Here is a 57,671-nt window from a genome sequence, read left to right as displayed (position 1 = left end):
GGCCAGGCCCAGCATATCCGTGCGCAATCGCGCCACCCGTGGTCCCAACGCCGGCGCATCGTCGGCGGGCTCACCGTTGTCGGCCGCGTAGACGTTGTCGCGATAGCATTCCAGTTGTCCGCCCCACAGTCCGCCAAAGTACAGGTAGTGGCTGCCGTCGCGGTCGGCGAATACCGCCGGATCGATCGAGTAGGCGCCCTCGATCGGCTGCGGCTGCGCGAGGAACGGGCCGTGCGGACGCTCACCGACCGCCACGCCGATCTGAAACAGGCCATCGGCACGCTTGGCTGGAAAATACAGGTAATAGCGACCGTCGCGATAAGCCGCATCCGGCGCCCATAATTGACGTTCGGCCCAGGGAATATCACGCAAATGCAGGGCCAACCCGCAATCGACAGCCGGACCATCCGGCGTCTGCATGCGGAACACATGGTAATCCTGCATGCCGAAATGATCGCCGTTGTCGTTGAACGCCACGCCGGTCTCGATATCGTGCGAGGCATAGATGTACACGGCGTCCTCGAAGACATGCGCCGATGGATCGGCGGTGTACATGTGGGTCACCAGCGGCGGCGAGATAGCCTTGCAAGCCAGCGCCTGCAGATCTTCGGAAGAATCGACGGACATGGAGGGCCTGTGAGCGGGAAGAAATCGTCAGTGGGTGGAAGCAACGTGCAAGCGGCGCGCATCCAGCTCCCGCTCGATGCGCGATTCCATTGGTTTATCAATCGCGTAACAGCGCAACAGCAGCACACCGAGCAGGAACGGAATCGCGCTGTACACGCTGATGGTCAAACGAATCCCATTGCTCACCGCCGCGCTCTGCTGCGGTGCCGCCGCGTCGTAGCCATAGAAAGCGAGCAGGCCGGCGACCAGCGCCCCGCCGATGCTCAAGCCAACCTTGAGCCCGCACAGCATCGCCGAGAACACGATGGCGGTAGCGCGCCGATGGTTCTTCCATTCCGAGTAATCGGCGACATCGGCAATCATCGCCCACAGCAACGGAATGGTCATGCCGTAGAAGAACCCGTGCAGCACATAGGAGCCGAACACCAGGCCGATGGCCTGCGGTGAATACATCGAGAATGCGAGCAGGAACAACGTAGACGCCAGCAGCGCAGCACCGAACGCATTGCGCTTGCCGTAGCGGTCGGCCAGACGCTTGGAGAAGGTGATGCCGATAATCATCGCCAGGATGCCGCCCGCGCTGAACATGCTGAAAGCCGAGGTTGGCGCATCCTGGGGCCAATGCAGCACGCCCAATCCGGTACTGGCCAGCAGCCGGTTGAGCATCGCGATCAACGTATTGAACCCGCTGCGATCGAGAAACCCGGCCAGTGCCTGCGCATCCAGATAATCCTTGAAGTAGTACACATACATGCCGCCCTTCAGCGCCAGGTTGACGAACACCAGGATGGTCACCGCCAGCATCACCAACCACGGCGTATTGCGCACCAGATCGCCCAGGTCTTGGCGCACACTCGATGGTTGCGCGGCGATCGGCAGCACACGCTCGCGGGTGGTGGCGAAGGCGATCAGAAAACATAGCGTGCCGACGCCGGCAAACAGGCCCATGGCGGTCTGGAAGCCGCGCGCCTTGTCGCCATCGCCAAGCATCAGTACCAACGGCAGCAACAGCACCTGGATGACGAACTGCGCCAGCGTCACCGCGAAGAAGCGATAAGCCGAGAGACTGTTGCGTTGCTCCATGCTGCCGGTGAGCACTCCACTGAGCGCCGAATACGGCAGATTGTTGGCGACATAGATCAGCATCAGCAAGGCGTAGGTGACGAACGCATAGACGATCTTGCCATGCTCGCTCAGCGCCGGCGTGCTGAAGGCCAGCAACGAAAACCCGCCGAAAGGCAGTGCCGTCCACAGGATCCACGGCCGGAACTTGCCCCAGCGCGAGCGCGTGCGATCGGCCAGCACGCCCACCAGGGGCGTGAACACGAACGCGCCAAGCAGGCCGACCACGAAGATCAACGTGGCGGCAACGCCAGCCGGGATCCGGTAGACGTCGGTATAGAAGAACGCCAAGAAACTCACCAGCGTCTGGAAAATCAGATTCGCCGCCAAGTCACCCAGGCTGTAGCCGATCTTTTCGCCAAGCGAGAGGGAATGCGTGGGAGTCATAACCAACGATCGGAAGAGGGGAGGGAATGTCGCGCAGCAGAGCCGCTATTGTGCTGGAAGATCGCACCTGGTCATGCGGCTCAGAACGTACCGCGAATGCCCAGCATGATGGTGCGTCCAGGCTTGTACAGATCGTAGGTCGCGTTGGGATATTGGAAGGTGGTACGCAAGGGTGCGTTGGTGAGATTGGTGATGTTGAGGGTGATCTGCGGCGCCGAGGGCAAGTGCGCCAACGTATAGCTGGCCGACAAATCCAGTTGTCCGCGCGCATCTGCCATCAGCCGCGCGTCGGGAATGCCATTCTGATTGGCTCCGGAGATGATCATGTCGTCATTCCAGGCATAGGACAGACGCACCGAGGTGTTGTTCTTCTCCCAATACACGGTGCCATTCCACAGGTTCGGCGCCACACCCACCGCAACCGCCGGCACACCACCGCCGCTGGACTGCTGCCCGACGTGAGTGTAATTGAGGCTGAAACCGAGCCCGTCCAGTACGCGGTCCAGGGGTTGCACCCAGATTGCCTCCAAGCCACGGATGTCGAGTACGCCATCGGCGTTGACCTGGGTCTGCACGTCCACCGTGGCCGCATTGGGGCCGCCACGCTGTTGGATCGCAGCTTGCTGGGTCGCGCTCAACGTCGTGTAATCCACGCCCAGGTCCAGGAAGGGAATGCGGCGCACCCCATTGACGGTGAAGCCATCGATCCGTTTGCCAAATAGAGTCAGACCAACGAATCCTTCGCCACCGGTGTACCACTCACCACCAATGTCCAGGTTGGTGGATCGATATGGCGCTAGCTTGGAATTGCCCTGGGTCGCGGTCTGCGCCGACGGGTCGCTGAAGTTGGTGTTGGGCAGCATCGCACTGGGGTCGGGCCGGGTCAGCGTGCGCGAAGCGGATAGACGCACCACCACATCCTTGGCGATGTCCCAGGCCAGGTTGAACGAGGGGAGCAACTCGCTGTAGTCCGAATTCAGCATTTGGTAGCGGCGCACGCCACCAATCGTGACCGGGCCGCTGATGGTCTGGTCGGTGGTGACATAGCGCACACCGGCATTGAAACGTAGCGTGCGGTTCCATACATCGGTTTCGGCATTGGTTTCCACGTAGAAACCCCAGTTCTTCTCCAGGATGCCACCGGTCGCAGCACCGGTATTGGCCGCATTGGTTTCCGGCGCGGCATCGCGCAACGCGTAGTAGCCGCTATCGCGCAGGAAGCGGTTGAAGTCCACGGTAATGAAACCGCCAGGGCCTGGCTTCAAATACGAGGCCAGGGCCGCCTGCGGAATCAACGAACCAGGGCCACCGGTGCAGGTATTGCCACCGGCACGGCACACTAGCGTTTCCCACGCGGCACTGTTGTCGAAGCCACGGATATGCCGCTCGGCCTGATCGTAGGCCACACCGACCTTGATATTGCGCCGGTCTTCGCCAAATTGCAGATCGGCGTGCGCGCCACGGGTTTCGGTGTCACGCTTTTCGTTGGCGATATTGAGCCGACCGCCAGTCCAATTCCAGCCTAGGTTTGGATTATCCAGATCCAGCGGACTGGAAATCGACGGCATGTCCCCGCCGGCGTTGCGATAGTCCACGGTGGTAAACGGCGACGTCACCAGCACGCTCGGCGATTCGCGCGACATCCAGCTACGCGTGGCGTTGGCTTGTACGTTGAGCTTGATGTCCTGTGACTGGCCAAACAACAACTCGGCACCCGGATTCACGCTCCAGAACTTGACCTGCTCGCGATACGGACGCGCTTCAAGAAAATACTGCGCATTGGCGAAGGTCGCCGCAGTAACCACGTTATTGGGATCGAGCTGCATGTTCAACGGAATCATGTTTCCGTTACGCCCGATCAGGTTCATGCTGGTCCGCTCGGTGGTGCGTCTGGCTTTGGAGAACAGGCTGTCCAGATAGAAATGCGCGCTGTCACTGGGTCGCCATTCCAGCGACATGACAGAGGCATCGCGATCACGATCGCCCTGCATCTGCACGCGCCGGCCCAGGCGCGGAATCAGCGCTTCGGTGATCTGCGCGGTACTCAGGCCGGGGTTATGCGCCAGCAACCACGCCGCGTCGATGCTCTGGCCGGGAGTCAGGCCGGCACCAGCGGTGGCCGGCACGGTGTCGGGAATACGCCAGTTACCGCCACCGTTGGCATTACACGCCACCGGCTGGTTGGTCGACGGGACGCCAGCCGGCGGGGTCAGGCCACACTGTGCGTAGGTCAGCCCGGGATTGGTCCAGCCGATGCTCTCGAACCCGTCCACTCCGATCTTGCTACGCACCGAGGACACACCGAACAACGCGCCGAACGTACCGTCCTGATTGGTCCAACTGCCCATCAATGCCCCACGCGGTGTGGTCTTTTTGCTGGTGCTGTTCCAGTCGCCCTGCAATTGGTAGGTCACATGTGTGCCCGGGTGATCGAACGGACGCGCGCTACGCATGTCGACCACACCGGACACGCCGCCTTCGAGCATGCTCGCGGTCGGCGTCTTGTTCACCGTCAACTGGGTGAAGAACTCGGTCGGAAACAGGTTGAGATCCACCTCGCGATTTTGATTCTGCGCATTGAGACCAATCGAGGCGGTGGCGATATTGGCACCATTCAAAGTGGTCTTGGTGAAGCTGGTGCCGAGACCGCGAATAGCGATATTCAGACCTTCGCCATTCACGTCACGGGCTAGCTGCACGCCTGGAATACGATTGAGCGACTCGGCGATGTTCATGTCCGGGAACTTGCCGATGTCTTCGGCGAAGACGGTATCGCTGAATGTCACCGCATCGCGTTTGGCGTCGGTCGAGAACTGAATGCTGTGGCGATAACCGGAAACGTTCACGGCATCCAATTGCTTCACCGTCTCGCCGCTGGCGGCAGGCGTATCTGCAGACGGTTTAGCCTCCTGCGCTCGAACTGTTTCCACGCTCATCCCGGATAACGCCAGGGCCAGTGCATATGCCAACGTGGTGCGCGCATAACCGTTGTTCACCGTAATCCTCTCCCGAAGCAGATATCCCGCATCCCGCTTTTTGCGGCACGACACTTGACCAACGAATAATCGCCGACCAAATCACTTGATTCATGGAAAAACCGCAGCGAACGCTTACGCCATCCACTGGCCATGGCGACGGATGGTAGCGCTATCAGCGACGCTGTCACGCTGCATGGCACCATGACCTGCGCATGGCTAATTCATGTCGTTGCATGCCAGGCATATCGGGATGCAGCATCTATGCGTGCGGCTGTTCCTCGCCTTGGCATCGTGCATTGCGCCGTGCTGCTGTGCACGATAGAACCGACGCAAAGAACATGTTATTGATAGCGCTATCAGGGTTGCATACGTCATCCCCTGAAGGAGCCGAACGCATGCAACGACCCGGACATCCTCCTGGCTGCGCGATGTGCTTTTCCCGCGCATCCGATACACACACTGTGCTGTTGCGGTACCGAGTGCAACGCAACAAAACCGGGATGGACCGGAGATTGCTCGCATGACGCCGCTTGGACGTGCACAGACCACGACGGCTATCGCGTCCCTGGGACGCCTGCGCTGGCGCATCTGTGCGCTGCTGCTGGCCGCCACCACCATCAACTATGTCGATCGCCAGGTGCTGGGTGTGCTGGCGCCATTTCTGCAAGAGCATATCGGCTGGAACGAGATCCAATACGGCTATATCGTCACCGCGTTTCAAGCCGCCTATGCGCTGGGCTTGTTGTGCAGCGGCGCGATCATCGACCGCTTCGGCACCCGGGTCGGTTACGCACTGGCAATCGGGGTGTGGAGTCTGGCGTCGATGGGCCATGCCTTGGCCAGTGGGGTGATCGGTTTCGCGGTGGCACGCTTCTTCCTTGGCCTGGGTGAGTCGGGCAATTTCCCTGCGGCAATCAAGACCGTCGCCGAATGGTTTCCGCGCCGTGAGCGGGCGCTGGCGACTGGCATCTTCAATTCCGGCTCCAACATCGGCGCCATCGTCGCGCCATTGTCGGTGCCGTTCATCGCCAACGCCTGGGGCTGGCAGTGGGCCTTCCTATTCACTGGTGTGCTCGGCGCGATCTGGTTGACCCTGTGGTGGTTGAGCTACCGCCCGCCAGAACACCACCCACGCCTGAGCGCGGCGGAACTGGCACATATCCGCAGCGATCCGCCGGAACCAATCCGGCAATTGTCCTGGGCACAGTTGCTGCGGCATCGCCAGGCGTGGGCGTTCGTGGTGGCGAAGTTCCTGACCGATCCGGTCTGGTGGTTCTTTCTGTTCTGGCTGCCCAAGTTCTTGCACGACAAATACGGGCTGGGATTACTACAACTGGGTGCACCATTGATCGTGATCTTCCTGCTCGCCGACGTCGGCAGCATCGCCGGCGGCTGGCTGGCCGGGCGTTTGCTCGCGCGCGGCTGGAGCGTCAACCGCGCGCGCAAGGGTGCGATGCTGGTCTGTGCCTTGGCCGTGGTGCCAATCGTGTTCGCCGCACGCGCCGATCAGATGTGGCTGGCGGTGGCGCTGATCGGCCTGGCGACGGCCGCGCACCAAGGCTGGGCGGCGAACCTGTTCACACTGACATCGGACATGTTCCCGCGCCACGCGGTGGCCAGTCTGGTCGGCATCGGTGGTTTTGCCGGCGCGGTCGGCGGCATGTTGATCGCCAACTTCATTGGATTTTTACTGCAGGCCACCGGCAGCTATCTGCCGGTGTTTCTGCTGGCCGGTTCGGCCTACCTGTTTGCACTCGGCATGGTGCATCTGCTGACGCCGAGATTGCAGCCAGCGCGGCTGGAAGGACATGGCTAGCCCGCCACAACCCTGGCTTGGCTAGAACATGGCTAGCATCGTGGGCATGTTCTTATGCCTGCATCACTCAATCGGACAAGAACCGTTATGAAAATCATTACATCACTTTTGTTCGCATTATCACTGATCTCTTGCACTGCCAGCGTCGATGCTGCGCCGCTAGCAGCGGGCAAACAGCGTTTCCTGGGCTCCGCCTATGGTCCATCGCAAGCGAAGGATTTCACCAAGTACTGGAACAAAGTCACACCAGAAAACGCCGGCAAGTGGGGCAGCGTGGAAGCGGTGCAAGGAAAAATGGACTGGACTGCGCTTGACGAAGCCTACAATCTGGCCAAGAGCAACAACATGAAATTCCAGTTCCATGTGCTGATCTGAGGCGCCCAGCAACCGACGTGGATTCGGACACTGGCACCAGCCGATCAGCTTGCCGCGATCAAAAATTGGTTCGCCGCAGTGGCGCAGCGTTACCCCGATATCGACTTGCTGGAAGTCGCCAACGAAACGCTGCCCAATCACAATCAACCCGACAATCGGAAAAGCGATAGCGGCAACTACATCAAAGCGCTGGGTGGTGCCGGCTCAACTGGATGGGATTGGGTACTGGAGGCATTTCGGCTGGCACGACAATATTTCCCCCATACCAAGCTGATCATCAACGACTACGGCATCACCGCCAGCAGCAGCGCCACAAATCAATATCTGAAAATCATCCATTTGTTGCAGAACGAAAATCTAATCGATGGGATTGGCCTACAGGAACATGCCTTCGAGACCGCATCGGCACCTTTGTCCGTGCATAGTGCCAACCTCGATGCATTGGCTGCCACGGGCTTGCCCATCTACATCACCGAGCTTGACATCGACGGTCCGACCGATGCCCAGCAGTTGGCCGACTACCAGCGTATCTTTCCTCTGTTCTGGGAATATCCTGGCGTAAAGGGTGTCACGCTCTGGGGCTTCCGTCCCGGCCTGTGGCGCGACCAGCAAGGTGCCTATTTGATCAATAAAGACGGCAGCGAACGTCCTGCATTAACCTGGTTGCGCAGTTACGTCGCGAGCAAACCATAACTGGCATTGCGCTCTTACGACCACCAAACACTGTCTCGACCATGCCCTCCCCCACGCTCTTTCTGCATCGTAGAACAGCATCGGCAAGGCAGTGCAGACCCCTGCATTTGAACCACGCGCATCGGCGCCATCGCCGGTGCCGCTCATTGTCAGCGCATGGAGCTGGCAGTGGGCCTTCCTATTCACTGACGTGCTCGGCGCGATCTGGCTGACCGTCTCACATCGACGATGTTTCCGTGCCACGCGGTGGCCAGTCTGGTCGGCATTGGCAGTTTTGCCAGCGCGGTCAGCGGCATGTTCATCGCCAACTGCATTGGATTTTTTTGCAGGGCACCGGCAGCTATCTGCCGGTGTTTCTGCTAGCCGGTTTTGCCTACCTTTTTGCACGATGTAAGGAAATGCTTAGCCCGTCACAAGCATGGTTTGGCTGGTTCATGGCAAACACCATGCGTATGCTCGTATGCCAGCATCAGGCAATCACACAAGAGCCGTTATGAAAACCATCGCATCGCTTTTATTCGCATTTTTACTAGTTTCTTCCACAACCAGCGTTGACGCCGCACCGTTAGCCGCCGGCAAAAAACGTTTCCTGGGCTGCGCCTATAGCACGCCGCAGGCACTGGATTTCGCCAAATACTGGAACAAGGTCACCCCAGAAAACGGCGGCAAGTGGGGCAGCGTGGAAGCCGTGCAAGGACAAATGGACTGGACAGCGCTTGACGAAGCCTACAACCTGGCCAAGCGCAACAACATGCCATTCCAGTTCCATGTTTTGGGGTGGGGCTCGCAGCAACCGACGTGGATTCGGACACTGCCACCGGCCGATCAGCTCGCCGCCATCAAAAATTGGTTCGCCGCAGTGGCGCAGCGTTACCCGGATATCGACCTACTGGAGGTCGCCAACGAAACACTACCCAATCACAATCAACCCGATAATCGGAAGAGCGATAGCGGCAACTACATGCAGGCTCTGGGTGGCACCGGCACCACTGGGGTGGATTGGATAATAAATTTATTCCGCATGGCGCGGCATTATTTCCCCAATACCAAGCTGATGATAAACGACTACGGCATCACTGCCACAGACGACGCTACGAATCAGTATCTGAGAACCATCCAATTGCTGCAGCGTGAAAATCTGATCGACGCGATTGGCTTACAAGAGCATGCCTTCGAGACCACATCGGCATCCTGGTGGACACATTTCTTCAACCTCAACACGTTGGGCTCCACCACGGGCTTGCCGATCTACGTGACCGAGCTGGACATCGACGGTCCAACCGATGCCGAGCAGTTGGCTGGCTACCAAAAATTCTTTCCACTGTTCTGGGAGAATCAATACGTAAAAGGCGTCACGCTCTGGGGCTTCCGTCCCGGCCTGTGGCGCGACCAGCAGGGCGCCAACTTGGTCAATTCAGACGGCAGCGAACGTCCAGCATTAAAATGGTTGCGTAGCTTCGTAGCAAGTAGACCATAATCGGTAGCCTACCCTACCGACTACTACGCACAGTCCCGGTCATGCCCTCACCCACGTTATTTCTGCATCCGAACCGACTGTTTCCTGCCGATCCGAGCATGCAGGCGATCGCACGACGCCTGTATGCTCAGGTTGCGGCTCTGCCGATCGTCAGCCCGCATGGGCACACCGATCCGGCCTGGTTCGCAGAGAATGCGCCATTCGCCAACGCCACCGAACTCCTGTTGGTGCCGGACCACTACGTGTTCCGCATGCTCTACAGCCAGGGGGTGGACCTGGATGGGCTGGGTATCCCGCGTGCCGATGGCAGTCGTGCTGCGGTGGATCCGCGTAACGCCTGGCGAGTGTTCGCCGAACACTTTTACCTGCTGCGCGGCACGCCCTCGGCACTGTGGCTGAACCATGTTTTCCACGCCGTCTTCGGTTTGCGTGTGCGGCTGGACGCAGACAGTGCCGATCTGTACTACGACAGCATCGGCGAGGCGCTGCAGACGCCTGCATTTCAGCCACGCGCGTTGTTCGAACGCTTCGGTATCGAAGTGATCGCCACCACCGAATCGCCATTGGACCCGCTACACCATCACGCCACGATTCGCGCCAGCGGCTGGGGCGGGCGAGTCATCACCAGCTACCGGCCGGACCCGGTCATCGACCCGGAGCACGAACAGTTCCCTGCGGCGCTGCGGCGCTTCGGCGAATTGACCGGCGAGGACGTCTATACCTGGGACGGCTACCTGCGCGCACATCGTCAGCGCCGCGCGTTCTTCGCACAGATGGGCGCGACGTCCACCGATCACGGTCATCCCAGCGCCGCCACCGCCAATCTGCCGGCCGTCGAGGCGGCACGCCTGTTCGCACGCGTGGTCGCTGGCACCGCCAGTGCTGCCGATGCAGAACTGTTTCGCGCACACATGCTGACCGAGATGGCGGCCATGAGCGTGGACGATGGCCTGGTCATGCAATTGCACCCAGGCTGCTTCCGCAACCACAACCGCACATTGTTTGCGCGCTACGGCCGCGACAAAGGCGCCGACCTGCCCGTGCGCACCGACTACGTCCACGCACTCAAACCACTGCTGGACCGCTTCGGCAACACGCCAGGCTTCACCCTGATCCTGTTCACCCTGGACGAGAGCACCTATGCGCGCGAACTAGCACCCTTGGCCGGGCACTATCCGGCGTTGCTGCTCGGGCCGGCATGGTGGTTTCACGATGCGCCAGAGGGAATGTGGCGTTTCCGCGAGCAGACCCTGAGCAGCGCGGGCTTCTACAACACGGTAGGCTTCAACGACGACACCCGCGCGTTCTTGTCGATCCCGGCACGGCACGACGTCGCTCGTCGCGTCGACTGCGCATTCCTGGCCAAGCTGGTCGCCGAGCACCGACTCGAAGAGGACGAAGCGGTGGAAGTGGGCATCGATCTGGCCTACAGGCTACCGAAGCGTGCCTATCGGCTGTGAACATCGCTGTACAGGTACGCAATTCTCAACGCCTGGATACTGAGCGGTGAGCTAGCAAGACACAGGGAAAGCGTTTACTGGGCACGCGCCACCGGCGGATCGGCATTCATCGTTCGTGCCGTCATCGTCCCGCCCCGCACGCGGAGAGCGCCGTCTTTGCGATGTGGCCGGCTACACTGCCGACATGCAGAACGATGTCCATTTCTTGATCCTCGCCGGCCTGTTGTGCGCCGTCATTGCCTTGCTGTTGGCGACGCTATTGCGCCGGAGCACGCATGCCGGACTGGAAGCAAGCTTGCGCGAGGAACAGCGCAACGGTCGCAGTGAACTGCGCGAGCAGCTCGACAGCCTGGCACGGCAACAGGATGCGCGCAGCGAGAGCTTCGCGCGTCATCTGGCCGAACTTTCCACCCGCACCGACCAGCGTCTGGACCTGCTGCGCGAAACCCTGAGCGAGGACGCGCGGCGTGGCCGTGTCGAGACGAGCCAAGCGCAGCAGCGCCTGGCCGAATCGCTCAACCAACGTTTGCTGGAGATGCGCCAACAACTCGATGGGTTCGGCCAACAGCAGGATGCGCGCATGCAACAGTTCGGCCAGCAGCAGGCCGAGCTGATCGCCCGCATCGACGCGCAGCTAACCGCGCTACGCGAAACCTTGATCGAAGACGCCCGCAAGGGCCGCCAGGAGGGCGCAGATGCACAGCAGCGTTTTGCCGATGCGCTGGGCTTGCGCATGGGGGAGCTGGTCCAGCGTAACGAGCAACGCTTAAGCGAGATGCGCGGCACCCTGGAGGAACGACTGAAGGAACTGCAAGCCGACAACGCCCTCAAGCTGGAACAGATGCGCGGCACCGTCGACGAGAAACTGCAAACCACCCTCAATACCCGCCTGGATGCCTCGTTCAAGCTGGTTTCCGAGCGACTGGAGCAGGTCCAGCGCGGGCTCGGCGAGATGCAGCAATTGGCCACCGGCGTCGGCGACCTCAAGCGCGTGCTGAGCAACGTCAAAGACCGTGGCGGCTGGGGCGAGGTGCAACTGGACAACATCCTGGAGCAGACACTGACCCAGGAGCAATACGCGCGCAACGTGCGGATCCGCCCCGAGCGCAGCGAAGTGGTGGACTTCGCCGTGCGCCTGCCCGGCCGTGGCCACGAAGACACCCCGGTGTGGTTGCCGATGGACGCGAAGTTTCCGCGCGAGGACTATGAGCGGCTGCTCGATGCACAAGAACGCGGCGATGCGGAACAGGCGCAATTGATGGGCGCGCAGTTGGAACGCGCGATCCGGGTGCAAGCCAAATCGATCAGCGATAAATACATCGCACCGCCGCACACCACCGATTTCGCGGTGATGTTCCTACCAACCGAAGGACTGTATGCGGAAACCCTGCGTCGGCCCGGGCTGGCCGATGCATTACAGCGCGAGCACCGCATCGTCATCGCCGGTCCGACCACCGTCACCGCGCTGCTCAACAGCCTGCAGATGGGCTTTCGTACCTTGGCCATCGAGAAGCGCTCCAGCGAAGTCTGGGGCGTGCTGGCGGCGGTCAAAAGCGAGTTCGGCAAGTTCGCCGGCATCCTGGAAAAAGCCGAGAAGCAGATCAACACCGTCGGCAAGAGCCTGGGCGAGGCCAGCCGCAAGACCCGCACCATCGAGCGTCGCCTGCGCGGGGTGGAGACGCTGACCGACGCCCAGGCCACGCAGCTGCTGGAACTGTCCCTACCACTGGACGAGGCCGATGCGGAGGACGCCGCAGCCGACGCGCCGGAGTAAGCGTAGCCAACAAAACGACGGCAGCGCCGCCGGATGGGCGCGAGCAATGCTCGGAATCTTTATATCCCCGCTCTACTGCGGTCCCTGCGCGCTGTTCGCGCCCACTCGATAGCCAGTGGCGAGGTTGTTAGCCACTCTACGCCGTCACCGCAGTTTGCCCGGATCCGCTGCAACGGTTGCCAATAGATCGGTAGAAGCGACCCGACACAGCCGCCGTTGACAGCGACTATGCTGGCACTCCTTATCGCCCGAGGCGTCCCCATGTCCCTCTCGCTCTACGACATCCCGCTGACCCGCATCGACGGCCAACCGGCCACGCTCGCCGACTATCGCGGCAACGTGTTGTTGATCGTCAACGTCGCCTCCAAGTGCGGGCTGACCCCGCAGTACGCCGGACTGGAAGCCCTGTATCGCGACAAGCGCGCCGCTGGGCTGGAAGTCCTCGGCTTCCCGGCCAACGACTTCAAAGGCCAGGAACCGGGCGATGAAGCGCAGATCCAGCAATTCTGTCAGCTCACCTACGATGTCACCTTTCCGATGTTCGCCAAGATCGCCGTCACCGGCGAGGCGACACATCCGCTGTATCGCGCGTTGATCCAGGCACAACCACAAGCCGAGGGCGAAGGTCCGATGCGCGAGAAACTCGCAGGCTACGGGATCGAACCAAATCCAGCACCAGGCGTGCTATGGAATTTCGAAAAATTCCTGGTCGGCCGCGATGGTCGGGTCTGCGGCCGTTTCGCTCCCGATGTAAGCGCCGACGCTCCACGCCTGCGTGCAGCGATCGACGCCGCACTGGGATAAACGCGGCGACGCGTGCTGCCTCAAGCCAGGGCAGGGGAGACGAGCACGTCTGGTCGTCGGAAAGCGAGCACGGCGGCATCGACAACTCTTGCAACCGCTGCGCGGCGTGATTGAACACAACGCCTACGGATCGCATCCCGAGCAATTCGGCAAGCATCCCATCGGCGGGGAAACCGCTCTATTGCATCGATAAAAAACCCCCGGCGTAACCGGGGGTTTTTATGCTGCTGCACTTGCGTTGACGTCAACGAGTACCGCCATGCCATTGCAACATCGGCATCGCGTCCGCCGGCACCGTCGGATTCTTGTCCTCCTCGCGTAGGTAGTCGGGCAGATCCTTGTCCTCGCCATGGTGAGGGCGACGCAGATCGTTTTCGATCTGATAGTTGCGACGCTGCAGCCAGGCGTCGCGGGTGAGCTGGTACTCGTCCGGCGCCTGATCGCGCATGCTGTCCAGCGGCAGCAATTGCGCGCGGATGTCCACGAGTTGCAGACCCTGCAGCCCGATCCGCACGCGGTCATCTTCGATCTGCTGCAATGGCGACAGCGACGTGTCAGCCGCCAGGCCAAAGACGTCGCGCACGGTGCGCGGACCGAAAAACGGCAATTCCACGTAACGCGAACGGCGCCAGCCCCAGACACCAAAGGTCTGGCCGAAATCCTCGGTGCGACGCGGCAACTTGGCGTCGGTGGCCGGATCGAGGATGCCGCCGATACCCAACGTGCTGTTGATGACGAACCGGCTCAGGGTCTGCCCGGCTTGTAGCGGATGACCCTGTAACACCTGGTTGACCATGGTCAGCGGCGAGCCAAGGTTGTTGAAGAAGTTGGTCACACCCAGGCGCGCCGGCTGTGGCACCACATTCACGTATGTCCGCGCCAGCGGCCGCGCCACCGCGTGGTCCACCACGTTGTTGAACGCATGCACCTTGCGGTTGAACTTTTCCCAGGGATCGTAGCTCTGCACGGATGTGCCGTCGGGCAGGGTCGCGTCGGCCACCTGGTTGTTGGGGTCGCTGGCATACAACGCAGCGTAGTCGTCCTCGGCCGAGGTAGGCGCACCTCGCTGCGTGCCCGTCGAAGCAGCGCCGCTGGCAACGGCCTGGGGGCTGCTTGCTGGCGCGCTGTCCGTGGCCGCTGGCATGGTGGACGCCGTGGTGCTGCTATCCGTGGCCGGAGGCGGCGTGGATGGGTCCGCAGATGCGGCGACCGGGGATGGAGGCGTGGAAGTGCTGGCGCAGGCATTCAGCGCGACAACCAGGGTCAATACCAAAGAAGTGAGGATACGCAGCACGTTCATGTGTCAGCTTGCCGCCGGTGGTGAATGGAAATCCAGGGTCGAAGCCAGCCGGTAGGCCGCGCTTAGTTCGGTCAGGCCGGCAGGGTCGCCGTGGATGGCGACCTCGGCCTGACCTTGGGTGCGCATGCGCGCGGCGAGTTCGGCCAGCAACGCCAGGCCGGCGCTATCCACCCGCGACACGGCGCGCAGATCCAGCGCGCGCGCGCCAGAGAGCTGGCGCAACGCCGCTGGCCACAGCGCGGTGGCCGCGGCGCGGTCAAGCACGCCGCTCAACGCGAGCGTGTCACCATCGCGACGCAGTTGCGGCTCACTTGCCACTGTTGCTCGCCGGTGCTGCCTGCAGCGTGCCGTTGCGCAGTTCAGCCGCGACTTCGGCAATGGACTTGTTACGCAGCGGAGTATCGAATTGGTTGCGGAAGGTCTGCACGTAGGACACGCCTTCCACCATCACGTCGAAGATCTTCCAGGTGCCACTCGTGTTGCGCATCAGGTAGTCCACCGGCACCGGATCGCCGCTGCCGCGCACCAGTTCGGTGGAGACTTTGACACCACGGCCGCCCGGCAACGGCGCTTCGGACTTGACCTGCACCTGCGGCTTACCTTCGAAGTTCAGCAGCGCGCTGCCGTAGCGCTGCATCAGGTTGTCGGCCATCGCATCGGCGAACAGCTTGACGTCGGCATCGGAGGCGCCGCGGCCATGCACGCCCAGCACCAGACGCGCGGCGTAATCGCGGTCGAAGGACTTGTTCAATTCGCTGTCGATGAACTGGCGCAACGCGCCGCTATTGCTCTTGAACTCGGCACGGCGCTGTTCCAGCGTGGTCAAGATGCGGGTGCTGTTCTCGATCACGACTTTGCTGGCGGTCGAGGCGCTCGGAGCGGTGGCAGCGGCGGTCTGGGCCAGCACGGCGCTGGGCGCGGCCATTGCAAACGCAGCGGCGAGAGCGACGGAAAGCAGTTTGATCGTCATTGCTGGTGTTCCTTAGAGGGCGAGGTGGTGCCGGCGGCTGAGGGTGCGGCAGCGGGCGTTGCGGTCTTGTCACCGCCACTGCCACCGCCGAACATGTATTTACCCACGAGTTGAATCAGATCCACCGCCGGTTGGGTGAAAGCGATTTCCTGTCCGGGCTTGAGCGTGTCCGGGTCGCCACCGGGTTGCAAGCCAACGTAGCTCTCGCCCAGCAGGCCGCTGGTGAGAATGGCGGCGGAAGTATCGGCGGGCAGATCCTTGTACTTATCGTCGATGGACAGGGTGACCACCGAGTCGAACTTGGTTGGGTCCAGATCGATCTTGGCAACCTGACCGATGATAACGCCACCGATCTTCACCGGCGCCTGCGCGCGCAGTTGGCCGATCTGGGAGAAGCGGGCGATCAGTGCATAGCGGTCGCCGCCGAACCCCCATTGCCGGTTGGTGGAGGCGATCGCCAACACCAGCAGCGAGGCCAAGCCCAGCAGCAGGAAGGCGCCGACGGCGAACTCGAGACGGGGACCACGCAGAGCCATAACGTATCTACCTCATTGATTCGATCTGGCCGCGGCGACAGTGCCGCGACCGCTGAACTCATGCCATAACAGGACCAGCCACCAGCCAGCCCCGCGCTGGCGCCACCTAACGGAACAGCAACGCCGACATGACGAAATTGAACATCAGCACCAGCAACGAGGCATTGACCACTGCACGAGTGGTCGCCACCGAGGTGCCCTCGATGGTCGGCTCAGCATGGAACCCCACGTAGGCCGCCACCAGTGCCGCCGTACCACCGAACACCGCCGACTTGAGCATCGCCACGCCGAAGTCGGCCCAGAAATCCACACTACTGGACAACGCCGACCAAAAGGTACCGCGATCCAGCCCGAGTGCCCCAATCGCCTCGAAGTAGCTGGCGCTGATCGCCAACGAGCAGAAGATGCCGGTCAGCAGCGGTACCGTCAGCACCGCCGCCCAGAAGCGTGGCGCCACCGCCTTGGCCACCGGGTCGATCGCCATCAGCTCCAGCGCCTTGATCTGGTCGGTGGCACGCATCAGGCCCAGTTCGGCGGCAATCGAGCTGCCGGCACGGCCAATGAACAGCAGGGCAGTGAGCACGGGCGCCAGTTCGCGGTAGAGCGACAGGCCGAGCAGGGTGGACAAGGCATCGGAGGCGCCATAGGTGGTCAGGGTGCGGTACCCCTGCAGGGTCAGCACCAGGCCGACGAAGGCACCGCCGACAGCGATGATCGGCAGCGAACGCGCCCCGATCTTGTAGATTTCGCGGACCAACTCGGCCAGCAGATCGCGGGTCGGCAACGAGCCGCGCAGCACGGTCAAGAAGAACAGCCCGGCGCGGCCCAGGGCGCGGATCGAGGCGAGCATGGCCATCAGGCGGCACTCCGCGCACGCTGCGGCGCATCGAACGGGATCGGACCATCCGGGCGACCGTGCAAGAACTGTTGCAGCAACGGATCGGCGCTGGCCTGCAACGCCTGCGGCGTACCAGCGAAGACCACGCCGCCATTGGCGATGGCCACCGCCTGGTCGCAGATCGGCAAAGTCTCGTGGACGTGATGGCTGACAATGATGCTGGTCAAACCGAGCGTGGCATTGAGCCGCTGAATCAGGCTCATGATGACGCCCGAAGCAATCGGGTCCAGCCCGGTCAGCGGTTCGTCGTAGATCATCAACGGCGGGTCCAGTGCCAGCGCCCGGGCCAGCGCCACACGCCGCGCCATGCCGCCGGACAACTCGCGCGGCCATGCCTCGGCGGCGGCGAGCAGGCCCACCGCGTGCAGCTTCAACGCCACCAGGCGTTGCAGGACCGGCTCAGGCAGGCGGGTGTGGGCACGCAGCGGCAGCGCCACGTTCTCGGCCACGGTCAGGTCGGTCAGCAGGCCGTTGCCCTGCAACAGCACACCAATGCTTTTGCGCGTTTCGCGCAGCGCGCGACTGCTGCGCGGCAGGGGTTGGCCGAATACCCGAAGCGTGCCCGCCGCCGGCACCAACTCACCGGTGAGCGCCGCCAGCAGGGTCGACTTGCCACTGCCGGACGGGCCGAGCACGGCGGTGATGCTGCCCTGCGGCACGGTCAGCGACACGTCGCGCAGGATCGCGCGACCACCACGGTCGATCCGCACGCCCGACAACTGCACCAAATTGGATTCGGAAGACGCCATCGCGACCTTTAACGAAAATACAACGTAGGATTGATCCGCTCGGCTGAACTTAACCGAACTAGCTCGTGCAGTATTGTCGCATCGCTCACTTCGGTTTGTGCCCGGCGCAGTGGGCATGTAAATGTGTCAGCAGGGATTGGCTTGGTTGCGGTCGCGATGCCGCCACGTGTCCAGTCGCCCCCGGCGTTGCCGCAACGTATCCGGCACAATGCCGATCGCGCGCTTCGGCCTACACGAAATCCTCTACATGATCCCAAGCGCACTGATCGCCGAGGCCGCCGGGCTGGACGCCATCGGAAGTGGAATCTCCTATTCTCGCGTCCACGAGAATGAAACCAGGACGAGTTGAGTCGTAGAGGCACTCAAGAACTATCCGCAGCGCAATGAGGGTCCGAATGGCGGATGAGGGCTACACCTCATACCTCGCGCAGGGCGGTGGTGATCGGCAGCCGTGCCGCGCGCAGGGCTGGAAACAGGCCGCCGACCAGCCCGATTCCCAGCGCCCACTTCAGCCCGCTCCACAGCAACTCCGGCGAGACCTTGAACTGGAACACCACCTGGCTGAAGTTGCTGCCCAGTGTGGACACGCTGTAGCCGTTGAACACCGCCCAGGCGATCGCGCCACCCAGCACGCCGCCGAGCAGCGCCAGCAGCATTGTCTCCAGCATCACCGCCATCACCACCGGCGTACTGCGGAAGCCAAGCGCACGCATCGTGGCAATCTCCCGTGCACGCGTGGCCACCGCCGCGTACATGGTGTTGAGTGCACCGAACACCGCACCGACCGCCATGATCGCGCCGATCACCGTGCCGAGGATGCCGATCAGCTTGCTCAGCCCGCCGCCCTGCTTGCCGTAGTAGCTGCGTGTGGTGTCGACGTCGAGCTTGAGCCGTGGGTCGGCGGCCATCGCGGCCTTGAACCGGTCGAAGCCGGCCTTGCCCTCGGTGCGCGCGCTGATCGACTGCCAGGCGCTGCGCTGGTAGGTGCTGGCCAGGGTCTGCGCATCGGTCCACAGCTCCGAATCGTGCGCATCGCCGGAGGCGAACACGCCGACCACGGTCCAGGTCTGGTTGCCCAGGCTCAGCGTCCTGCCGACATCCAGCCCGCGGAACTGGTTCTGCGCGCCCTTGCCGACCACGATCTCGCGCAGGCCGGTGCCGAAGCGCCGGCCATCGACGATCTTAACCTTGTCGTGCACCGCCCAGCCCTGCTCGCCGACGCCGCGGAACTGCGCGTTCGCGTCGGTGCCGTCGGACTTGGAAACCAGGTTGACCACCTGCGACAGCTCCGGCGAGATCATCGCGCGACCCTGCACGTCCTTGGCGATGCCGGGCAGCGCGCCGATCAGCGGCACTAGGTCGCGGGTGATGACCGAGTTGGTCTCCGCCTGCGAACCACCGCGCAGCACGATCGCCGTGGTGTCGTCGCCAGTGCTGTTGAGCGTGACTTCAAAACCGCGTCCCATCGCCAACATCGCCACCAGCACGCCGACCACACCGGCGATGCCGACCACGATCACCGAACTCGCGCCCCAGCGCTGCGGAAGGCTGGCGATACCGATGCGCGCGGCAGCCAGCGATAGCCGGCCGCTGCGGGTCAGCAGCAGCCACAGCATTAGCGCCACAGCCACCGCCAGCACGCCAATCCATGGCAGCGCGATCCACACGCCCAGGCCCACCACCAGCAGCAGGATCGACAGCGCGTTGCCCAACCAATGCTTTTTCATGTCGATCTCCTCTCAGCGTCCAGCCAGGGCATCGACGATCTTCAGACGCTTCGCGCGTAGCGCCGGCAGCACGCCAACCACCACGCCGATCACCACGATCAGCCCGGCACCGACCAGCCAGGTTTGCAGTGGCACGTTCGGAGGCAGCATGCCCCTCGACTTGGACGCCAGCCCCGGCAGGATCAGCGCCGCAAGACCCAGTCCGATCGCACCACCGAGCCCGATCAGCAGCACCGATTCGACTATCACCAAGGCCAGCATCGTGCCGTCCTTGAAGCCGAGCGTCTTCAGCGTCGCCAGTTCCGGGATGCGCTCGCGTACCGCCTGGGCCATGGTGTTGCCGGTCAGCAGCAGCAGAGTGAAGAACACCGCGCCCATGATCGAGGTGACGATCATGCCGATGTCGGCGAACTGCTTGACGAAGGCCTGTTGAAATGCCGACTCGGTCTGGCTCTTGGTCTCATGATCGGAGTTGGCCGAGATCGCATCGATCGCCTGCGCCACGCGCGAGGCATGGTCGGGGTTGTCCAGCGTCACCGTGTACCAGCTGACCTTGTTCTTGATGTAGTCGTTGGATTCGTCGAAGTACTTCCAATTCATCATCAGCTGGCGTTCCTCGTTGGCAGCCAGCGTGCGGTCCTTGGAGCGGAAGATGCCGACCAGTTGCAGCGGCCAGTTATTGCTGCCGCCGCGTGGGAAGAGCGTCGCCTGCAGTGGGATGGTGTCGCCGAGCTTCCAGCCGAACTCTTTGGCCAGCGATTCGCCAACGATCGCGCCGGTGCGCGTGGCATGGAACGCCTTCAGCTGTTCCGGAGGAATCTGTAGTTCACGGTAGACGTCAAAGTAGTTCGGAGCCACCGAGGAGTTGGCGAAGAAGTTCTTCGGATCCTTATAGATGCCACCGAACCACATCGCCGAGGTCACATCGCGCACCCCGGCTACCTCGCGGATCTGCGTACCCAGGCGGATCGGCAGCGACTGGGTGATCGACAGGCGCGAGGTCACCACCAGGCGGTTGACGCCTTCGATGCTGCCGCCGGAATTGAACGCCACACGCACCGAATCGAGCATCCCGAACAACAGGAATGCAGCGACCACCGATAGCAGGGTCAGCAGCGTCCGCGTCTTGCTGCGGAACAGCTGCGCCCATACGAGCGAGAAGTATTTCATCGTCGTCTCCGGTTAGTCAGCGACCAGTGCGTCGGCCAGCTCGCCCTTGTCCAGATGCACGGTATGCGAGGCGTACTCGGCGGCCTTGGGATCGTGGGTGACCATGATGATGGTCTTGCCGTGCTCGCGGTTGAGCTGCTGCAGCAGCTTGAGGATCTCCTCGGCGTTGTGGCGGTCGAGGTCACCGGTGGGCTCGTCGCAGATCAGGAAGGTGGGGTCGGAGACGATGGCCCGCGCGATCGCCACGCGCTGCTGCTGGCCGCCGGACAATTCGCTGGGCTTGTGGCTGCGGCGCTCATCGAGGCCGACCAGCGTCAACGCGATTTCGGCATGGCGCCTGCGCTGCGCTGCACCGAGGTTGGTCAGCAGCAGTGGCAGCTCGACGTTCTTCTGCGCGTTGAGCATCGGCATCAGGTTGTAGAACTGGAACACGAAGCCGACATGATGGCTGCGCCAGGTAGCCAACTGACCGCCGCTCATGCGGTCGATGCGCTCGCCTTCGATCTCGATCTCGCCGCCTGACGGCGTGTCGAGTCCACCGATCAGATTCAGCAGTGTGGTCTTGCCCGAACCGGATGGGCCCATCAGCGCGACGAAGTCGCCGCGCTCGATCTCCAGATCGATGCCATGCAGCACCTGCACCTTCTCGGGGCCGCGCTGGTAGGTCTTGGTGACGTTGCGGAGGGTAACGAGGGCAGTCATTGCGTGGGATCCTCTGCGTTTCGATGTGGGGTGAACGAGATCAATGATGGGGGGCTGGTATTGCGATGCGATCGGTATGTCTCCATGTCATGCATGTCGCCAGGCGTGCGGCTATCAACGTCGGCGACTCCACTGTCTTTGCAGGTTCAAGTGCAGCAAGTGTGGTTGTTGCTGTCACTTTGGATTTTCCCGATTCCGGTACGAAGCGGCATTCCCCGGCCAGCGCCACAGACGGGGACTCGGCAGGGCGCTCGACAGCAACAACAGCAACGCCGCTCACGACCTAGAACCAATCCACGCAACATTCAAACGAAGACCACACTTACGCGCGCGGCGCACTCACTCCTGTGCGTCGCTGGACAACGTCACCGCATCTCCATCCTTCAACGCCTGCGGTGGCTCGACGACCACCGTGTCGCCTACGGAGACACCTGATAGCACCTGCTTGTCGCTGCCCATGTCGATGCCGGTCTTCACCTCGCGTAGGGCGACGTGGTTGTCGTTGCCGAGGACGAAAACGCGGCTGGTGCCGTCACGCTGCAGCAGTGACGCAACCGGTACCCGCACGCCCTTCGGCGTGTTCTGCTGCTGCGCCGTGGCCTTTTCCAAGAAGCTCACCCGCACGCCCATGTCCGGCACGATGCGTGCATCCTTGACCTTAAGCGCCACGCGTACCTTGACCGTGGCCTTGCCGCGGTCGGCAGCCGGGATGATCGCGATCACCTCGGCCGGGATGCGCCAGTCTGGATAGGCGTCGAGGATCACTTCGGCCGGCATCTTCGGCTGCACGCGGCCGATGTAGGCCTCGCCGACCTCCACTTCCACTTCCAGCGAATCCATGTCGACAATCGTGCCGATGCCGGTGCGGGTGAAACCGCCGGTGGCCAACGGCGAGACGATCTCGCCCGGCTGCGCGGCCTTGGCAGTGACCACGCCGGCAAACGGCGCGCGGACCACGGTGAAGTCGACGTGGATGTCTGACAGCGACAGCTCGTGCGTGGCGACCGCGACATTGCGCTGGGCCACCTGCAACTGCGCGCGCAGCGCATCGCGCTGCGACACCGCCTGATCGTACTGCGAACGCGATACCAGTTGCTCGCCGACCAGCGACTGCAGCCGCGTCGCATCGGCCTCGGCCACGACCAGCTGCGCCTGCACGTTCTGCACCTGACTGCGCGCCGCCGCGAGTTGCGCGGCACCGACCTCGCGCTGCGCATTGGTCTCGATCGGATCGAGCGTGGCCATCACCTGACCGGCCTCCACGCGCATGCCTTCCTCGATCATCACCTGCAGCACCTTGCCGGTGACCTGCGCCGACACCGTGGCCATGCGTCGCGCCACCACGTAGCCGCTGGCATCAAGGACCGACGACGACGCGTTGCCGGCGCTGATCGCCACCACCGGTGCGGTGCGCACCTGCAGCGGCCGCGCCCGACCCAGCCACCACCACCACGCGGCTAAACCGAGCAGCAGCACGATAACGACGACGAGCGTGGCGATGGCGATCCCCCCTCCGCGCCCCGAGGGCGATTCGCGGGACGGGGCCTTACGGTCGATGCGCAGTTCCTTCAGCAGATCGGCAGAGTTGTTCATTGAGACCTGTTAACGTGATCGTGTCACGCTCTAGGAAGTCATTTAAGTTGGAGGCGAATCCTGCGACGCGACTCTACAGCATCATGATGCGTATCGTCGGGGTAGTGGGGGCAGGTCACCATCACTCAGCCCACGGCCTTGCGTGCCACGGATGACTTGACGCCGCACGTGTACGCCATCACCGGTGTGAGCAGACCAATGGCCCACCGGCGTTACCGCAAGCCATCCGGCACAATAGCGGGAACATGCACGTTACGTCCGCGCCCGATTTCCGACTGTACCCGTCCAACGCGCTGGATACCCTGGCCGCTCTGCTGGCCGAAGCGCTGCGTCAACCCATACCGGAGCAACCGCTGCTGGCACCTGAAGTGGTGTTGATCCCGCAAGTGGCGATGCGGCGCTGGCTGCAGTCCACGCTGGCGGCCACGCATGGGGTCGCGGCGAATCTGCAATTCCTGACTCCCGGCGAGTTCGTCGCACACGCGCTGGAGCGCAATCTCGGCGCCGCAGACGACGACCTGGACATGGCCAGCCTGCACTGGCGTCTGTACGCGACGCTGCGCAGCGACCTGGGCGCCGATCCGGCGCTGGCACCGCTCGCTGCTTACCTGGCCGACAACGATCCTCTCAAACCATGGACCCTGGCCAGCGAGCTGGGCAACGTGTTCGAGAAATACCAGGCTTGGCGCCGCGATTGGCTGCTACGTTGGGAGGCCGGTGCCGATCCGGACGACGTACAGGCGCGACTGTGGCGCCGCATCGCCAGCGGTCGCGCCTACCGCGCGCGGCGCATCGGCCAGTACCTGGACCGCTACGCGCGGCCCGACGGTCCACTGCCGCAGGGCTTGCCACCGCGCCTGTTCGCCTTCGCCGTGCTCAATATCTCCCCAGACGTGCTGCGCGTGCTGGCCACTCAGGCCAGAGTCGGCACGCTGCACTTCTACCTGCCGACGCCAACGCAGGGTTACTGGGGCGACCTGCAAACCCTCTGGCAGCGACGCCGGACGGGCGTGGCGGTGGACCTATTCGCCGAGCAAGTACAGGAAAATCCACTGCTGCAAGCCTGGGGCGCGGCGGGGCGCGACTTCATGGCCCTGATCGGCGACTACGACGTGGTGCATCCGCTCGCCGAGATCGCGGTCTACGCCGATCCGCTCGAATCGGGCCAGCGTCCACTTGCCGACGGTGGCCTCGGCGACAGCCTGCTGCGGCGGATGCAGAGCAACCTGTTCCAGCGCCGCGCACCGACACCACCGGCAACATTGCCGACAGTGAACCAGCACGATCCCAGCCTACAGGTGCACGCCTGCCATACCCGTCTGCGCGAACTGCAGGTGCTGCACGACCAGTTGCGCGCCTTGCTGGACGATGCGCGTTTCGATCCCCCGCTGCAGCCGCGCGAGATCGCGGTACTTTCCCCGAACATCGATCCCTATGTGCCGTACCTAGATGCGGTGTTCGGCGGCCACGGCGGCGGTGACAGCTTGCCCTACACCCTGGCCGACGCCAGCCCACTGGCCAGTGAGCCGTTAGCCGAGGTGTTCCTGGCCTTGCTCGGCCTGCCGATCGCGCGCTTCGGCCTGCACGAAATCCTCGACCTGATCGCCAGCGCACCGATTGCCGAAGCCGCCGGGCTGGACGCCGCCGGACTGGACCGCCTGCGCGACTGGCTGCACGCGGCCGGCGCGCGTTGGGGCCTGGACCCCGCGCACCGACACCAGCACCAGGCACCGGCCGACGATGCCTACACCTGGCGCTTCGCCCTGGATCGGCTGCTGCTCGGCCACGCCAGCGGCGCCGAGGACGACATCGATGGCGTCGCCCCATGGCCGCAACTGGAAGGCAGTGCGCTGACCGCCCTGGATACACTGCTGCGGCTGCTGCGCGTCCTCGACCGCCACCGCGCCGCGCTGGCCGAACCAATGCCACCGACGCAGTGGCGCGAATGCCTGCTCGCCCTGCTCGACGCCTTATTGCCGCAGACGCCATCGGCGCCACGCGCACAGCGCGCACTGGAACGGCTGCGCACGCTGATCGACCAGTTCGCGCGCGACGCCGCTCGCGCCGAGTACGCCGATGCAGTGCCCGCCGAAGTCGTGCGCGCGCATTTTGCCGCCGTCCTGGGCGAATCGGATACCCGCGCACCGTTGCTCACCGGCGGTATCAGCATCGGCCGCATGGTGCCGATGCGATTGCTGCCGTTCCGCGCGATCTGCCTGCTCGGCATGAACGATGGCGATTTCCCGCGCCGCGATCCAGCCGCCGGACTCAACCGGCTCACTACCGAACTGGGGACCGCGCGCCGCCGCCACGGCGACCGCTCCACGCGCGAAGACGACCGCTTCCTGTTCCTGCAACTGTTCGCTTCGGCGCAGGACGTGTTCTATCTGAGCTATCTCGGTGCCGATGCGCGCGATGGCAGCGTCCGTGAACCTTCGCCACTGGTCAGCGAATTGCTGGCCTGCGCCGCGCACTACCACGCCGAGCCGGCGGCGGCCACGGCGCTGGTGGTGCGGCATCCATTACAACCGTTCGCCGCAGCGGCCTTCGGCGCCATCGCTGCGGAGGCGGCCGACCCGCGCCGTTTCAGCTACCTGCAACAATGGCGACCGGCGGTGGACAGCCTGATCGGGCAACGCCAGCCGCTGCCGTCGTGGATCCCCGAGACACTGCCCGTCGTGGCCGATGACGCACCGCCGACAGCGCTGTCCATCGACGAACTGCGGCGTTTGCTGATCGATCCCGCCGAGCAGTTCCTGCGCCAACGCCTGGGCCTGCGCCTGCCCGATCCAGCGCAGGCCGACGGCGACCTGGAACCGCTGGTGGCGCCCAGCCGCGGGCTGGACAAATATGTTTTGCAGCAACAGGTGTTCGAGGCGGTACTGCGCGAAGCAACCGACGGCTTGTACGAACGCCTGCGTGCCCGCGCGCTGTTGCCCTCCGGCCCACTGGGGCGGCGTCAGCTCGATCATTGCCTGCGCCAGTTGCGCCCCTATGCGGACGCGTTTTCACACTGGTGCGGCGCGACACCGCCACTGCCAGCGCAGCGCCTGCACGTCCACATCGACGGCACCGAACTGCATGGCCGTCTCTCGGACTGGTACCCGTCGGGAGTCGGGCGGGTCAAGATCGGCGCATTGAGCGGGCGCAGTGCGATCCGCCATGGCCTGGAGTGGCTGCTACTGCGTGCCGCTGGCGAACACACGCCATTCGTGCGCTTCTTCGAGCACGAGGACGGCCTCGGCCCACATCCGCTGGATCCAGAGCCGCTATCAGCAACCCAGGCGCAACAGGCGCTGGCCGACTTGCTGCGACTGTATCGCCAAGGCCAGCAGACACCGCTGGCGTTCGCGCCTTACAGCAGTTGGGCGTATTACCAGGCCGCACGCGGCGGCGATCTGGATAAGGCGATCAAGAACGCCGCCGCGCAATGGCAAGCCGGCTTCGGCTGGAGCGAGGCCAATAGCCCGCAACTGCGTCTGGTCGGTCGTGGTCGCGATCCGTTCGCCGACCCACAACGCTTCGCCGTCTTCGCCGACACCAGCCAGCGTGTCTTCGGTCTGCTCGAACGCGGCGATCCCGGCCAGGCACTCGACCCCAAGGATCTGCTCGAAAGTTGGCAGCGTTGGCACGGCGCGCAGGAGGATGCCGAATGAGCACCGCCTCCGATCGCGATCCTTATCTGCATCTGCCACTGCACGGCGTGCGCCTGATCGAGGCCAGCGCCGGCACCGGCAAGACCTTCACCCTGGCCACGCTGTTCACCCGCTTGGTGGTCGAACGCGGCCTGCGCCTGGGCCAGATCCTCGCCGTCACCTTCACCGAAGCGGCCACGCAGGAACTGCGCCGGCGCATCCGCGAGCGCCTGACCCTCGCCGCCACATTGGTGCAGGAAACCGAGGCGGCGGCGCGGCAGATGCCAGCATCCACAGAATCGCCCGACGTGCGCCTCACCCGGCAATTGCTCCAGGCGCACCTGGCCACCACCCAGGAAACGCCTGCCGCGCTCCGTCGCCGCCTGCAGCAGGCAGCGGAGGACATCGACCTGGCGGCGATCTTCACTATCCACGGCTTCTGCGCGCGGGCGCTGCGCGAGCATGCACTGGAGAGCGGCCAGGCCTTCGCTGCGCCGCAGTTGCTGACCGACGAGCGCGAACTCCTGCGCGATGTCGCCGCCGACCTGTGGCGCGCGCATGCCGTCGATGCCAGCGTCGCCGAGGATCTGGAAGCACTCTGGAAAGGTGGCCCGCACGATCTCGCCGCCGATCTGCGCACGCTGATCCATATCCCGATGTTGTTGCCATTGCCATCTGCGCAGATATCGCAAGATCCATCGGCAGCGCGCGCGCAGGCGGCACAGGCGCTGATCGCCGCGATGCACACGCATGCCGACGACGCCTACGCCGCGATCATCGCGGCGTTCGACGATAAAGTTTTCAACGGTCAATTGGTCAAACGGCCGAGCTTCGACAAGGCCTTCGAGCAGTTGTGGCAGGGCAGGGCAGACGCGCATTGGACACTGGATGCCCCAGGCAGTCATCTCGACAAACTACTACCCGCGCGCTTGAGCACGTTCTGTCGGGAAGACGCGCGTGATCGCGTCCCGCGTTCGCCACTGTTCGATGCGTTCGAGGCATGGCAACAGGCCGACGCACAGGTGCGGCAATGGCAAACCGAGCGTCGCATCCGATTACTGCACACCCTGCGCGAGGCCGCCATCGCACGCATCGCGGCAATCAAGCAGCAGCGGCGCGTGCAGACCTACGACGATCTCATCGATGGTCTCGCGCGGGCGCTCGGCGGTCCACACGCAGAAAGGTTGGCGCGCAGTCTGCGCGCGCAGTATTCCATCGCGTTGGTGGACGAATTTCAGGATACCGACGCACGTCAATGGGCGATCTTTTCCACGCTCTTCGGTGTCAGCGACCTTGCACAAACCATTGGCCTTGAACCGGCGTTGTTTCTGATCGGCGATCCCAAACAGGCCATCTATGGCTTTCGTGGCGGCGACGTGCACACGTATCTGTCCGCGGTCGCGTGCGCCGAACAGGCACCGCCGCTGGATCACAACTTCCGCTCGCGCCCAGCGCTGCTGGCGGCAATCGACGCGCTCTACGAGCAAGCAGGTTACACGCAGGCATTCTTGATCGATGGCATCGACTTTCACCCCGTGCAGTCCGGTGGACGACGTGCCGACACTGACCTGCAACGCGATGGTCGTTGCGCGCCGGCACTCACCCTCTGGCGTGCACCGGATCCGCCTTTGTCCGACAAAGGCAAACCCAATCCTTGGAATGCAGGCCGTGCGCGCGAGCTGTGCACCGCAGCCTGTGTTGCCGCGATTGGCGATTGGCTCGGTGCCGGTCGTGCCGGCACCGCGCTGGTGGATGGCCGTGCGGTGCTGCCCGGCGACATCGCCGTGCTGGTCCGCAACCACAGCGATGCCACCCGCATCCAGCAGGCGCTCGCAGCGGTGGGCATTCCCGCCGTCGCGGCCGGAAAACAGAGCCTGTTTGCGACCGAAGAAGCATTGGAGCTGATGACACTGCTGCACAGCCTGCTCGATCCAGGTGACGATAGCCGCCTGCGCGCCGCACTCGCCACGGTGCTGATCGGCGAGGACGCGGCGGCGATTGCCGCGCTCGATCACGACGGCGAACGGCATCGCCATTGGCAACAGCACGCGTTGGACTGGCGCGAACGCTGGCAACGCGGTGGCCCGCTGGCGCTGATCGAGCATCTCGGCTCCGTCCACGGGCAGCGCGTGTTGGCTTTGATCGACGGCGAGCGTCGGCTGACCAACTACCTGCAACTGGCCGAACTGCTGCAAGAAGCGCACACCCATGCGCTCGGTCCACACGGCTTGGTCGACTGGCTCGCGCGCCGCATCGCCACGTCCAACGCCAATGACGACACCCAACTGCTGCGACTGGAATCGGATGCGCGGCGTGTGCAAATCATCACCCTGCACAAATCCAAGGGACTGGAATATCCGCTGGTATTTCTGCCTTACGTGGGCATCGGCCAGAAGCCCATGACGCAGAAACCAGGCGAGCGCGTCATCGTGCATCGTGATGGCAAGCGCTGCCTGCATTGGCCGTTACACCTCGACGCAGTGGAATGGGAAGCCAGCAAACACGCATGGGAACATGCGCGGCGTGCCGAAGACGCGCGCCTGCTTTACGTCGGCCTGACCCGTGCCGAACATGCTCTGTGGATCGCCACTGGCCCGTTCTTCCGGCACGAGGCAACCGCGCTGGCACCGATGCTCCGCGACATGGACGCGCTGCAATCGCGCCTCGGTACCGAGATCCTCGTGCGTGATACCCATCTGCCGCCGACGCATCCACCGCGCCTGCCACCGACCGAGGCACTGCACGTGCCGCCGGCACGCACGCCCACACGCAAGCTACTGACGGAATGGTGGGTCTATAGCTTCACCCAATTGGCCAATGCCGACGCCGGCAGCGACCCGATGGCCAGCGCCACTATCGCCAGCAGCGGCGGTCGCGACGAACCAATCGCCGCCGACACGGTCAGCACCACCATGGAGGTGGAGATCGTCGACCGACGCTTCATCGGCAATCGCTTCGGCGTCGCCATGCACGAGGTGTTCGAACGCTGCGATTTCGCTGCCTGGCGCGATTGGCGGCCAGGGCAGCCGGCCCCGCTTGGGCAGGAAAGCGCCATCCTCCAAGCGCTGCAACGCGGTGGCTATGCCGAGGACGAATGGGGCGACGGTACCGCCGTGCTCGCGAGCCTGGTCGGCCATACGCTCACCGTGCCGCTGCCCGAAGGTATCTGCCTGGCCGCATTGCCACAGACCCAGCGACGCAACGAAATGGAATTCCACTTCGCCATGCGTCCGACCCGGGTCGATGCGCTGCTGACGCTGCTGCATCGCTTCGGCGTGGCTGGCGAGCGCCAGGCGTTCGGCGCACGGCAGCGGCTGGAAGGGCTGATGACCGGCTTGATCGACCTCACCTACCACCATGCTGGGCGCTGGTACGTGCTCGACTACAAATCCAACCGCCTGCCAAGTTACGACCCCGACGCGATGGCGACGGCGATGGCGCACAGCGAATACACCCTGCAAGCACTGATCTACACCGTGGCACTGCACCGCTGGCTGCGTTTCCGCCTCGGCAGCGGCTACGCCTATGCGCGCGATTTCGGCGGCGTGCGCTACCTGTTCTGTCGTGGCCTGGACGCCGCGCGCGATCCATCGCCAGGCGTACATGCCTGGCGCTTCGAGCCGGCGCTGGTGGAAGGCGTGGACGCGTTGTTCGCCGGCAACACTGCCGTGGAAAGCGAACCATGACCCTGTTCGACGCCCTGCAACGTGCCGGCGCACTGCGTAGCCTCGACCTGGCCTTCGCGCAGAGCTTGCAGCGGCTGGAGCCGACCACCGCGCCAGCGGTGCTGGCCGCTGCCGCGCTGGCTTCGTTGGCCGTGGCCAGCGGTCATGCCGGATTGGATCCGGCCCACGCCAGCGCATTGCTCGACCATCACGACGGCACTGCGCCACCGCTGCCCACGGCGGACGACTGGATGCGCGCATTGACTGCCTCGCGCTGGGTCGCCCAGCCTATGCCCGAGGACGCCGCCGCCGCCGATTGCCCACTGGTGCTGGAACGCGGCCTGCTGTATCTGCGCCGCTATCGCGAATACGAACGACGCCTGGCCCTGGGCTTGCGCCGCCTCGCCGCGCAACCGCCGCCACCGGGCGACTTGGCGGCACTGGCACCACTGTTCGCGCAGTTGTTTCCCGAAACGAGCGCGCAAGCAAACGGGAATGACGCCTCTGCCGACCGCCAGGCCCAGGCTGCCGCGCTCGCCCTGCGCCGCGCATTACTGCTGGTCACCGGCGGCCCCGGGACCGGCAAGACCACCACCATCGCCCGTCTGCTGCTGCTGCGCATCGCACAGTCACACAGCATGGGCTTGGCCGTGCCCCGCATCGCCCTGGCCGCACCCACTGGCCGCGCCGCCGAGCGCATGGCCGAGAGCCTGCGCAACGCCGTGGCCCGCGTGTGCGCCGATGGCATCGATCCGGCCCTGGCTGACGCGTTGCCGGCCAGCGCTCGCACCTTGCATCGCCTGCTCGGGGTCATCCCCGAATCGCCGCGTTTCCGGCATAACGCGGACAACCCGCTGCCGTTCGAGGTGATTGTGGTGGACGAAGCCTCGATGGTCGATCTGCCGCTGATGTGCAAGCTGGTCGAGGCTGTCGCCGATGGTACGCAACTGATCCTGCTCGGCGACGCCGACCAGTTGCCCTCGGTGGAAGCCGGCGACGTCCTCGCCGCCATCCTGCAGGCCGCCGGCCCAGGCGATGCCTTGCAGCCCGCCGACGCGCACGCGTTGCAGCCGTTGCTTGGCCACAATCCGGTCGCCGTGCAGCGTGGCGGATTGGTCGGACATCGTGTGCACTTGCGACGTGGCTACCGTCAGGCGCAGGACTTTACTCTGGCCCCCCTGGCCGAGGCCGTGCGCACTGGCGACGCTGACACCACCATGCACCTGCTACGCGAAGGCGCGTTGGCCGGCGTGCATTTCCACGACAGTCTCGATGATCCGCTCATCGCTGGCGGCGACGCCTTGCTCGCGCACTGGCGTGCGTTGGGTGAGGCCGACGACCCCGCCGAGGCGCTGCGCGCCGCTGCGCGCCTGCGCCTGCTCACTGCCGTGCGCGCCGGCCCGCAGGGCACCCACGCGCTCAACGCACGCATCGAACAGCGGCTTGCCGACACGAGCGCCGGTCACCGCCGCATCGCCACCGCATCGCCCTGGTTCCATGGCCGTTTGCTGCTGATCGTGGAGAACAGCTACCGCCACGGCCTGTTCAACGGCGACGTCGGGATTTGCCTGCACGACGCACAAGGCACGCTGGTGGCCTGGTTCGACGGCACCGGCGATGGTCAGGTGCGTGGCTTCCACCCCGCCGCCTTGCCCGCGCACGAGAGCGCCTTCGCCATGACCGTGCACAAGGCCCAGGGCAGCGAGTTCGACACCGTGTGGCTGCAACTGCCCAGCCGCGACGCGCGCGTGCTCAGCCGCGAGCTGGTCTATACCGGCCTTACCCGCGCCCGTCGCGCACTGCACATCGCCGCCAGCGAACCACTACTGCGCACCGCACTGGCACGGCATGCCGTACGCATTTCGGGATTGGCATGGCGGTTGGGCGGGAAACCATTACTACCACCGCATCCCGTGTCCCCGCCTGTCGCGATGGGCGGGCCGATGCAGGGTGCGCTGTTCTGAGCGGGTTGAGCGCTCCCAAGGATGGACACGCGCATACGTTCTGTCTCCTGTCCTGTATTCTGGCAGGTCGCGACGGTGCGATGCTTTTTAGAATCGGCGCATTCATTCCATGATGCATATTGTGTGAATTATGTCGCAATTGTGTTCGCATCCTTTACTTCACAGTAGACACGATACCAAGCTTGCCATTATTAATGCGCGGTGCATTGGATGGGCGCTGTGTCACTAGCAATTGCCAAGCACGTTGCATACCCTGTTAGATTCAAGAGAAACCATCATGTCTACTCCGACCGCTCGTCATTTTCGCAAAACCGCGCTGTGCAGTATCTTCGCGTTGACAATCGGCGCCACCCTCTCGACGAACGCGGCAGCTGACGTGCCCGTTTACATCAAGAACTGGAACAGCAACGTCAGTTCCGTGTATGTCGTAAGCAATACTGGCATCCATTATTGTGTGACGGCTGTCCCTAGCGGCGGCACCGTCGTTTATACAGGCTACGACTTTGAGACGAATGTTCAGTTCACTGTGATCCCAACAACCGCACCGATCTGCGAGCGTATTGGTTGGATTAACGGTCTTAGCAAAACCTTCACTTTGCACGATTACCGTAAAGTGCGACCGGGATTCATAGAAATCACAAATACCTACACAAGAGTCATTCAATAACAGCTAGTGCCCCATGTACGGCGGCTCATCCCTTGGGCCGCCACGTTGTCGATGTCAGCGTTACCGCGCGCTATGCACTGGTCGCGCGCATAGCGCATTTCCCTTTGATTCAATGGACATCATCATGCACACACATTCGACCATTCGTCATTTTCGCAAAGCCGCGCTGTGCACCATGTTAGCGCTGGGGGCCAGCGCCGCCACGTCGGCTAGTGCACAACAAGGTGTGCCGGCGTATACGGTAAATTATGTCTCTACCGTGAAAGCTATTTATATACAAAACATTAATAACCCTAATGGGTGGGCTTGTGTCCCAGTAACCGCGCCGACGGTGCACCGCAACAGGCACGGCACCACGACGGATGGCGGCTTCGGCACCGCACCAGGCCTACTATACGGCTCCACTTACAGCGCGAATGCGTTTAGCACACCTAACTGCAGCAACGGTACCAGTATGGCTGGTATATACGCGAGGGGGTATACGGTGAATAATACGAATGAGGTGTATTTTACTATTGAAAACAACACGATCATAATCGACGAATATCCACATTAAGATGCCTGATATGCGCGAGGGCCCATCGCGTCACGGGCCTGCGCGTTGCCGATGCCAGCGCTGCCGCAGAGGCAACCATCCGGTGGCGCTCATGATTCGCATGATCCGTTTGGCAGGTACGTTGCATCACCTTCCATGTGAAATGCAGAGGAATCATCATCTCCACACATTCGATCGTTCGTCATTTCCGCAAAACCGCGCTATGCACCGTGGTCGGACTGGCGGCTGGTGCCGCCACATCGGCTAACGCACAACAACTTCCGTCCATGCACGTTAAGACGGGGAGGATTCAACTCTGATTCGCAACGCTGTTTTTGAATTCCTCGACGAAGATATCGAGTGGCGCTTTGAATCCAAGGATCTTGCCGCAGGTCTTGCGTAGACATGTTCAATGTTCAACGGCGGATACGCATCGCTGCGTCGATGTCGCCGTTATACGCGTTGCCACGCCCTCACTTTCTCTAGCCACCGCAGGTATTGCCCGGCATGCTTGACATTCTTTCGACCGTGCAGGATCTGCCCGCTATGACCGTCTCCCATATCGTCTGCTTCGGTGAACTGTTGCTGCGCCTGGCCGCGCCCGGGCACGAACGCCTGCTGCAAACACCACGGCTAGAGGTAAAAGTGGGTGGGGCCGAGGCCAATGTCGGTGTGGCCCTGGCGCATTTCGGCCATGCGGTGAGGATGGTGAGCGTGCTGCCGGACAATCCGCTCGGCGCCGCCGCCGCCGGCGAGTTGCGCCGTCACGGCGTGGACACCGGTGGCATCCGTTTCGCCCAGGGGCGCATGGGGCTGTATTTTCTCAGCACCGGTGCCGGACACCTGCCCAGCGCAATCACCTACGACCGCGCCGGCTCGGCCTTCGCCACGACTCTCCCTGAAACCTACGACTGGCCTGCACTGCTACATGGCGCGCAGTGGCTGCATCTGTCCGGGGTGACTCCTGCATTGGGCGAACGCGGCGCGGCCGTCGCGTTGGCGGCGGCACAAGCCGCGCGTGCGGCCGGGATGCGGATCTCGTTCGACGGCAATTACCGGCCTTCGTTGTGGGAGGCCTGGGACGGCGACGCGCCAAGCATTCTGCGTCCGCTGATGGCGCAGGCCGATGTGCTCTTCGCCGACTATCGCGATCTGGAAGTGGTGCTGGGCCACCGCTATCGGCAGGACAGCGCCCAAGCACGCGTGGAAGCCGGCGCACGCGATGCGTTCGCCGCGTTCCCGCAGCTACAACTGATGGCCTGTACGCAGCGCGTGGCGCACAGCGCGGAGTGGCACAGCCTGGGCGCGATGCTGCTGCGGCGCGATGGCAGTGTGGCGCAGGCCCCGGCCGAAGAGTTGACCGGCATCGTCGACCGCATCGGTGGTGGCGACGCGTTCGCCGCCGGCGTGCTGCATGGCCTATGCCGCGGCTGGGACGATACCGCCACGGTCCGCTTCGGCCTGGCCGCCGGTTGCCTTAAACATTCCGTACCGGGCGACATGCTGGTACTGAGCGAGGCCGAGGTGCAGTCCAGCGTGGGGACGACACGCTTCGATGTGAAGCGGTGAGACGATGACCATTGCGCCACCTGCACACGGTGGCGCAATGCTGGACATGGCGCGGGCGCGATCGCTTGCGAGGCTGGCCGACGCGGGCCAGCCATGCCTGCGACCGCGACGGATGCGCTACAGCTCGATGCAATCGAAGGTCACGTTCGGATCGACTTCGGCATCGTAATCGATGTCCTTGCGGTCGAAACCGAACAGTTTGAGGAACTCATGCTTGTAGCCGGCGTAGTCGGTGAGCTGGAACAGGTTCTCGGTGGTGACCTGCGGCCATAGCGCCTTGCTGGCGTCCTGCACCTCGTCACGCAGTTCCCAATCGTCCAGGCGCAAGCGATGCTCGGCGTCGGTCGCCGCCGGTTCGCCGTCCTGACGATACAGGCGCTCGCGGAACAGGCGGTCGGCCTGATCGATGGTGCCTTCGTGCAAGCCTTTCTCTTTCATGATCTTGTAGACGATGGAGATGTACAGCGGCATCACCGGGATCGCCGCGCTGGCCTGGGTCACCACCGATTTGAGCACCGCCACGTTCGCCGCGCCGCCGTGACGCTGCAAGCGTGCATGCAACCGCTGCGCGGTCTGGTCCAGATCGATCTTGGCCTTGCCCAGGGTGCCATGCCAGTAGATCGGCCAGGTGATCTCGGTCCCGATGTAGCTAAACGCCACGGTACGTGCGCGCGGGGCAAGCACGCCAGCGGCGTCCAGTGCCTGGATCCACAGTTCCCAATCCTGACCGCCCATCACGGTGACGGTGTCTTCGATCTCCTGCTCGGTGGCCGGTTCGACCGACGCCTCGATGATGGCGTCCTTGTTGGTATCGATGGCGGTGGCGGTGTAGGTCTGGCCGATTGGCTTGAGCGCTGAGCGCTTCACTTCCTCGGTGCCGGGCAGTTTGCGCACCGGGGAGGCGAGCGAATAGACCACCAGATCGATCTGCCCGCCCATTTCGGTCTTGATCCGTTCGATGACCTCCGCGCGGGTTGCATCGGAGAACGCATCGGCGTTGATCGACCGGCTGTACAAACCGGCGGCCTTGGCATGTTTGTCGAATGCGGCGCTGTTGTACCAGCCTGGGCTACCGAGCTTCTTATCGCTGCTGGGCTTTTCGAAGAACACGCCCAGCGTGGCAGCGCCGAAACCGAACGCGGCGGTGATGCGCGAGGCCAGGCCATAGCCGGTGGAGGCGCCGATCACCAGCACGTTCTTCGGGCCATCGTGACGCACGCCGCGCGCGCGCGTGGCTTCGATCTGCTCAAGCACATTGCGCTCGCAGCCGAGCGGATGCGCGGTGATGCAGATGAAACCACGGACTTTCGGATGGATGATCACGGTGAATTCCTCGTCGGCAAAATGCGCGGAGCATCTTAATGTGTGCGGCTGGCGCGAAGAAGTCCCGGCCTCAGCACACGCCATCGTATGGTGTGCGATCGCACGCCTGGCGCGGGTAAGGCACCAGCATCCTTGCATCATGTTCCCTGGATGGCACAGGATCTAGGCGCAGCGTGCCAGGACGCACACGATTGGCCCTGAGGTGCGATGCCCATGGCATCTCATCTGTGCACCTTCCACCAGGACACCATCATGCTCATGACACTGCACCCTCCGGATCTGTTGTTCCTGATACTGGGACTGTGCTGGTGCGGCGGCGAACTGTTGCTGGGCCATCGCCGCCGCGCCGCCGATGGCGGCACCCACGACCAAGGCACGCTAAGGCTGCTGTGGCGTGTGCTGTACGCCGCGGTCACGGTGGCGGTGCTGTTGTCGATGTCGGATGTATGGCGCGCGGCACCGGCGCTGCGTGTGCCTGCACGCTGGCTGGGTTGCGCGCTGCTGATCGGCGGTCTGACCCTGCGGCTGTGGGCGGTCCGGGTGCTGGCGCGCTGGTTCACCGTGGATCTCACCATTCAGGATGGCCAACACCTGATCGGTCACGGGCCGTACCGTTATCTGCGGCATCCCTCGTATACCGGCGCCCTGTTGGCGTTCTATGGTTTGGCGGTCGGGATGGGCAATGTGCTGTCGTTGCTGGTGATCGTGCTGCCGGTGACCTGGGTGTTCGTGCATCGCATTCGCATCGAAGAAGCCATGCTGACCGAAGCGTTTCCCCAGGACTATCCGACGTATGCCGCGCATCGCTGGCGGCTGTTGCCATGGGTGTGGTGAAGCAGCGGGACCGCATGGGAATACCCGTGGGACAACCCAACGACATCGTGCTTGGGATAGGAGCACATCACCATTTGTCACCGCACGCGTTGCAGAAAAACGTGCTTGACCACTGGTAACGGCAGCGCTCTAATCTGCGGCCTTCACTCGCACCGATGTCGTTCTGGTGTGACCGTTGTCTGGTGACATGCGACGAAGACGGTGCCCGATGCGCGCGCCTCACGCCTCCCTTCCGCAAGCCGACGCCCCTGCCCATGATCATCTCCGCCGCCACCGATTACCGTGCCGCAGCGCAGCGCCGGCTGCCGCCGTTCCTGTTTCATTACATCGATGGCGGCGCCTATGCCGAGCAGACATTGCGACGCAATGTCGCCGACCTGGCCGACATCGCGCTGCGCCAACGGGTGCTGCGCGACATGTCTGCGCTGGAGCTGCACACCGAACTGTTCGGCGAACGCCTGGCACTGCCTGTGGTGCTGGCACCGGTCGGCCTGACCGGGATGTACGCGCGCCGTGGCGAAGTGCAGGCGGCGCGGGCAGCGGCAGCCAAAGGCGTGCCGTTCACTTTGTCCACGGTGTCGGTCTGCCCGATCGAGGAAGTCGCGCCGGCCATCGACCGGCCGATGTGGTTCCAGCTCTATGTGCTCAAGGACCGCGGCTTCATGCGCAACGCGCTGGAACGGGCCAAGGCCGTCGGTGTCACCACCTTGGTATTCACCGTGGACATGCCCACTCCCGGCGCGCGCTATCGCGATGCGCACTCGGGCATGAGCGGTCCAAACGCCGCACTGCGGCGCATGCTGCAGGCAGTTGCGCATCCGCGTTGGGCGTGGGACGTGGGCGTGCGCGGGCAACCACACGATCTGGGCAATATCTCCACCTATCGTGGTCACACCACCGGACTGACCGATTACATCGGCTGGCTGGGCGCCAATTTCGATCCGTCGATTTCGTGGAAGGACCTGGAATGGATCCGCGAATTCTGGACCGGGCCGATGCTCATCAAGGGCATCCTCGACCCGGACGATGCGCGCGACGCTGTGCGCTTTGGCGCCGATGGCATCGTCGTCTCCAACCACGGCGGGCGCCAGCTCGACGGCGTGCTGTCCAGCGCACGCGCCCTGCCGGCCATCGCCGATGCGGTCAAAGGCGAGCTGAAGATCCTTGCAGATTCCGGCATCCGCAGCGGATTGGACGTGGTACGCATGCTCGCGCTCGGCGCCGATGCGGTCCTGCTCGGTCGCGCGTTCGTGTATGCGCTGGCCGCGGACGGTCAAGCCGGGGTGGAGAATCTGTTGTCGCTGATCGAGAAGGAGATGCGGGTGGCGATGACCCTGACCGGGACCAAATCCATCGACGCGATCACCCGAGACTCTCTCGCGCCGGTCGCGGCTGTGGCGACCGGCGCGGGGTAACGCGGCAACGCACGTCGCCTGCAAGCCCACGGCAAGCAAGGCGACAACCTGGCCGACGCGCGCAATCCTGCCGAACCCGGCGACGTGGTGGAGCCGGGATGCGCCATGATCGCGCGGCGGCCTCAGGCACACGAGCACACGTGAAACCAAGCCGGAGCACGTCTGCGTTTGTTAGGATGAGGCGTTGACCGCGCCGGCTCCGGTTCCTCCCGGCACCATCATTTTTCGCCACCGAACGAGTAACGCCGTGTCCTTCTTTGCAAACGTGGAACAGGTTCCAGGCGACCCGATCCTGGGCCTGACCGAGGCTTACAACGCCGACCCCCGCCCGACCAAGGTCAATCTGGGCGTGGGCATCTATTACGACGAAAGCGGCCGTATCCCGCTGCTGCGTGCCGTGCGCCAGATCGAACAGCAATTAGCGCAGGAGGCCAAGCCGCGCGGCTATTTGCCGATCGATGGATTGCCCGCCTACGACCTGGCAACGCAAAAGCTTCTGTTCGGTGCCGAGTCGCCGCTGCTGGCCGCTGGCCGCGTCGCCACCTCGCAGACCGTCGGTGGCAGCGGCGCACTGCGCGTGGGCGCGGACTTGCTGAAAAAGCTGCTCTCCACCTCGACCATCGCCATCAGTCACCCGAGTTGGGAAAACCACCGCGCGGTGTTCGCCGCCGCCGGCTTCGACGTGGTCGATTACACCTATTTCGATCCGGCTACGCACGGCTTGGATTTCGACGGCATGCTCGCCGACCTGCAAAAGCTCGCTCCCGGCAGCATCGTGCTGCTGCACGCCTGCTGCCACAACCCGACCGGCGCTGACCTGAGCCATGCGCAGTGGCGCAGCGTGGCCGCGCTGTTGAAGGAGCGTGGCCTGTTCCCGTTTGTGGATATCGCCTATCAAGGCTTCGACAAAGGGATCGAGGAAGACGCTTATGCGGTACGCCTGCTGGCTGAAGCTGGCATCAACAGCTATGTGGTCGCCAGCTCGTACTCCAAATCGTTCTCGCTGTATGGCGAGCGCGTCGGTGCGCTTTCGGTGGTGTCGGCCACGGCCGCAGAAAGCAAGGCGGTGCAGTCGCAGGTCAAGCGCATCATCCGCACGATCTATTCCAGCCCGTCCACGCACGGCGCGGCCTTGGTCGCCGGGGTACTGAACAGCCCCGAATTGCGCGCGATGTGGGAGCAGGAACTGACCGGAATGCGCGAGCGCATTCACGCCCTGCGCGCCGGCATGGTGCAGAAACTGGCGGCCCTGGGTGCGCCGGAATTCGGCTTCATCCAGCAGCAGGCCGGCATGTTTTCCTACTCTGGCCTGAGCAAGGCGCAAGTGGACAGGCTACGCGAGGAATTCGGCATCTACGCCGTCGGCACTGGCCGTATCTGCGTGGCCGCACTGAGCCAGAGCAACCTGGACTATGTCACCAACGCGGTGGCAACCGTCGCCAAGGGTTGAGCCGCCGCGCAACGTGCAAGCACTCAACGCACACCCGGTGTCGTGACGACACCGGGAGTTTTTATTTCGCGCGCGAGCCGGCAGCGTCGGATATTTTCAAAGGTTGTTCAACCACAAGCTTCACGCCAAGCTGCTCGGCCAATGGGCGCAACTTTTCCACTTTATCGGCACTCGCCACAACGCCCATGGTCAGATTGGGCAGCTGATTGCCGTGGAAAAACCTGAGCGCGGCCTCGACCGACTTCAGCACGATGCGCTCGTTGTCACCGTATGCAACCACTTCCAGCGGAGTCGTTGCACCCTGTGCCATGAGTCGCTCCATTTGCTTGACCGCATTACTGCTACCGATGACTGGAACCATGATGGCGTTGGAGAGCGCACTGGCTGAGGAGGGCATTTCGGCGTAATACACCGTTTGAGTCGCTGCCGCGGGAGTCGACGCCTCCTGCGCGCACACCAAACCCGATACCGCCAGCGCCAGCACGGATGCGACGAAAAGATTCTGCCACTTGATCATGTTCACTTGCCCCAAATTGATTCTTGAATCTTCTCATTTAATCGGCATCTGTAGTGAAGCTTGTGGGTGCCACCTCGCAGGCTGGCAAACGCCGTGCAGCAGCAGTGCGCATATCGCTGCGGCTGTGCGCAATCGCTGCTAAGGTCACGGCATGTCCGATCTGTCTGCCGATTTCATCGAAGTATTCGATGGCGCCATGTCCCGCGAGGACTGCGCCACAATCATGCGCCGTCTGCGCGCCAGCACGCTATTGCGGCCTGGCGAAATCGACGGCGGCGTATTCCCGGAACTCAAACATAGCCATGACCTGCGCATCAGTGGCCTGGAACCGTGGCGGGAAGTGGAACTGCGGCTGCAACAAGCAGTGTTGGGCGGGCTGCTCGGCTATTTGCGCAAGTACCCGCAGACCCTGATCTCGCCGCTGATGCTGCAGGTGCCCGGTGCCGATGGCCAAGCGCACTGGCTCAAAGCCGAAGACTTCGCGCTGCTGGACGACGCTGCGTTGTCCAATCTAGCGCGTGCCTGTCTACGCCCAGGGACAATCACCTTGCAATGGTACGCGGCAGGCGAGGGGGGATATCCGTACTGGCACTGTGAGCTATCACCGCGCGATCCCAATGGCGAAACCTTGCACAGGCATTTGTTCTGGACCTTGTATCTCAACGACGATTTCCAGGATGGGGAAACCGAGTTCCTGTTCCAACGACGCAAGATCGCGCCACGCGCGGGAAGTCTGCTGATCGCCCCGACCGCATTCACCCACACCCATCGCGGCAACCGTCCGCGCGGCGGCGATCAATTCATCGCCACAAGCTGGATCTTGTTCCAATCGGCGCAGGCGCTGTATCCGCAGGAATAGGGCAGGCAGGTTCATCAAGACGCAGATGGCTTGTCTGCGAACCGGGCGTTCATCGTCATGCAAGCCGCGCATCACACGACGGGCCGTAGAATCCGCCGATGCTCGTCGCGATATTACACAACGCCTGGAACCACCTGACTGGTATCCCTCATATCGGTGCCTACACCACGGTGGCTTATCTGCTTTACATCCTGTGGCTGAGCGGCTGGATCGTGCTGCAGAAACGCGAACCTGCTGCGACGCTGAGCTGGGTGCTATCGCTGGCGGCGTTACCCTACTTGGGCTTCGTCATCTATTACCTGCTTGGACCACAGAAAGTGAAGCGACAGCGCCTGCGCCGCGGTCGTACACGTTCGGGCATGGAATACGAGCATCGCGTGTGTCCGCCGGATATTCACTGCACCGAACTGGCCAAGATCGCTCAGTCCACCACCGGCTTGGCACCGAGCTCGGCGACCACATTGCAGTGGCTGGTGGACGGCGCGGCAACCTATGACGCAATCGTGCGCGACATCGGCGCCGCGCAGCACCATGTGCATCTGGAGTACTACATCTTCAACCCCGACCGCACCGGCACACGTATCCGCGATGCGCTGATCGAACGCGCGCATGCTGGCGTGCGTGTGCGCCTGCTGTTGGATGCGGTCGGCTCATCGCAAGTGGGGAAGCGCTTTGTGCAGCCACTGCTGGATGCCGGCGGCGAAGTGGCCTGGTTCCATCCCAACAAGTTGCTGGATGCGTTCAAGTTCAAGCGGCCCTGGGTCAACCTGCGCACTCACCGCAAGATCGTGGTGATCGATGGCCGCATCGCCTTCACTGGCGGCATCAACATCACCGACGAGGAAAACGAGGCGCTGCGCGCCGACGCCTACCGCGACCTGCACCTACGCTGCGAAGGACATGTCGTGCGCAGCCTGCAACTGGTGTTCATGGAAAACTGGTTGTACGCCACCGAACAAAGCCGCGATGCCTTCAACATGGCGCGGATCTGGCCTAACGATATGCCCAGCCGCGACGCTGGCACGATCCAGGCCCAGTTGCTGGTCTCCGGACCCGATTCGTCATGGGAAAGCATTCACCGCCTGCAAGTCGCGGCGATCCACGAGGCGCAACGGCGAGTGTGGTTGGTGACGCCGTACTTCGTCCCCGGCGAGGCCGCACGCATGGCACTGACCTCGGCCGCATTGGGTGGATTGGACGTGCGCTTGCTAGTGCCCAAGCGCAGCGATTCGCGACTGGTCACGCTGGCCGCGCGCTCGTATTTCGACGAGTTGTTACAGGCCGGGGTCAAAGTGTACGAGTACGGTCCGCGCATGCTGCACACCAAGGCACTGATTGCCGATGAAGATCTATGCCTGGTCGGCAGCGCCAATTTCGACAACCGCAGTTTTCGGCTCAATTTCGAGGTGGCCATGCTCTTGCGTGATCGTTCGCTCACCGAGCAGTTGGCCGAACTGATCGGCGAGCAGATCGCGGCAGCAGTGCGCGTGCGCGAAGATCGCAAACGCTCCCTGTGGCGCCACCGGCTGCCCGAGGCCATTGCACGACTGACCTCGCCACTGTTATAGGCAGACGTTGCAGGATACCCGGCAGGTCATCCACATCCTGTAACCGCGCAGCAACTCCGCGACAGGAGACGTGGAACCGAACCACCCTGCGGCGTACACTGCCGCTATCCTTGGGGAGTTCGTCATGTATTGGCTCTTTCTGCCGTTTGCATTAGGTGCTTTCATTCTGGCGTTTTCGACGCCGTATATGTGGTTGCTGGTCGTGAGCCTGCTCGTCGCGCTCGGCTTCATGCTTGCCTGGGCGCGCGGCTGGTATGCGGCCAAGATTGGCGACGCCAGCCAACGCGATGCGCTCCCCATGATCGATCCAGTCGAATTGCGTCGCCTACGTGAGCAAGCCGAAGCACGGCGTCATGCCGCAGCGGCAGCCAACAACGATGCCAGCACCCCCTGATTCATCGATGGCGATGACCAAGCTCAGCGTCAACGTGAACAAAATCGCGGTGTTACGCAATTCCCGTGGGGGCGAGCTGCCTAGCGTGTTGGACGCCGCCCGTGCCTGTCTGGATGCCGGCGCGCATGGCATTACCGTGCATCCGCGCCCAGATCGGCGCCATATCCATGCCGAGGATGCGTTGGCACTGGCGGAGTTGACCCAAGCACGCGGCGTCGAATTCAACATCGAAGGCAATCCCTTCGCACCGCCACGCCCCGGTTACCCTGGCCTGATCGCATTATGCGCGCAGGCACGGCCAACGCAGGCGACCCTGGTGCCGGATGGCGATAGCCAACTCACTTCGGACCACGGCTTCGATTTTGGCCGCGACAGTCACCGCCTACGGCCACTGATCGCCGAATTGAAATCACTGGGCTGCCGGGTCAGCTTGTTCGTGGATGCCGATAATCCCGATCTGGCCATCGCAGCCGAATTGGAAGCAGACCGGATCGAGCTTTACACTGGTCCTTATGCTGCCGCATTCGAGCGAGGCGATGGAGCGGCGGCAGCCGCGTTCGCCGCCGCCGCACGTCGCGCGCAAGCCGTGGGACTGGGTGTCAACGCCGGCCACGATCTCACCCAAGCCAATCTGGAAATGTTTCTGGCGCAGGTGCCGCAGGTGCTAGAGGTATCGATCGGCCACGCACTGATCGGCGAAGCGTTATACGCCGGGCTCGACGCCACGGTAAAGGCGTATCTGGCCGTTCTCGCCGGCCATTCCGGGCAGGCTCAGGCTTCCCACTAGGCACGCACAGTTCACTCCAGCGCCCCGGCCAAGCTTGCGTGGTTCGGGACCGCCATTCATCCCTACACGCGAGCTTCACCTCCGCATTGACCATACTTGCGCGTTTTTTGCCGCCTGTTGTCCGGAGTCACCGCGTTATGCTGTTGTCCAAGCGCCATGTTGAACCGCGCGTCCTGATCATCGAGGATGCCGAAGACATCCAGGAACTCAGCCGCCTGACGCTGGAAAGCCAGGCGTGTGACGTCGTCGCCGTAGAGACTGCAGAAGCGGCGTTGGCGCTGCTCGATGCCGGCAGGTGTTTCGATCTGTTGTTCACCGACGTCCACCTAGGCGGGCTGGATGGCATCGCCACAGCCAACCATGTGCGTGACTGGCAACCGCAGCTCCCGATTCTGGTGACCTCCGGCATGGAGGAGCAGGCGGTGCTGTCGCGGCTGCGCGAGGGCATCCATTTCTTGCCCAAGCCATACGATATGAGCCAACTTCTCGATGCCATCCGGCTGTGCTTCCACCACGCTGACGACGCTTCTTTAGCCGCATCCTCTGCTATCTCTGTCGCCTGAGGTCGCTGTAGGTACTGCGATCTGACTTTGCCTTGGCTGCGCGTTTTCCGCAGCGAAGCGTGGCGAGAAGCATGCCATACCGGCACTTTTTAAGAAAAACGCCACCGTTGCCGGTGGCGTTTGCAGTCGCGTCATGACTGAGGTGTTGCGGTGAAGCTTATTGCTGTTCTACAAAGCCGATCTTTTTCATCCCCGAATTTTTCGCGGCAGCCAGCACCTTGGCCATCACTTCATATTCGGAATCCGGATTGGCGTTGATGCGCAGTTCCGGCTGGTTGGTCGGATCACGCTGTACTTCGTTTTCCATCATCTGCGGAAGCGCACTCACCGCCACTGCGCCATCGTTCCAGAAGATCTGGTTCGACGCATCGATTCGCAAATCGATCGGCGGCGGTGGATCGCGCAACTGCGGGGGAGGGTTGATGACCTTCTGCGGTAGATCCACATCGATCGGATACGTCATGATCGGCGCGGTCACGATGAAGATGATCAACAACACCAGCATCACGTCGACCAGCGGCGTGACGTTGATGTCGGCCATGGGGCCACGGCTATTTCCCGAGCTGAAGGCCATGGCTCAATTCCCCTTGTCTTTGGTCGCAATGAAACCGACGTCCAGCATGCCCTGACCCTGCGCGATCTTGGTGATCTCGTTGATCGTGCGCATCTTGGTCGTACGGTCGCCACGCAGGTTGAGCGGCGGCTGCGGAGTCTGCTGAGCTGCAGTGGAGAAGTGCGACTCCAAAGCTTCCTTGGAAATCGGTTCGTCGTTCCAATACAGCGAGCCGTCTTCCTTGACCGACACCGTGATCGGATTCGGACGTTTGTCGTCCTTGTCCGGATCGCGGTTCAAGTTGGCTTTTGGCAGTTCCACCTTGACCTTGTGGGACATCAGCGGTGCCGTGATGATGAAGATGATCAGCAGCACCAGCATCACGTCCACGAGGGGCGTGACGTTGATGTCGGCCATGGGGCCGCCGCTGTTACCACTACTGAAAGCCATAACGGGCTCCGTTAATCATTGCGTGGACGACTTGACCAGGAATCAGCGAACGCGCGAACCGGTGGCGAAGAAGTCGTGCAGGTCGTGAGCGAAGGTGTCGAACTTGGCGATCACCGAGCTGTTGACCTTGCTGAAGAAGTTGAAGGCGAACACGGCCGGGATCGCGACGAACAGACCGATGGCGGTCATGATCAACGCTTCACCCACCGGGCCGGCAACGGCATCGATCGAGGCAGAACCGGTGGCACCGATCTTGATCAACGCGCCGTAGATACCCCACACCGTACCCAGCAGACCGACGAACGGCGCAGTCGCACCAACCGTCGCCAGCAGGGTCATGCCCGATTGCAGCTTGGTGCTTTCGCGGGTCACAGCCTGACGCAGAGCGCGGTCGACAAACTCCGAGCGGCTCAGGCTCTCGCCCAGGCCAGCACCGTTGCCTTCCGAACGCTGATGGTGCGCAGCGGCCTGGGCAGCATCTAGTGCGATCTTCGAGAACGGCTCGCTGGCCGGTTGCTCTTCCATCGCGCGGATGGCGTCTTGTGCATTGGGGGTGTCCCAGAACAGGCTGGTGACGCGGTCGGCCTGGCTCTTCAGACGGGTGGCGCGGAAGATGTTGATGACCGTCCAGTACCAGGACGAGCCGGACATGGTGATCAGGGTGACAAGGACCACCCAGGAGACGGCGAAGTCACCCGGCTTGGAAGTCATTTCGGTGATCAGGTGCTCGAAGCCCATCTGCGACAAGGCGTTCGATGCGTTGTTGCCCCCCGCAGCAGCGGCGATGAAAATTTCCTGCAGCATGACGCTTACCTTTGTTGTGTGTGGTGGTGGTGAGGGTGGTGCAAAGAGTAGACAGGGTCTGCGAACCGGCACAACGCCGGCTCGCTCACCGTTGTATCAATTGTTCAGTGCGAAGTTGACCGGAACACGGACACGACCGGCGCTCTTCTGCCCATTGACGACAGCGGCATTGAACCGCCACTTGCGCGCTGCGTCCATTGCAGCACGGTCCAGGTCGCGGTTGCGGCTGGATTTTTCGACGGAAACGTTCGTGACATTACCGCTTGCATCGACATCGATGATCAGAATCACCTCACCTTGAGCGCCCGCGCGGAATGCAGCCGGCGGATACTTCGGCGGATTCATGTTCTTCGATGAGATATCGACGCTGGCGCTAATTTCCGACGGCGGCGATGGCGGCGCGGGCGGCGACGGCGGCGTGGCGATGTCGTTCTCGCGCGGCTGCGGCACGTCGACCACCGGTGCTTGCGGCGGCGGCGGCAACGGCGTCGGCTTCGGCGGCGCCAGGTTCTTGACCGGCGGCGGCGGCTTGTCCTGCTTCGGAGGCGGCGGCGGCGGCGGCGGCGGTGGAGGCGGGACGTCCACCATCGTGACGACGATGTTGCGTTCTTTTTCCGCCGGTGCCTTGGGCGCCACGGCGGGGATCAGCAGCAACATCAGCGCTGCAAGATGCAGTGCGATTACGAAGGCAATACCAATGATGCGCGGCCAGCTGAGGCTGGAGGCGTCATCTTTGTCGTAATGCCGATGAATGACCAGTTGTTCCGTCATGCGCCAATGACTCAATTGAGGGGGGACGGATTTCGCGATGATGCGTCATCCTTGTTCACGCGGCACTCAGACCGCACGAACCTCCAAGCTTATACCAATCCCTGTTACCTGCACTACTTTCAGCACTGGTATTCGGGGGCTTTTTTTGCATCACTTCAGGTTTATGATTTTTTTCGCCTCTTCCGGCTTCTTCACACCCTTGGCCAACGCCTGTTGCGCGGCCTTTTTGGCTTCGGGGATGCGGCCTTCGGAGTGAAGCACCTTGGCCAGGTTGAGATAAGTCTCGCCATCCTTGGATAGCGGCGCGGCCTTCTGCCAATTCTCGATCGCCTGCGGCAACTGGTCGGTGTAGTAGTAGGACTGCGCCAAGGCCAGATAGGTCTGATAGTCAGGCTTGAGGATGCCTTTCTGTATGCCTTCGTTGATGACCGCGATGACGTCCTTTTCCTTGTGCTCGGTGTTGGCGTAGATCGAGTAGAGCTGTTTGTACTCCTTCTCGTCGGTCAACTGTCCGCTGGCACGCAGCTTGTCCATGACAGCGGCGGCCTTGTCCATCTGATCGGCCTGCATGTACATGCTGGCCAGGTTGAGCTGGGCCTTCTTGTCGTTAGGCGATTTTGCGGCCAACGCTTCGGCTGCCTTGATCGCTTCGCCGGTCTGGCCAGCTTCGGCGTAGCACGCCATCAGTAACTGATTCCAGCTGTCCTTGGGTTCGGGCGAGGCGGCGATGGCCTGCTTCAACACCGGGATCGCTTCCTGATAATGCTGTGTCTGGTACAGCGCCTGGCCCTTGAGAATCAAGTCTTCCGGACGGTTCGACTTGGACTCGGCGAAATATTTGTCCAGCGTGGCCAAGCCTTCGGCTGTCTGTTCGTCCTGCAGTTGCAACTGCGCCAGCATCAGCATCGACTGAAAATGGCCGTTGTTGTCCAGGCCATTGAATTGGATCGCCTGCTGCAGGTATTGCTTGGCAGCTTTCGTGTCGTTGAGGTTATAGGCCGCTTGTGCGGCAAGCTGTGCGGCAAGCGACTTGTCGTACTCGTTGGCACCGCTGTTGGCCAGAATCTCGTCGGCCTGCGTGCGCACTGCGGCGTAGTCTTCGCCCTTGTTGTAAATGTCGATCAGCTTCTGCAACTTGCTGCCGAGCTTGGAAGAAGGCTTGCCTGCCGGTTCCTTGCGCTCGGCGTTGGGGAACATCACCGTCGCCTTGTCGTTCTTGGATTTGTGTGAAGAACGCTGTTCGGAATGATCGCTCTGTGCCAGAGCGTCGCTCACCACCACACCACCAAGGGCAGCAGCGATCACCAGGGACAACAGCGCTTGCTTGCGATTACGGAATTTCATGAGTCACCTCGGTGGAAACCGCCCGGAGCGGAACAGAAGACGAAGTGGCCAACCACGGCCGGGTCGGCAAACCTATCAGAAAGCTGCACGCCATGAAAACGTTTTTAGATGCACTTCCTGTTGCGATGCGAGCGTCAACCGCACGGACGACGAGAGATTTCAACCGCATTGCGGGGTCCGCCCAGCACTGCGCGCCTGCGCGTACACCGGTTCTAGCGCAGGGACATCGCGCTGTAATTCGCTGATACGGGCGCTCGGGTCGGGGTGAGTGGACAGCCATTGCGGTGGATGCTGGCCACCAGCGGCCATCATGTTTTTCCATAAATCCACGGCCTGCGCCGGATCGAAACCCGCCCGCGCCATCAGCCGCTGACCGACCACGTCCGCCTCGGTTTCCTGTTCGCGCGAACCAGGGAGCAGGAACAATGTCTGCGCGGTCATGCCACCGAATTGATTGACCGTGTCAGTAGCACCTTGGCCATAACGCGCGCCAGCCAGCGCACCGATCACGCTCAAGCCGGCCTGCGCACCCAGCTGACGGGTAATGCGTTCCTCATGATGGCGCGAAATGACATGACCGATCTCATGACCAAGCACAGCCGCCAACTGATCCTGATTTTTTGCGACGGTGAAAATGCCGTTGTTCACCCCAACCTTGCCACCCGGTAGGGCGAACGCATTGGCTTCCTTGTCGTTGAACAGCGCAGTCTCCCACGATGTGCTGCGCCATTGGTCGGGCAATTGCGCAACCAACGTATTGACCACGCAGCGCACGTAAGCGTTGCGTTTGGGGTCGGTATCGAGAGTCTCTTTGGCCTTTGCTTGAGCAAATGCCTGTACACCCATCTGATCGAGTTGTTGCTGCGAGATACCGCCCACCACTTGGGTGCGTCCGGTTGGCGAGGTTGTTGTCGCGCACGCAGCGAGGAGCATCGTGATCGACGCGCCGAGTACCACTTGTTTCATACAGCCCCCCTCTTAACACCTGCCGAAGTTTCGTCGGAAGCGTCTTAACTTTTCGTCAAACTAACCTTCAGGTTATGCCAAACCAGTACAGACCGGCGACAGCAATCGCGTTGTTGAGGCCATGCGCAGCGATCGACGCCCACAGGGTGCCTGTGCGCTTGTACAACCAAGCGAACGCCATGCCCATGCCGCCGTACACCAGCCATAGCTGTGCGGTGGCGGCCAAACCATTGCCACTGCTACCAGGCACTTCATGCGACAAGGCAAAAGCTGCGCCGCTGAGCAGCATCCCCAAGCGCGGCTTGCCCGCGTCCCATAGACGCCCGAACAGCACACGACGGAACAACACTTCCTCGTAGGCCGGCGCGATCAGTACGGCGAACACGCACAGCAAAACCGGCGCATGCACCATTGCCCCCTGCATCAGTGACAGGTTGGTCGGCACTGGCTTGATGGCGATCTGGGTGGCCAGCGCGGAGATCGCGTTACTGCCAAAGAACACTCCGACAACCACCAGTACCACCCAACCCCAGGTCGAAGGCGTGCGTGCCGCCTGCCAAGAGGCCCGGCGCTCGGCGGCGCTGGCTGGACGGCGCAAGAAGTAAAGCAACATCGCCGCGGACAAGGTACTGACCAAGGCGATCAACAGTTGCGCCACTGCACCTGGCTGGCCGATGCGGTGAGTGACCAACGCGGCCACTCGCTCACTGGCGACGCCTTGGGCGCGCAGGTCCATGGCAAGCTGAAAACCACGCCATACGCCCCAGACCAGTCCACACAACACGCTCACCATCACCAGCACAACCGCTGCCAGGGTGAAATCCAGGAAAAATCCCAAGACAGGCCAACGCGGACCAGGCCTGACGGGCAGGGGGAGAGGTGGCACGGCAGGGGACGGCAAGCCAGTCATCGCAATCCTGGACAAAAGCGGGCCAAAGACATGGCAAGCCCTGCGTCCTGGCGCGCAAGCCAGGAACGCAAGACAGCCGCGGTCAAATGTCGAGGTTGGCGACCTTTAGCGCGTTTTCCTCGATGAAATCACGACGCGGTTCGACCACATCGCCCATCAAGGTGCTGAAGATTTGATCGGCTGCCACAGCGTCCTCGATACGCACCTGCAACAGACGGCGGGTGTCGGGGTTGACCGTGGTTTCCCACAACTGTTCGGCGTTCATTTCGCCCAGACCCTTGAAGCGCTGGATCTGACGGCCTTTTTTGGCTTCTTCGAACAACCAGGCATGCGCTTGCGCAAAGCTGGAGATGGCTTGGGTCTTATTGCCACGCACGATTTGCGCACCCTCGCGCACCAGACCGTGCAACGCCAACGCGACCTCGCGCAACGGCCGCAATTCGCCGCTTTCGAACACCGCCATCGGCACCACCTGGGTCATTTCCTCGCCCATGTGGCGACGCACCAACAGCAAGGTGGCCGGACGCTGCTCGTTGGCCGGCTGGAAGCGCAAGGTGTAGCGGGCCGAGCCCAAGTTACCGCGATTGAGAACCGTTTGCAGTGCATCCAGGCTTGGATGCAATTCGCCTTCGGCTTCGAGCTGGTTCACGTCCAGTGGCGGCAAGTCGATCAACGCGGTCAGCAGCGCCGGATCGTAGCGATGGGCATTGCGTGCCACAGTTTCATTGGCGCTGGCGAACAGCAGCAATAACTTCTCCAGAGCGGCACCGGTGATCGGCGGCTCGCCGGTCGCCGGGATCAGTGCCGCACCCTCGACCGCGCTGCTGGCGAGGTAGACGTTGAGCGCGTTGTCATCCTTCAGGTACAGCTCCTGCTTGCCTTGCTTGAGCCGGTAGAGCGGGGGCAAGCCGATGTACACGTAGCCGCGTTCGATCAGCTCCGGCATCTGCCGGTAGAAGAACGTCAGCAGCAACGTCCGAATGTGCGCACCGTCGACGTCGGCGTCGGTCATGATGATGATGCGGTGGTAGCGCAGTTTGTCCGGGTTGTACTCGTCGCGACCGATGCCGGTCCCCAAGGCGGTGATCAGCGTACCGACCTGGTCGGAGGCCAGCATGCGATCGAAACGCGCACGCTCGACGTTGAGGATCTTGCCACGCAAGGGCAGGACCGCCTGATTCTTGCGATTGCGGCCCTGCTTGGCCGAGCCACCTGCCGAGTCACCCTCGACAATGAACAGTTCAGATAGCGCAGGGTCTTTTTCCTGGCAATCGGCGAGCTTGCCGGGCAGGCCGGCGATATCCAAGGCACCTTTGCGACGGGTCAGGTCGCGTGCCTTGCGTGCAGCCTCGCGGGCGCGCGCGGCATCGACAATCTTGCCGGCGATGGCTTTGGCTTCGTTGGGGTTCTCTTGCAGGAACTCTTCCAGACGTGCGCCGAAGGCATTCTCGACCGCCGGACGCACATCGGAACTGACCAACTTTTCCTTGGTCTGACTGGAAAAACTCGGGTCTGGGACCTTCACCGAGAGCACCGCGATCATGCCTTCGCGCATGTCATCGCCAGTCAGATTGATCTTGGCCTGCTTGGCGATGCCATTTTGCTCGATGTAGTTGTTGAGCACGCGGGTCAAGGCACCGCGGAAACCCGCCAGGTGAGTGCCACCGTCTTTTTGCGGGATGTTGTTGGTGAAGCAGTACATCGTCTCCTGGTAGGAGTCGGTCCATTGCAGCGCCACTTCCACGGTGATGCCGTTATGTTCACCGCTCACCGAAATCACGTTCGGATGCAGCGGGGTTTTCAGGTGCGCCAAGTGCTCGACGAAGCTACGGATGCCACCTTCGTAATGGAAATCGTCGCGACGGCCTTCACCGCGCTCGTCGGCGAGCACGATCTTGACCCCGGAGTTGAGGAAGGACAGCTCACGCAGGCGTCGAGCCAGGATGTCGTAGTGGAACTCGACGTTGTTATTGAACGCCTTCACCGACGGCCAGAAGCGGAGTGTGGTGCCGCGCTTAGTGCTGGTTTCCAACTGCTTCAGCGGTGCCAAGGCGGCACCGTGGCTGTATTCCTGCTGGTAATGGAAGCCACCCTGGAAAATATCCAGCATCAGCTTTTCCGATAGCGCGTTGACCACGCTGACGCCGACGCCATGCAGGCCACCAGAAACCTTGTAGCTGTTGTCGTCGAACTTACCACCTGCATGCAGGACGGTCATCACGACTTCTGCTGCCGAAACTTCGCGATCAAGCTTCTTGCTCATCTGCGCATGCTTGCCGACCGGAATGCCACGGCCGTTATCGGACACAGACACCGAACCATCGGCATGGATCATGACCGCGACATGGTCCGCATGACCGGCCAAAGCCTCGTCGATGGAGTTATCGACCACCTCGAACACCATGTGATGCAGGCCAGTGCCGTCATGGACGTCACCGATGTACATCCCTGGACGCTTGCGCACTGCTTCCAGGCCTTCCAGGGCAGTGATGCTATTCGCGTCGTAATTGCCGTTGTTTGCCGGGGTGTTCTGTTCGTCGGTCATTGCGCGCGCCGTAGGCTCCACGAGGCGGCGAGGATAGGCGGGAGCCTGCTCGCACCGCTGGATAGGTGATTAGGTAATTCGGCGCAATTATAGCAGTCCTGGCGGGTGGACCCGCTGCGCGCTAGGAAGGCGACAGAATTTGTCCATGTTCCACGTGGAACCGCGCGATTGGCAGACCTGCATCGGTCAATGCCTGCGGCGTCTCGGTCGCGGTCAGGAAGACCTGGGCCGGCCCAGCGCACAAACGCTGCAATACCCGAGCTTGATGATGCTGATCCAGCTCCGATGCCAGATCGTCCAGCGCGATCACCGGCCATTCGCCACGTTGCTCGGCATAGTCTTCGGCCTGGGCTAATAGACAGGCCAGTGCGGTGAGCTTGGCCTGTCCTCGCGACAGAGCCTCGCGGCCTGGGATCGTGGCAAAACCCAGACTCCAATCCGCACGATGCGGGCCAGCAGTGGTGTAACCAAGCTGACGGTCGCGGTCGCGATTGAGCAACAGTGCGTCTGCCAGTGAAACATCGTGGCGCCGCCACCCCGGTGAAAATTGCAATTGCTCGATCCCCAGCGCCGGTGCCAACTCCGGGGCAAGGATCAGCAGTCGTCGCAGGAGTCGGTCCAAATAATGCTGCCGACGCGATGTCAGCGGCTCGCCGGACTCGGCCAGCTCGTGGTCCCAGGCGTCCAACGCCGCGCCGGTACCTCCACTCTTCAACAGTGCATTGCGCTGTTTGAGTGCCCGGGCATAGCGTCGCCAGAGTGACAGGAAATCAGGTTCCACGTGGAACAAACCCCAATCAACGAAACGCCGACGCGGTTCGCCGCCACCACTGACCAACACATGGCTCCCCGGTTCGAAAGTGACCACCGCCAAGGCCGCGCACAAGGTGCCCAGATGCGCAACATCCTGCCCATCCAGACGACCACGCCAATCCTGGCCGCTGTGGTGCAGTCCAGCGCGCCGACGGCGCATCTGCATCGTATCGGCGCCTTGTTCGTGCCATTCCACGAAGACATCCAGTGCAGCCTCGCCCTGGCGAACCAGGCCATCGCGGACACGACAACGAAAGCTGCGCCCATACGCCATCAGGTGCATGGCTTCCAGAATCGTGGTTTTTCCCGCGCCATTGTCACCGGTAATCAGGTTCATGCCTGGCGCCGGTGTTAATTCAATCGATGCAAAACGACGCAGATGATGGAAATCGAGACGGAAAAGGTGCATGCGGAATCAGGGGCAAGCGTTCGCGCCGGGCGCACGCAGATCGTCGAAAGGCAGATTGCCAGCATACCCAAACATGCCACACACGTCTGATCGAATCGGTTCCTCTGTCGGATCCGGTGCGGTCACAACTGCGCTTTGATGCCCTCGTAGCACCCTCCCACATACAAAGGACGGGGTGGGGTGTTTCATGCAGGGATAAAAGAAAACCCGGCGCAAGGCCGGGTCGTTCTTTTGTGCTTGTTCCACGTGGAACATTGGGGCTTGTACACGTCACAGGCGCAATGGCATGACCACGTGGCGCGATCGGGCGCTGCTGGCCTCACGGACCAATGCGGAAGAATTCGCATCCCGCAGTTGAATCACCACGAACTCCTCCCGCAACGCGGACAGGGCATCCAGCAAGTAGTTCACATTGAAGCCAATGGCCAGATCGCTGACTTTGGTATCGGCTTCGACTTCTTCCTGGGCCTCTTCTTGCTCAGGGTTATGGGCACTGATTTTCAACTGGCCCGGTGAGACTTCCACGCGCACACCGCGATACTTCTCGTTGGACAAGATCGCTGCCCGTTGCAGTGCTGCACGCAGGATTTCCCGATCCAGTTTGACTTCACGGTCGGCCCCAATCGGAATCACGGTTTCGTAGTCGGGGAAGCGACCGTCGATCAACTTCGAGGTGAAGGTGACATCGTTACGCTTGACCCGCACATGACTGCGGCCAACTTCCAATTCGACTTCGCGATCACCGCCTTCCAACAGCCGCTGCAACTCCGTCACGCCTTTGCGCGGCACGATGATCTGGCGTTTAGCGCCGCCAGCGTTTTCCAGTTCCGTCTCGCACAAGGCCAAACGATGCCCATCTGTGGCGACACAGCGCAGCGTTTTGTCGTGCAGATCGAACAATAGGCCGTTCAGGTAATAACGCACGTCCTGCTGCGCCATCGCAAACGCAGTCCGCTCAATCAATTCCTTTAGCGCAGCTTCCTGCACCAGGACGCGTTCTGTGGTTTCGACTTCGTCCACTGAAGGGAAATCGTTGGCCGGTAGAGTCGCCAAGGTAAAACGGCTACGTCCGGTTTGGACGGTGATTTTATCGTTGGAAAGGGAGACGGTGACTTTGCTCCCGTCGGGCAGGGCACGGACGATTTCGAAAAGTTTGCGCGCAGGAATCGTGGTTTCACCATCCTGGGCATCATCGACCGCGATGCGCGAGACCATTTCCACTTCCAAGTCGGTACCGGTCAACGAAAGCTGACCGCCGTGGACCTGGACCAGAAAATTGGCCAGCACCGGCAAGGTCTGACGACGTTCGACCACATTGACGACTTGCGCCAATGGCTTCAGGAAGGCTTCGCGCTGCAGTGTGAAACGCATTTGGTTCCGTGCCCCTATGCTTTAAAAGATGTGGAATAAATCAAAAGCGTGGTGGTGATGGTAGAGCGAAATTCGGTGCAAATGTAACTTAAGCTATTGAAAATAAATAAGATTTCACGCTTTCAATCCCATGTATTACTCCCCCGGAACAGGTGGGGAAACCTGTGGATCGTTTTGCCGCCGCTGCTGCGCCGTGCTTTATCCACAGTTTCTCCCGGATTTGTCGCGAAGTCATGCACTGATTTATCACGTGGTGCTCGCCACTACTCGCTGAGCTTGCGGATCAGCTTGTCCCAGTCTTCGCGCAGCTTGCCGTCGGTTTCCATCAGGTGTTTGATCTGTCGGCAGGCGTGCAGCACGGTGGTGTGGTCGCGGCCGGCGAAGGCATCGCCGATTTCCGGCAAGCTGTGCTCGGTCAATTCCTTGGTCAGGGCCATTGCCATCTGCCGTGGGCGGGCTAATGAGCGCGTGCGCCGTTTGGACAGCAGATCCTTGATTTGCAGGCCGTAGTAGTCGGCGACGGTCTTCTGGATGTTGGGAATACCGATTGCCTGCTGCTGCGCGCGCAACAGGTCGCGCAATGTTTCCTGGGCGAATTCGGTGGTGATCGCGCGGCCGGTGAAGTTGGCGCGGGCAGCCAGCGTGTTGAGCGCGCCTTCCAGGTCGCGCACATTGGAGCGCATTTTCTTGGCGATCAGGAACGCCACGTCGTCGGGGATCTCGGCGCCGCGTTCGCGTGCCTTGGCCAGCACGATGGCCGCACGTGTCTCGAAATCGGGTGGGTCGATCGCCACCGACAGGCCCCACGCCAAGCGTGATTTCAGGCGTGGCTCCAGGCCATCGACCTCGCGCGGATAGCGGTCGCAGGTCAGGATGATCTGCTGACGGCCGTCGAACAGCGCATTGAAGGTGTGGAAGAACTCTTCCTGGGTGCGGTCCTTGCCGGCGAAGAACTGGATGTCGTCGATCAACAGCGCGTCCACTTGCTGGAACTGGCGCTTGAACTGATCCATGGTCTTGTCCTGCAGGGCGCGGATCATCGCACTGAAGAACTGCTCTGAGCGCAGGTACATCACCCGTGCGTTCGGATTGTGTTCGCGCATCGCATTGCCGGCAGCGAACATCAGGTGGGTCTTGCCTAGACCTGTGCCGCCGTACAGCAGCAGCGGGTTATGTGCGCGGTCACCGGGTTTCTGTGCCGCCTGCACCGCTGCGGCCAGGCCGAGTTGGTTGCTGCGGCCCTCGACGAAGTTGGCGAAGGTGTAGTGCGAATCCAGGTTGCCAGCGAAGGGTTCCAGCAACTGCGGGCTGGGCGTGCGCGCAGTTGTGGTATCGCTGGTGGGTGCCGCCGGTTCTGGCGCACGTGGGCGTGAACCCACCTGCAACAGCACATCTTCGCTGCCTGCAAAGTAATTCAGCAATTCGCGGATGCGCGGCAGGTAGCGCGCGTGGACTTGTTCCACGATGAAGGCATTCGGCGCATAGAGCACCATGCTGTTGTCATGACGCTGCTCTGCTTGCAGCGGTTTCAACCAAGTGTGAACGTCCTCGGCTGGAAATTCGGCTTCCAGACGTTCCAGGCAACGGGGCCAAGCATCCATCAGATCTAAATTCGTCGAAAAGACCGGCTCTGAAGAGTGCGCACAGGCGCTGCACATTCGGCCAGTCGGGAAGGAAATCGGTGGCTCAGACTACCATTGGCGCGCAGGAGCGGGAATGGTTTTCCCGCATCTATTCACAGATTCATCCACAGCCTCTGGTGTTCACTGGCGTGTCGCGCGATGGGAGAGTTGACCGCGGTATAGGTACACCTATAGAATTTCCGGTTCTTT

The 57,671-nt window shown here is 62.5% G+C and carries 45 protein-coding genes and 2 pseudogenes (1 of these 47 running past the window's edge); 21 read left to right on the top strand and 26 right to left on the bottom strand.

Going from position 1 to position 57,671, the window contains the following annotated elements:
- From XALGPE39_RS00290 to XALGPE39_RS00280, 3 genes are all read right to left on the bottom strand, one after another.
- Positions 1-627, bottom strand: the 5' portion of a protein-coding gene (locus tag XALGPE39_RS00290) for a glycoside hydrolase family 43 protein (protein WP_045726517.1). The gene continues 387 nt to the left of window position 1, outside the view; the window shows 627 of its 1,014 coding nt (coding positions 1-627); the start codon lies at positions 625-627; the stop codon falls past the left edge of the window.
- 27 nt (positions 628-654) lie between these two features.
- Positions 655-2,136: an MFS transporter gene (locus XALGPE39_RS00285; RefSeq protein WP_045726516.1), complete on the bottom strand. Its 1,482-nt coding sequence runs from the start codon at positions 2,134-2,136 to the stop codon at positions 655-657.
- A gap of 80 nt (positions 2,137-2,216) precedes the next feature.
- A complete protein-coding gene (locus XALGPE39_RS00280; protein ID WP_045726515.1) occupies positions 2,217-5,132 on the bottom strand; it encodes a TonB-dependent receptor in 2,916 nt (971 codons plus the stop codon).
- A gap of 502 nt (positions 5,133-5,634) precedes the next feature.
- On the opposite strand from XALGPE39_RS00280, the gene XALGPE39_RS00275 reads away from it, so the two are divergent.
- From XALGPE39_RS00275 to XALGPE39_RS00250, 7 genes and pseudogenes are all read left to right on the top strand, one after another.
- Entirely contained in the window at positions 5,635-6,930 is a 1,296-nt protein-coding gene (locus XALGPE39_RS00275; protein ID WP_045726514.1) for an MFS transporter, read from the top strand.
- A gap of 87 nt (positions 6,931-7,017) precedes the next feature.
- A pseudogene (locus XALGPE39_RS00270) lies at positions 7,018-7,998 on the top strand (endo-1,4-beta-xylanase).
- Between the two features lie 216 nt (positions 7,999-8,214).
- Positions 8,215-8,384: pseudogene (locus XALGPE39_RS14965) on the top strand (MFS transporter); the annotation flags it as partial.
- A gap of 107 nt (positions 8,385-8,491) precedes the next feature.
- On the top strand, positions 8,492-9,475 hold the full coding sequence (locus XALGPE39_RS00265) for an endo-1,4-beta-xylanase (RefSeq protein ID WP_045726513.1): 984 nt from the start codon (positions 8,492-8,494) through the stop codon (positions 9,473-9,475).
- A 41-nt stretch (positions 9,476-9,516) separates the two neighbouring features.
- On the top strand, positions 9,517-10,935 hold the full coding sequence (gene uxaC / locus XALGPE39_RS00260; protein ID WP_045726512.1) for a glucuronate isomerase: 1,419 nt from the start codon (positions 9,517-9,519) through the stop codon (positions 10,933-10,935).
- A 184-nt stretch (positions 10,936-11,119) separates the two neighbouring features.
- Positions 11,120-12,709: a DNA recombination protein RmuC gene (rmuC, locus tag XALGPE39_RS00255; RefSeq protein WP_045728829.1), complete on the top strand. Its 1,590-nt coding sequence runs from the start codon at positions 11,120-11,122 to the stop codon at positions 12,707-12,709.
- Between the two features lie 261 nt (positions 12,710-12,970).
- On the top strand, positions 12,971-13,513 hold the full coding sequence (locus XALGPE39_RS00250) for a glutathione peroxidase (protein WP_045726511.1): 543 nt from the start codon (positions 12,971-12,973) through the stop codon (positions 13,511-13,513).
- Positions 13,514-13,757: 244 nt separating this feature from the next.
- Here the strand turns inward: XALGPE39_RS00250 and XALGPE39_RS00245 are convergent, their stop codons facing one another.
- The 10 genes from XALGPE39_RS00245 to XALGPE39_RS00200 all read right to left on the bottom strand — a co-directional run bounded on the left by XALGPE39_RS00245 (position 13,758) and on the right by XALGPE39_RS00200 (position 23,158).
- Positions 13,758-14,813, bottom strand: a complete 1,056-nt coding sequence (locus tag XALGPE39_RS00245; protein ID WP_045726510.1) for an MlaA family lipoprotein — start codon at positions 14,811-14,813, stop codon at positions 13,758-13,760.
- A 3-nt stretch (positions 14,814-14,816) separates the two neighbouring features.
- Positions 14,817-15,131 (bottom strand): STAS domain-containing protein, encoded by a 315-nt coding sequence (locus XALGPE39_RS00240; protein WP_045726509.1) that lies wholly within the window; start codon positions 15,129-15,131, stop codon positions 14,817-14,819.
- The gene (locus XALGPE39_RS00235; protein ID WP_045726508.1) at positions 15,121-15,783 is read right to left on the bottom strand and encodes an ABC transporter substrate-binding protein; all 663 of its coding nucleotides are present in this window, start codon (positions 15,781-15,783) and stop codon (positions 15,121-15,123) included. The genes XALGPE39_RS00240 and XALGPE39_RS00235 overlap by 11 nt, the downstream gene beginning before the upstream one ends.
- Positions 15,780-16,319 carry an outer membrane lipid asymmetry maintenance protein MlaD gene (gene mlaD, locus XALGPE39_RS00230; RefSeq protein ID WP_045726507.1) on the bottom strand — a complete coding sequence of 180 codons (540 nt, stop codon included), beginning with the start codon at positions 16,317-16,319 and terminating at the stop codon, positions 15,780-15,782. Before mlaD ends, XALGPE39_RS00235 begins: the two co-directional genes overlap by 4 nt.
- 106 nt (positions 16,320-16,425) lie before the next feature.
- Complete coding sequence (locus tag XALGPE39_RS00225; RefSeq protein WP_045726506.1) at positions 16,426-17,175, bottom strand: MlaE family lipid ABC transporter permease subunit; 750 nt, start codon at positions 17,173-17,175, stop codon at positions 16,426-16,428.
- Positions 17,175-17,966, bottom strand: a complete 792-nt coding sequence (locus XALGPE39_RS00220) for an ATP-binding cassette domain-containing protein (protein ID WP_045726505.1) — start codon at positions 17,964-17,966, stop codon at positions 17,175-17,177. The genes XALGPE39_RS00225 and XALGPE39_RS00220 overlap by 1 nt, the downstream gene beginning before the upstream one ends.
- A gap of 416 nt (positions 17,967-18,382) precedes the next feature.
- Positions 18,383-19,693, bottom strand: a complete 1,311-nt coding sequence (locus XALGPE39_RS00215; protein ID WP_045726504.1) for an ABC transporter permease — start codon at positions 19,691-19,693, stop codon at positions 18,383-18,385.
- Positions 19,694-19,705: 12 nt separating this feature from the next.
- A complete protein-coding gene (locus tag XALGPE39_RS00210; protein WP_045726503.1) occupies positions 19,706-20,863 on the bottom strand; it encodes an FtsX-like permease family protein in 1,158 nt (385 codons plus the stop codon).
- Between the two features lie 12 nt (positions 20,864-20,875).
- On the bottom strand, positions 20,876-21,565 hold the full coding sequence (locus XALGPE39_RS00205; protein ID WP_045726502.1) for an ABC transporter ATP-binding protein: 690 nt from the start codon (positions 21,563-21,565) through the stop codon (positions 20,876-20,878).
- Positions 21,566-21,904: 339 nt separating this feature from the next.
- Positions 21,905-23,158 (bottom strand): efflux RND transporter periplasmic adaptor subunit, encoded by a 1,254-nt coding sequence (locus tag XALGPE39_RS00200; protein ID WP_045726501.1) that lies wholly within the window; start codon positions 23,156-23,158, stop codon positions 21,905-21,907.
- Positions 23,159-23,403: 245 nt separating this feature from the next.
- Between XALGPE39_RS00200 and recC the strand changes: the two genes are divergently transcribed.
- From recC to XALGPE39_RS00175, 6 genes are all read left to right on the top strand, one after another.
- Positions 23,404-26,814, top strand: a complete 3,411-nt coding sequence (gene recC / locus XALGPE39_RS00195; protein ID WP_045726500.1) for an exodeoxyribonuclease V subunit gamma — start codon at positions 23,404-23,406, stop codon at positions 26,812-26,814.
- Positions 26,811-30,479 (top strand): exodeoxyribonuclease V subunit beta, encoded by a 3,669-nt coding sequence (gene recB / locus XALGPE39_RS00190; RefSeq protein WP_045726499.1) that lies wholly within the window; start codon positions 26,811-26,813, stop codon positions 30,477-30,479. Before recC ends, recB begins: the two co-directional genes overlap by 4 nt.
- On the top strand, positions 30,476-32,422 hold the full coding sequence (recD, locus tag XALGPE39_RS00185; protein ID WP_045726498.1) for an exodeoxyribonuclease V subunit alpha: 1,947 nt from the start codon (positions 30,476-30,478) through the stop codon (positions 32,420-32,422). The genes recB and recD overlap by 4 nt, the downstream gene beginning before the upstream one ends.
- A 277-nt stretch (positions 32,423-32,699) precedes the next feature.
- Entirely contained in the window at positions 32,700-33,089 is a 390-nt protein-coding gene (locus XALGPE39_RS00180; protein ID WP_045726497.1) for a hypothetical protein, read from the top strand.
- Positions 33,090-33,201: 112 nt separating this feature from the next.
- Complete coding sequence (locus tag XALGPE39_RS15340; RefSeq protein ID WP_152624778.1) at positions 33,202-33,645, top strand: hypothetical protein; 444 nt, start codon at positions 33,202-33,204, stop codon at positions 33,643-33,645.
- Positions 33,646-34,170: 525 nt separating this feature from the next.
- Positions 34,171-35,193 (top strand): sugar kinase, encoded by a 1,023-nt coding sequence (locus XALGPE39_RS00175; RefSeq protein ID WP_045726496.1) that lies wholly within the window; start codon positions 34,171-34,173, stop codon positions 35,191-35,193.
- 117 nt (positions 35,194-35,310) lie between these two features.
- On the opposite strand, the gene fabV is transcribed toward XALGPE39_RS00175, so the two are convergent.
- Complete coding sequence (fabV, locus tag XALGPE39_RS00170) at positions 35,311-36,516, bottom strand: enoyl-ACP reductase FabV (protein WP_045726495.1); 1,206 nt, start codon at positions 36,514-36,516, stop codon at positions 35,311-35,313.
- Between the two features lie 252 nt (positions 36,517-36,768).
- Here fabV and XALGPE39_RS00165 point away from each other — a divergent pair, with 252 nt between their 5' ends.
- The 3 genes from XALGPE39_RS00165 (at position 36,769) to XALGPE39_RS00155 (ending at position 40,215) form a co-directional block, all read left to right on the top strand.
- Entirely contained in the window at positions 36,769-37,350 is a 582-nt protein-coding gene (locus tag XALGPE39_RS00165) for a PEMT/PEM2 methyltransferase family protein (RefSeq protein WP_082061918.1), read from the top strand.
- A 254-nt stretch (positions 37,351-37,604) separates the two neighbouring features.
- Positions 37,605-38,765, top strand: coding sequence for an FMN-dependent L-lactate dehydrogenase LldD (gene lldD / locus XALGPE39_RS00160; protein WP_045726494.1), 1,161 nt, complete (start codon positions 37,605-37,607; stop codon positions 38,763-38,765).
- Between the two features lie 247 nt (positions 38,766-39,012).
- The gene (locus tag XALGPE39_RS00155; RefSeq protein ID WP_045726493.1) at positions 39,013-40,215 is read left to right on the top strand and encodes an amino acid aminotransferase; all 1,203 of its coding nucleotides are present in this window, start codon (positions 39,013-39,015) and stop codon (positions 40,213-40,215) included.
- A gap of 61 nt (positions 40,216-40,276) precedes the next feature.
- Here the strand turns inward: XALGPE39_RS00155 and XALGPE39_RS00150 are convergent, their stop codons facing one another.
- Positions 40,277-40,732: a hypothetical protein gene (locus XALGPE39_RS00150; RefSeq protein ID WP_045726492.1), complete on the bottom strand. Its 456-nt coding sequence runs from the start codon at positions 40,730-40,732 to the stop codon at positions 40,277-40,279.
- Positions 40,733-40,883: 151 nt separating this feature from the next.
- Here XALGPE39_RS00150 and XALGPE39_RS00145 point away from each other — a divergent pair, with 151 nt between their 5' ends.
- The 5 genes from XALGPE39_RS00145 to XALGPE39_RS00125 all read left to right on the top strand — a co-directional run bounded on the left by XALGPE39_RS00145 (position 40,884) and on the right by XALGPE39_RS00125 (position 44,903).
- Positions 40,884-41,591 carry a 2OG-Fe(II) oxygenase gene (locus XALGPE39_RS00145; protein ID WP_045726491.1) on the top strand — a complete coding sequence of 236 codons (708 nt, stop codon included), beginning with the start codon at positions 40,884-40,886 and terminating at the stop codon, positions 41,589-41,591.
- A gap of 98 nt (positions 41,592-41,689) precedes the next feature.
- Complete coding sequence (cls, locus tag XALGPE39_RS00140; protein WP_045726490.1) at positions 41,690-43,159, top strand: cardiolipin synthase; 1,470 nt, start codon at positions 41,690-41,692, stop codon at positions 43,157-43,159.
- Between the two features lie 124 nt (positions 43,160-43,283).
- Positions 43,284-43,553 (top strand): hypothetical protein, encoded by a 270-nt coding sequence (locus XALGPE39_RS00135; RefSeq protein ID WP_045726489.1) that lies wholly within the window; start codon positions 43,284-43,286, stop codon positions 43,551-43,553.
- Positions 43,554-43,566: 13 nt separating this feature from the next.
- Positions 43,567-44,340, top strand: coding sequence for a pyridoxine 5'-phosphate synthase (locus XALGPE39_RS00130; RefSeq protein ID WP_045728827.1), 774 nt, complete (start codon positions 43,567-43,569; stop codon positions 44,338-44,340).
- A 137-nt stretch (positions 44,341-44,477) separates the two neighbouring features.
- Entirely contained in the window at positions 44,478-44,903 is a 426-nt protein-coding gene (locus tag XALGPE39_RS00125) for a response regulator (RefSeq protein WP_045726488.1), read from the top strand.
- Positions 44,904-45,060: 157 nt separating this feature from the next.
- Here XALGPE39_RS00125 and XALGPE39_RS00120 read toward each other — a convergent pair whose 3' ends face one another.
- The 11 genes from XALGPE39_RS00120 to dnaA form a co-directional block, all read right to left on the bottom strand.
- The gene (locus XALGPE39_RS00120; protein ID WP_045726487.1) at positions 45,061-45,477 is read right to left on the bottom strand and encodes a biopolymer transporter ExbD; all 417 of its coding nucleotides are present in this window, start codon (positions 45,475-45,477) and stop codon (positions 45,061-45,063) included.
- Between the two features lie 3 nt (positions 45,478-45,480).
- Positions 45,481-45,906 (bottom strand): biopolymer transporter ExbD, encoded by a 426-nt coding sequence (locus tag XALGPE39_RS00115; RefSeq protein ID WP_045726486.1) that lies wholly within the window; start codon positions 45,904-45,906, stop codon positions 45,481-45,483.
- 42 nt (positions 45,907-45,948) lie between these two features.
- On the bottom strand, positions 45,949-46,710 hold the full coding sequence (exbB, locus tag XALGPE39_RS00110) for a TonB-system energizer ExbB (protein WP_045726485.1): 762 nt from the start codon (positions 46,708-46,710) through the stop codon (positions 45,949-45,951).
- Between the two features lie 96 nt (positions 46,711-46,806).
- Entirely contained in the window at positions 46,807-47,481 is a 675-nt protein-coding gene (locus XALGPE39_RS00105; protein ID WP_045726484.1) for an energy transducer TonB, read from the bottom strand.
- Positions 47,482-47,631: 150 nt separating this feature from the next.
- Positions 47,632-48,825 carry a tetratricopeptide repeat protein gene (locus XALGPE39_RS00100; RefSeq protein WP_045726483.1) on the bottom strand — a complete coding sequence of 398 codons (1,194 nt, stop codon included), beginning with the start codon at positions 48,823-48,825 and terminating at the stop codon, positions 47,632-47,634.
- A 159-nt stretch (positions 48,826-48,984) separates the two neighbouring features.
- Positions 48,985-49,791: a M48 family metallopeptidase gene (locus tag XALGPE39_RS00095; RefSeq protein WP_045726482.1), complete on the bottom strand. Its 807-nt coding sequence runs from the start codon at positions 49,789-49,791 to the stop codon at positions 48,985-48,987.
- A gap of 67 nt (positions 49,792-49,858) precedes the next feature.
- Positions 49,859-50,701 carry a CPBP family intramembrane glutamic endopeptidase gene (locus XALGPE39_RS00090; protein WP_045726481.1) on the bottom strand — a complete coding sequence of 281 codons (843 nt, stop codon included), beginning with the start codon at positions 50,699-50,701 and terminating at the stop codon, positions 49,859-49,861.
- A gap of 82 nt (positions 50,702-50,783) precedes the next feature.
- On the bottom strand, positions 50,784-53,246 hold the full coding sequence (gene gyrB, locus XALGPE39_RS00085; protein ID WP_045726480.1) for a DNA topoisomerase (ATP-hydrolyzing) subunit B: 2,463 nt from the start codon (positions 53,244-53,246) through the stop codon (positions 50,784-50,786).
- 121 nt (positions 53,247-53,367) lie between these two features.
- Positions 53,368-54,468: a DNA replication/repair protein RecF gene (gene recF / locus XALGPE39_RS00080; RefSeq protein ID WP_045726479.1), complete on the bottom strand. Its 1,101-nt coding sequence runs from the start codon at positions 54,466-54,468 to the stop codon at positions 53,368-53,370.
- A gap of 270 nt (positions 54,469-54,738) precedes the next feature.
- A complete protein-coding gene (dnaN, locus tag XALGPE39_RS00075) occupies positions 54,739-55,839 on the bottom strand; it encodes a DNA polymerase III subunit beta (protein ID WP_045726478.1) in 1,101 nt (366 codons plus the stop codon).
- 263 nt (positions 55,840-56,102) lie between these two features.
- The gene (dnaA, locus tag XALGPE39_RS00070) at positions 56,103-57,440 is read right to left on the bottom strand and encodes a chromosomal replication initiator protein DnaA (RefSeq protein ID WP_045726477.1); all 1,338 of its coding nucleotides are present in this window, start codon (positions 57,438-57,440) and stop codon (positions 56,103-56,105) included.
- Positions 57,441-57,671: the final 231 nt, after the last annotated feature.

It is taken from the genome of Xanthomonas sp. GPE 39 (assembly GCF_000963005.1).
Classification (GTDB): Bacteria; Pseudomonadota; Gammaproteobacteria; order Xanthomonadales; family Xanthomonadaceae; genus Xanthomonas_A.
The sequence above is the reverse complement of the archived record's forward strand: the minus strand, read 5'-3'. Positions and strand labels throughout refer to the sequence as shown.

Excerpts from the sequence above, each read along its gene's own strand:
- XALGPE39_RS00285 (WP_045726516.1), bottom strand. The coding sequence starts at position 2,136 with ATGACTCCCACGCATTCCCTCTCGCTTGGCGAAAAGATCGGCTACAGC.
- XALGPE39_RS00275 (WP_045726514.1), top strand. The coding sequence starts at position 5,635 with ATGACGCCGCTTGGACGTGCACAGACCACGACGGCTATCGCGTCCCTG.
- XALGPE39_RS00265 (WP_045726513.1), top strand. The coding sequence starts at position 8,492 with ATGAAAACCATCGCATCGCTTTTATTCGCATTTTTACTAGTTTCTTCC.
- uxaC (WP_045726512.1), top strand. The coding sequence starts at position 9,517 with ATGCCCTCACCCACGTTATTTCTGCATCCGAACCGACTGTTTCCTGCC.
- rmuC (WP_045728829.1), top strand. The coding sequence starts at position 11,120 with ATGCAGAACGATGTCCATTTCTTGATCCTCGCCGGCCTGTTGTGCGCC.
- XALGPE39_RS00250 (WP_045726511.1), top strand. The coding sequence starts at position 12,971 with ATGTCCCTCTCGCTCTACGACATCCCGCTGACCCGCATCGACGGCCAA.
- XALGPE39_RS00245 (WP_045726510.1), bottom strand. The coding sequence starts at position 14,813 with ATGAACGTGCTGCGTATCCTCACTTCTTTGGTATTGACCCTGGTTGTC.
- XALGPE39_RS00235 (WP_045726508.1), bottom strand. The coding sequence starts at position 15,783 with ATGACGATCAAACTGCTTTCCGTCGCTCTCGCCGCTGCGTTTGCAATG.
- mlaD (WP_045726507.1), bottom strand. The coding sequence starts at position 16,319 with ATGGCTCTGCGTGGTCCCCGTCTCGAGTTCGCCGTCGGCGCCTTCCTG.
- XALGPE39_RS00225 (WP_045726506.1), bottom strand. The coding sequence starts at position 17,175 with ATGGCCATGCTCGCCTCGATCCGCGCCCTGGGCCGCGCCGGGCTGTTC.
- XALGPE39_RS00220 (WP_045726505.1), bottom strand. The coding sequence starts at position 17,966 with ATGGCGTCTTCCGAATCCAATTTGGTGCAGTTGTCGGGCGTGCGGATC.
- XALGPE39_RS00215 (WP_045726504.1), bottom strand. The coding sequence starts at position 19,693 with ATGAAAAAGCATTGGTTGGGCAACGCGCTGTCGATCCTGCTGCTGGTG.
- XALGPE39_RS00210 (WP_045726503.1), bottom strand. The coding sequence starts at position 20,863 with ATGAAATACTTCTCGCTCGTATGGGCGCAGCTGTTCCGCAGCAAGACG.
- XALGPE39_RS00205 (WP_045726502.1), bottom strand. The coding sequence starts at position 21,565 with ATGACTGCCCTCGTTACCCTCCGCAACGTCACCAAGACCTACCAGCGC.
- XALGPE39_RS00200 (WP_045726501.1), bottom strand. The coding sequence starts at position 23,158 with ATGAACAACTCTGCCGATCTGCTGAAGGAACTGCGCATCGACCGTAAG.
- recC (WP_045726500.1), top strand. The coding sequence starts at position 23,404 with ATGCACGTTACGTCCGCGCCCGATTTCCGACTGTACCCGTCCAACGCG.
- recB (WP_045726499.1), top strand. The coding sequence starts at position 26,811 with ATGAGCACCGCCTCCGATCGCGATCCTTATCTGCATCTGCCACTGCAC.
- recD (WP_045726498.1), top strand. The coding sequence starts at position 30,476 with ATGACCCTGTTCGACGCCCTGCAACGTGCCGGCGCACTGCGTAGCCTC.
- XALGPE39_RS00180 (WP_045726497.1), top strand. The coding sequence starts at position 32,700 with ATGTCTACTCCGACCGCTCGTCATTTTCGCAAAACCGCGCTGTGCAGT.
- XALGPE39_RS15340 (WP_152624778.1), top strand. The coding sequence starts at position 33,202 with ATGGACATCATCATGCACACACATTCGACCATTCGTCATTTTCGCAAA.
- XALGPE39_RS00175 (WP_045726496.1), top strand. The coding sequence starts at position 34,171 with ATGACCGTCTCCCATATCGTCTGCTTCGGTGAACTGTTGCTGCGCCTG.
- XALGPE39_RS00165 (WP_082061918.1), top strand. The coding sequence starts at position 36,769 with ATGCTCATGACACTGCACCCTCCGGATCTGTTGTTCCTGATACTGGGA.
- lldD (WP_045726494.1), top strand. The coding sequence starts at position 37,605 with ATGATCATCTCCGCCGCCACCGATTACCGTGCCGCAGCGCAGCGCCGG.
- XALGPE39_RS00150 (WP_045726492.1), bottom strand. The coding sequence starts at position 40,732 with ATGATCAAGTGGCAGAATCTTTTCGTCGCATCCGTGCTGGCGCTGGCG.
- XALGPE39_RS00145 (WP_045726491.1), top strand. The coding sequence starts at position 40,884 with ATGTCCGATCTGTCTGCCGATTTCATCGAAGTATTCGATGGCGCCATG.
- cls (WP_045726490.1), top strand. The coding sequence starts at position 41,690 with ATGCTCGTCGCGATATTACACAACGCCTGGAACCACCTGACTGGTATC.
- XALGPE39_RS00135 (WP_045726489.1), top strand. The coding sequence starts at position 43,284 with ATGTATTGGCTCTTTCTGCCGTTTGCATTAGGTGCTTTCATTCTGGCG.
- XALGPE39_RS00130 (WP_045728827.1), top strand. The coding sequence starts at position 43,567 with ATGACCAAGCTCAGCGTCAACGTGAACAAAATCGCGGTGTTACGCAAT.
- XALGPE39_RS00125 (WP_045726488.1), top strand. The coding sequence starts at position 44,478 with ATGCTGTTGTCCAAGCGCCATGTTGAACCGCGCGTCCTGATCATCGAG.
- XALGPE39_RS00120 (WP_045726487.1), bottom strand. The coding sequence starts at position 45,477 with ATGGCCTTCAGCTCGGGAAATAGCCGTGGCCCCATGGCCGACATCAAC.
- XALGPE39_RS00115 (WP_045726486.1), bottom strand. The coding sequence starts at position 45,906 with ATGGCTTTCAGTAGTGGTAACAGCGGCGGCCCCATGGCCGACATCAAC.
- exbB (WP_045726485.1), bottom strand. The coding sequence starts at position 46,710 with ATGCTGCAGGAAATTTTCATCGCCGCTGCTGCGGGGGGCAACAACGCA.
- XALGPE39_RS00105 (WP_045726484.1), bottom strand. The coding sequence starts at position 47,481 with ATGACGGAACAACTGGTCATTCATCGGCATTACGACAAAGATGACGCC.
- XALGPE39_RS00100 (WP_045726483.1), bottom strand. The coding sequence starts at position 48,825 with ATGAAATTCCGTAATCGCAAGCAAGCGCTGTTGTCCCTGGTGATCGCT.
- XALGPE39_RS00095 (WP_045726482.1), bottom strand. The coding sequence starts at position 49,791 with ATGAAACAAGTGGTACTCGGCGCGTCGATCACGATGCTCCTCGCTGCG.
- XALGPE39_RS00090 (WP_045726481.1), bottom strand. The coding sequence starts at position 50,701 with ATGACTGGCTTGCCGTCCCCTGCCGTGCCACCTCTCCCCCTGCCCGTC.
- gyrB (WP_045726480.1), bottom strand. The coding sequence starts at position 53,246 with ATGACCGACGAACAGAACACCCCGGCAAACAACGGCAATTACGACGCG.
- recF (WP_045726479.1), bottom strand. The coding sequence starts at position 54,468 with ATGCACCTTTTCCGTCTCGATTTCCATCATCTGCGTCGTTTTGCATCG.
- dnaN (WP_045726478.1), bottom strand. The coding sequence starts at position 55,839 with ATGCGTTTCACACTGCAGCGCGAAGCCTTCCTGAAGCCATTGGCGCAA.
- dnaA (WP_045726477.1), bottom strand. The coding sequence starts at position 57,440 with ATGGATGCTTGGCCCCGTTGCCTGGAACGTCTGGAAGCCGAATTTCCA.